The following is a 49,223-nucleotide window of genomic DNA, read 5'->3' on the forward strand; positions in this document are numbered from 1 at the left end:
GACATGAAGCTCAAGGCCAACTCGGCGACCTTCAACGGCATCAACTGGCTGAGCATCAACACCTCGACCGGTTCCTCGGCCACGCCGACGAGCTTCAACCTCGTGTCGTCGTACTCGCGTGTCGGCGGTACGCCCACCATCGGCTCCATCACGGTGACGACCGCCAGCTACGCGCTCTACACCACCGGCGGCGCAACCCAGACCGGCATCCTGGACACGGTGACCGGCAACAGCACGACCGGTTTCGCGTCGGTCGACAACATGAGCATCAGCGCGCTGACCGACTCGGCGGCGAACCAGGCCACGCTCGATGCCTACATTGCGCAGGTCACCACTGCGATCAACACGGTGGCATCGGCCGCCGCCAATCTCGGTGCCGTCAAGAACCGCCTCGCGACCAACACGGAATTCGTCAAGACCCTGATGGACTCCGTCGACCGCGGTGTCGGCCAGCTCGTCGACGCCGATATGAACGCGGAATCGACGCGCCTGCAGGCGCTACAAACCCAGCAGCAGCTCGGTGTTCAGGCGCTCTCGATCGCCAACGCGAACAGCCAGAGCATCCTGTCGCTGTTCCGCTAAGCCGCGGCTTCGAAATCGGCCGTGCTCCCAAGGGAGCACGGTCTCCGCCATGAACGGCGGATATAGCGGCACACGACGTGCCCGTAACCGATCTCCCGACGCCAGATTCCAAGCAACACGCCGCAGCCGATCGCGCCGCGATGCGTCCGGCCGTGCACCTGTTGCCGATCCGTGCGATAGCGTCCCCCGACGTCTTGTAAAATTACAACGCCTCGCCCGCGAACCGACACATTCGTGTTCCTGCGCAACCTTCAGACAAGGTTGGCAGCGGAGTGTCCCATATGTTCGCATTGGTACGAGGTCACATGCTGTTCAGTCGTGCGCAGATACAGCAACTGCTCAACAATCTGCTGGAGCTTGGGCCGCGACGCCTGATGGCTCTGGGATTGATCGGCTTTGCCGTTCTCGTTACCGTCGTCGGCGGCGCTTATTATCTGAGCCGGCCTGAATTCGAAACGCTCTATACCGGCCTCTCCCGCGAAGATGTGACGCGCATGGGCGCCGCCCTGCGCGAGCAGAATATTGCCTTCGACGTCAATACGGCTGGAGACGCCGTCTCGGTGCGTCCGAGCCAGACCATGCAGGCGCGGATGCTGCTCGCCGAGAAGGGGCTGCCGACCAGCGCCAATTCCGGCTACGAGCTGTTCGACAAGATCGGCTCGCTCGGCCTGACCTCGTTCATGCAGGAAGTCACGAAGCTGCGCGCGCTCGAAGGCGAGATCGCGCGCACGGTGCAGCTGATGAAGGGTGTGAAGGCGGCGCGGGTGCATATCGTGATGCCGGTGCGCGGCTCGTTCCGCGCGACGCAACAGCCACCCTCGGCGTCGGTCGTGCTGCGCACCGACGGAGCGATCGAGGCACGCACGGCGCAGTCGATCCGTCATCTCGTCGCGGCCGCCATCCCCGGCATGAGCCGCGACAAGGTGACGGTGCTGGATGCCGACGGCTCGATGCTGTTGGCCGAAGAGGACGAGGCCACCGCTGCCCCGACCAAGATGGCAAGCCTCCAGAAGACGGTCGGGGGGATGGTTCAGGAGAACATCCGCAAGGCGCTGACGCCGTATCTGGGTCTCGACAATTTCGAGGTGAGCGTCGCGCCGCAGCTCTCCACCGACAAGCGGCAGACCAACGAGACCGTCTACGATCCGGAGAGCCGCGCCGAGCGTTCCGTGCGGAACGTGCGCGAAAAGGAGTCGTCGCAGAATGCGGACCGCTCGACGCCAACCACGGTGCAGCAGAACCTTCCCGATCAACAGGTGAATGGCGGCGGCAGCAAGAACTCCAGCGAGGACAAGACCCGCCGCGAGGACGTCACCAATTTCGAGGTGTCGTCCAAGACCACGACGACGGTGAGCGACGGCTATCTGGTCAAGAAGCTCTTCATCGCCGTGCTGGTCAACCGCGCGCGCCTCGTCGCCGATCTCGGCGACAAGAGCAACCAGGCCATCGTCGACAGCAAGCTCGCCGAGATCAGCCAGCTCGCGGCGACCGCCGGCGGACTCGACAAGCAGCGCGGCGACCAGATCCAGGTCACGGCCGTCGACTTCATCGAAGGCTCGCGCGAGCTCGCGCCGGTGCCGCCGATCAGCTTCGTGGAAATGATCAACAAGCAGCTCGGTAGCGTCATCAACGCGGTGACGATCCTGGCCGTGGCGTCGATGCTCGTCTGGTTCGGCCTTCGCCCCGCGGTCAACGGCATTCTGGCCCACCGCGCGGCGCAGGAGCAGACCGAGGCGGCGGAGGCCGCTGAGCTTGAAGCCGCCACAGCCCTTGCATTGGCCGAGAGTCAGGACCCCGAGCTCAACCTCGTCGAGGACCTCGAAGGCAAGATGCAGCGCACGCCGCAGAAGCGGCTGGAGCAGATCGTCCGGCTTGATCAGGCCCAGGCAGCAGCGATCCTTAAAGACTGGATGCGACGCGAGGAGGCGGCATGAACGCGGCAATCGGAAAACTCCTGACGCAGTTCGACGCGAACGGCCGGGTCAAGTCGCCGCCGCCGCCTCCGCCGCCCAAGATCCCGGACGTGCTGACCAGGCCGAAGGAGGTCCGGCGCGAGCCTCAATCTCAACCGCAGCCTCAGACCCAGTCGCAGCCGCAGCATCAGTCGCCGCCTCCGGCGCCCGCGACGGAAGCCCCGCCGGTCAATCTCCTGGACGATGCCTATCGGCGCGGCCACGCCGCCGGCGTTGCGGAAGGCGATGCCAGGGTTGCCGAGGAACGCGTGCGCAGCGCGATCCGGCTCGGCGAGGAGCGGGCCAAATGGTCCGACCAGCAGGCGGTCACGATCGTGAGCGGCTTCGAGGCGGCTTGCCGCGAGATCGAGACCAACATTGCGAGCTCCGTTGCCCGAATATTGCTGCCGTTCCTCGCCGATGCGGTCCGCGACAAGGCGATCGGGTCGCTGGTCGAGCAAATCGCGACGCTGACCGGCAACTCGCCGGTGCCGGTGTTCAAGATCACCGGCCCGAGCGAACTGCTTGACCTGGTGAAGACGCAGCTCGAGACGGCCCGGCGAACGGGCATCGAGTACGAGGCCGCCGAGACTTTCGAGGTCCGCGTCGTCGCCGACCAGACCGTGATCGAGACGAAGATCGCGGCATGGAGCGAGCGCCTGAACGAGGCACGCAGGTAGCCTGCCATGGAGGAGGTCAAGCAAGAGCTCGTGATCGTCCGCCGGCGCAGCGCCTTCGCCGAGGAGGCGCATCACGGTGGCGTATGGAAGATCGCCTATGCGGACTTCATGACCGCGATGATGGCGTTCTTCCTGGTCATGTGGCTGCTCAACGCGCTCAACCAGGACCAGAAGCAGGTGGTTGCGAGCTATTTCAATCCGATCAAGCTCGCGGAGAACGCACCCGCCCCGAAGGGCCTCAAGGATCTCTCCAAGAAGGAGCCGACTTCGTTCGAGGGTCAGGACGGCAAGCGTCAGCCGGCCGGGCCGAACGAAGAGCGTCGCGGAGACTCGCCGACGGCGGAGAAGCCTGCCTCCTTCGAAGAGAAGGTTCTGTTCCGCGATCCCTATGCGACGCTTGCCGAGATCGCCAATAGCGCGAACCAGGCCTCGGGCCAGCGCCGCGCCGGCGCGCTGACCTCCGCGGAAGAGGATGGCCTCAAGGGCGGCGACGCCTATCGCGATCCTTTTGATCCCGGCTATTGGAGACTGGCGCCGCAGGCGTCCAAGGATTCGGATCGCTTCATCGAGAGCGAGCCCAAGCCGAATGCGTCCGCGCGCGACAACGCGACCGGGACGGGCCAGGGCGAGCCGCAGGCACGCCGTGCCAAGGCGGATGATGCCGGCGGAAGCGTGGCGCCGAACGCCGATGCGTCGTCCGCAAGCCTGTCGCCCCTGCTGCCGCCCGGACCCGCGCCGTCGCAGCCTTCGCGTGAAGGCAGCGCGCAGGCGAACGCGCAGCCGGGTGCTCAGGCCAGTGTCGCTGCGCAAGGGCGTCCCGGCGATACGTCGAAGGATTCCGAACCGCGCGACGCCGCGCAAACGCAGCAGCCGACCGTCAAGCAGCTTCAGTCCGCGATCGCGGATGCGCTGTCGGACATCAAGGCGGGCGCGGGACCGGCGGCCGAGGTGCGTCAGGTCGAGGAAGGTCTGCTGGTCAGCCTGACCGACGATGCAAGCTTCGGCATGTTCGCGGTCGGCTCGGCCGAACCGCGGCCCGAGCTCATCCGCGTGATCGACAAGATCGGGCCGCTGTTGATGAAACGCCAGGGCATGATCATCGTCCGCGGCCACACTGACAATCGGCCGTACAAGTCGGAAACCTACGACAATTGGCGGCTGTCGACCGCGCGTGCGCAGATGGCCTATTACATGCTGGTTCGCTCCGGCGTCGATGCGCAGCGGATCGAGCATGTCGAAGGCTACGCCGACCGGCGGCCGAAACTTCCGAACGACCCGGCGGCCGCGCAAAATCGCCGGATCGAGATCCTGATCCGGGAGAAGCGCCCTTGATCAGGCCGCTCCTCCGTGCCGCCCTGCTGGTGCTGCTGCCGTTCGCGGCGGCACGCGCGCTGGCCGATCCGGCGCCGGCTCCGGCGTCGACATCGGGTGAACCCTATGAGCTCGTGCGCGCATTGCAGGCCGTGCAGGACGGCATCGCCAACGGCGACACCGCCGCGCATGGCGGCCACATCGCGCTGATCCGGCAGATCGGCGAGAAATTTCTCGCCGCCGATGCGAGCGTGTGGAGCAATGCGCAGAACGGCCAGGCCGTCGTCATCTACCTGCTCAGCGGCGGCGCGCCGCAACTGGTCCGCAAGCTGCCGCGCGACAAGATGAACGTCGACGGACGGCTGTTCGACGGCGCGCTCGCCTATGTCGAGGGCCGGCAGGACGAAGCGCGCGAGCTGCTCAGGGACGTCAAGCCCAGGACGATTCCGTCGGGTCTGGGCGGACAGGTCGCGCTGGTCCAGGGCGCGCTGTTTGCACGCACCGAGGCCTCGCTCGCGATCGAGCGCCTGGACGACGCGCGCCTGCTCCTGCCCGGCACGCTGGTGGAGGAGGCGGCGCTGCGGCGCGAGATCCTGCTGGTCGGGCAGGCCGAGGATTTCGACAAGTTCGAGTTCCTGACGCTGGCCTATATCCGCCATTACCGCAACTCGGTCTATGCCGGCGATTTCTGGCAGCGCTTCTCCACGGGCCTGACGCAATCGAGCCTCGCTCTCGACGAGCGCCGCTTTGCGCGGATCGTCACCATGCTGGAGCAGATCGATCGCAGTAGCCGCCTCAAGCTTTACCTCGTGATCGCGCGCAGTGCGATGGTGCGTGGACGGATGGCCGTGACCCGGCTTGCCGGCGAGCGGGCGCTGACGCTCAGCGCCGACGCCTCGGCGGAGCGCGAGCGTGCGCATTTCTTCCGTGGCGCCTCGCGGGTGCTCACCGACGAATATGACGGCGGTCTCGCCGAGCTGAAGGCGCTCGACCGGTCGAAGCTGCCCGAGCGCGACGTTCCCTTGCTCAATGCAACGGTCCAGCTCGCGCTCGATGTTCGCAAACCGTTCGCGGGCGGATCTGCCGCCACCGCCGACAAGCCTCCGGTCACGCCGGCGCGTCTCGATCTCGCCTCATCGACCGCGGCTCTCGCGCGTGCGCGGAAGGAGCTCGGCGAACTCGAACTTCTCACCAGGGATCGCCGCCCATGACCAAGCTCAGCGGAACCGCCGGACATTTTTCGGGGCTCGCCGAGAGCCTCAATATGCGCGGGACGTCGCGCTCGGCGAAGAGCGCCGGCGCGAAATCGCAGGCGGATTCTTCGTTCAACGATCTGCTCCACACCGTCTCGAACCTGGCCAAGCGGGCGCTCAAAGACGAGGGCGGCGATACGACCGTGAAGGCCGGAACGCTGCGCACGCACCTTGCGCATCCGGCCGGGAAGGACGAGGCGGTAAACGAACGCACCGAGGCAGCCGACGACGCCAAGTCCAGTCACAAGTCGTCCGACCAGGAGACCGACCAGTCGTCGGAGACGCAAGGTCCGGTCGACCAGGCCGCGAAGGCCGACGTTTCGAGCCTGCCGAGCATTCCCGCGATCGTCGGACAGGAGCTCGCCGCCGTGCCGGCCGTGAAGCTGCAGGTGCAGTCACCGGCTGGGGACAGGAAGGACGCGCCCGCGCGCGACGGGCGCTCCTCCACGACGAAGGGCGAGGTTCAGGCGACGGGCATGGCGACGGTCGCTATCGCCGATTCCGCGCCGCCCTCTGCCGGTCCGACAGGCACGCGCTCACAGGCCGCGGCTTCGCAGGTGGCGGCCGCCGCGCCGCAGGGCAACGAGAGTTCGTCAAAGGCAATGCCCGCGACGCCGGGCTTCGAGGCCGTCACGGCCAATGTCGAACGTGCCGTCAAGGCTTCGGCCCGGGACGCATTGCCCGAGGCGACCAAGGTCACCGTGGTCCAGCAGGAGACCCATCTGCCCCCGGCGCAGTTCAACGCGCCGCAACAGGTCGCCAACGCGGTGGTTACCGAGCTGAAGGAATCCTCGGCGCCGGCGGCGTCCGCAGCACCCGATCTCGCGACGTCCCAGACCAATGCGCCGGACCAGCCGCTCAAGATCCTGACCGTCAGCCTCGAGCCGCCGTCGCTCGGCAATGTCACCGTGCGCCTCCGCCTCGTCGGCTCGGAGGTCTCCATCCATCTCGCGGCCGAACGCAAGGACACGAGCCAGATGCTGGACCAGCAGCGCGACTCGATCCGCGAGCTGATGCAGTCGGCCGGCTACGTCGCCGACGTCGCCCCCGTCCAGCACGGCTCGCTGGACGGATTCCAGAGCGGCTCCGGCCAGTCGCAGCCGCAGTTCTCGGGCCAGCAACAGCCCTCGTCACAGTCGCAAGGCACGTTCGACGGCGCCGGCACGTCGTCGGGACAATCGGACGGCGATGCGAGACAGGCCCGGCAGGAGCGCCAGTCCAACCAGGAGACGCGTCATGACCAGGACGTGGCGCCGCAGATTCGTCGCGGCCCTGTTTATCTGTAACGCCGGCGCCGCCGAGGCGGCTGCCGACAGCGCGCGCCCCTGCGAGCGCGAGATGGCGCGCGCGTCCCAGCAGCACGGGATTCCGCTCGGCATTCTCTATGCGGTCGGCCTCACCGAGACCGGACGGCGCGGCGCGCTCCATCCTTACGCGCTCGGCGCCGACGGCCAGACCGTGTTCGCCAGGGACATGAACGATGCGATCGCGAATTTCGAGGCGATGCGAGCTAAGGGCATCAAGCTGATCGACCTCGGCTGCATGCAGATCAACCATTATTATCACGGCGACAAGTTCGCTTCGGTGCGCGCGATGTTCGATCCCGCGAAGAACGTCGAATACGCCGCACGCTTCCTGAAAGAGCTGAAGCAGCGCGAGGGCAGCTGGACCATGGCGGTCGCCCGCTACAACGCAGGCCCGAACAACCAGCCGGCGCAGAAGCGCTATGTCTGTCACATCGTGGCTCACCTCGTCTCGAGCGGCTTCGGCGCGTGGACCGACAACGCGCGCTCCTTCTGTCAGCCGAAGACAACCTGACAACAGGAAGTTGTGCATGGTTCCCGATCATCAGCCCCGCGCAAGCAAGAACCCTCATTGTAGCTGCAACCTACCAAAGGAGCCCAATTCATGAGCCTGTATGGTGTTATGCGCACCGGCGTTTCCGGCATGTCTGCGCAGTCCAACAAGCTGTCGACGGTCTCGGACAACATCGCGAACGTCAACACGACCGGTTACAAGCGGGCTTCCACCGAATTCTCCTCGCTGATCCTGAAGAGCGGTTCGGGTAATTACGATTCCGGCGCCGTCGAGACGACCGTTCGCTACGCCATCAGCGACCAGGGACATACGCAGTTCACCACGTCGACCACGGATCTCGCCGTCCAGGGCAACGGCTTCTTCGTGGTGTCGAACGCCAACAATACGCAGCAGTTCTTGACGCGAGCCGGCTCGTTCGTGCCGGACGCCCAGGGCAATCTGGTCAACGCGGCCGGCTTCTACCTTCTGGGACAGCCCGGCCTCGTGACCAATTTCTCGCAGAACAGCCTCTCGGGAATGCAGATCGTGAACGTCGCGCAGGTCTCGCAGGTGCCGGTGCCGTCGACGGCGGGGACACTTACGACCGGCAATCTGGATCCGACGGCGGCTGTCATTGCCGGCCCGCCCGGTCCGGCGTCATATTCATCGAAGAGCTCGATCGTGGCCTACAACAATATCGGCCAGGCCGTTACGCTTGACGTCTATATGTCCCACACCGCGACGGCGGCCGGCTCGGACACCTGGCAGGTGCAGCTCTATAACTCCGCGACCGGTGCCTCACTCGCTGCCGCAACCACCTTCACCTTCGATACCACGGCGGCCGGAAAAGGCACGCTGGCCGCCGCGAGCCCGACGGGTCTCACCGTAACCGTCCCCGGCGGCGCGGCGCTCACCATGAACCTGTCGAACATGACGCAGGTCGGCACCGACTTCAGCTTCAAGGCCACCGTCAATGGCAGCGTTCCCTCGGCCATCGACAAGGTCAATGTCGACACCGCGGGTCACGTGACAGCCACCCTCAAGAACGGGCAGCAGCTGACGCTCTACACGATCATGCTAGCCGACGTCGCGAGCCCGGACAATCTGACGCCGGAGCCGGGCAACGTCTATTCGACCAACATGAATTCAGGCAATGCGCAGGCCGCGAATGCCGGCACCGGCGGGCTCGGTACGGTTCAGTCCAGCGCCCTGGAAGATTCCAACGTCGATCTCGCGGACGAGCTCACCGGGATGATCGAGGCGCAGCGCGGCTTCACTGCGAACTCGAAAACGTTCCAGACCGGCTCCGACCTTCTGGACGTCGTCGTCAACCTGAAGCGCTGAATCCTCAAGCGCTCATCCCGGGCCAGAGCAAATCATGTCCCTTACCGCCGCTCTCGACTCCGCCCGCGCTTCGCTCATGGCGTCGGGTATCCAGTCCTCGACCATCTCGCGCAACATTGCCGGTGCCAGCGCAGCCGGCTATTCGCGCAAGATCGCCGTGCTGGACAACCTCCCCGGGGCCGGCGTCTATGTGGCGGCGATCCAGCGCGCCGCCAGCTCGGGTCTCTACAACAACGTCTTGGTCGCGACCTCGTCGTCGGCCAAGCAGAACGCGATCTATGACGGGCTCCAGAAGATCGCATCCGCCACGGTGGACGATACGGAGCTCGACCAGTCGCCGACGGCGCAGCTCAATGCGCTGAAGAAGGCGCTGCAGCAATATGCCAACGCCCCGGACAACACCACGCTGGCGCAGGCGGCGGTCACGTCCGCCAAGGACATGGCGACCGCGCTCAATCAGGCGACCCAGACCGTGCAGTCGGTTCGTGAGGGCGCGGATGCCGACATGAAAACGTCGGTTCAAAACATCAATCAGCTGCTCTCCCAGTTCCAGACCGTGAACACCGAGATCGTGAAGGGCACGATCTCCGGCGACGACATCACCGACTATCTCGATCAGCGCGACAACATTGTCTCGCAGCTGTCGCAGGAGCTCGGCGTCACCATGTCGCTCCGACCTAACGGCGACGCGGCGCTCTACACCGATAGCGGCGTCGTGCTGTTCGACAAGACGGCGCGAACGGTGAGCTTCGCCGCGACCAACATCTATACGCCCGGCACCACGGGCAATGCGGTCTATATCGACGGCGTGCCGGTGACCGGCGCCAATTCCGTGATGCCGCTGAAGTCGGGCAAGCTCGCGGGCCTCGCCCAGTTGCGCGACAATGATACGGTCACATACCAGAGCCAGCTCGACGAAATCGCGCGCGGTTTGATCAATGCGTTCAAGGAAAGCGACCAGTCACCCGTCCCGACCCTGGCCGACGTTCCCGGTCTCTTCACCTATCCCGGCGCGCCGGCGATACCGGCGAGCGCCACCGTCTCGGTCGGCCTCGCCGGCACGATTACGGTCGCTGCCTCCGTCGATCCGGCCTTGGGCGGAAACCCGAACCTGCTGCGCGACGGCGCGATCAGCGGCAACCCGGCTTACCGATACAACACCGCCGGCAACGCCGGCTACTCGATCCGGCTACAGCAGCTCATCGGCAACATGGATGCGTCGCAGCCGTTCGATGCAACCACGCAAGGCAAGCCGAGTGGCAGCTTGATCGACTTCGCGTCGTCGTCGACGAGCTGGATCGAAAACCAGCGCAAGACCGCGGATTCCAACGTCACCTACCAGAAAACGCTGCTCGACCGCAGCACCGCGGCGCTGTCCAACGTCAGCGGCGTCAACATGGACGACGAGATGTCCTTGATGCTTCAGGTCGAGCGCACCTATTCGGCCTCGTCGAAGATCATCTCGACCGTCGACGAAATGTTGCAGAGCCTGCTGGCCGCCGTGGGGAATTAAGCCATGATGAGCGCGAACTACATCTCGACCTTGATGCTGTCGTCGTCGTTGAGGTCCTCGATCACGAACAACCAGGCTGCGCTGAGCAAGGCGTCGAAGGAGGCGACCACCAGCCGTTTCGCCGATGTCGGCCTCGAGCTTGGTGCCACGACGGGAGGCGACCTCACCCTGCGGGCGGACTGGGGCTTCGCCGATCAGCTCGTCGATACCAACGAGCTCGTCTCGGGACGCCTCAACACGACGCAAGACCGGATCACCCAGCTCGGCAAGACCGCAACGGACTTCCTCAAGGACCTGATCGCGGCCCGCAGTACCGACGGCGGCGGGCGGATCATCCTGCCGCCTGCGTCTTCCAACCTTCAGGATCTGATCGGCGCGCTGAACGTCTCCTACAACGGCTCGTCTCTTTTCTCGGGCATCAACACGCAGAACACGCCGATCACAGCCTACACCGCGGGCTCGGCCAGCAAGAACCAGGTCGACGCCGATTTCCTTGCGACCTTCGGCTTCTCGCAATCTTCAGCGAGCGTGAGCAGCATTACCGCGGCCCAGATGCAGACCTTTCTCAACACCACCTTCGATGCCGAGTTCGCGAGCCCGGCCTGGAACACCAACTGGTCATCGGCCACCGACCAGGTCATGCAGAGCCGTATTTCCACGACCGAGATCGCCGATACCTCCGTTAGCGCCAACCAGACCGGCTTCCGCAGGCTCGCCGAGGCCTACACCATGATGGCGGATCTCGGGAACGCGAAGCTGAGCCAGGATACGTTCCAGGTCGTCGTTGACAAGGCCATCGGCCTCGTTGGTAACGCCATCACGGATCTTGCTACGCTCGGCGGCAGCGTCGGCACGGTCCAGCAGCGGCTCACCTCCGCAACCGACAAGCTGAAGGCGCAGCAGGACATTCTCAACAATCAGATCATCGGTATGGAGAAGGTCGATCCGGCGGAAGCCGCGGTCCGGGTCAACACCCTGCAGACCCAGATCCAGACGGCGCTGGCGCTGACTTCGCAGCTCCAGAAGATCAGCCTCATCAACTACCTCTGAGCCAAGCTCATTTGCAAGGTTCGCACCCTTTGTCTTGCTATCCAGTTTTCTGCGCAGAGTGGTCCTGATGACGTTTGAAGCCTATGAAGCTGTCGTTGAAGAGAGCGGCTATCAGGAGAGAGGCCGCGAGCGGCAGGCGCTCAGCCTCGGCATCGACCGGCTCGAGCGGATCCAGAAGGGGCGCTTCAGTTTCGAGGATCTGGTCGAGAGCCTGCTCTATGTGCGCCGGCTGTGGACGATCTTCATCGAGGATCTCGCGCACCCGGAAAACGGCCTCCCGGACAAGCTGCGCGCGGACATCATCTCGATCGGCTTGTGGGTCATCAAGGAGGCGGATCGCCTTCGCGAAGAGAAGTCGGGCGACGTGATGCAGCTCATCGAAATCAACCGCCTGATCCGAGACGCACTCTAATGAAGATCTCCTTGCGGGCGGGCGAACGGATCTACATCAACGGGGCGGTGCTGCGCGTGGACCGCAAGGTCTCCGTCGAGCTCGTCAACGACGTGATGTTTCTGCTCGAGGGGCAGATCATGCAGGCCTCCGACGCCACCACGGCGATGCGGCAGCTCTATTTCATCGTCCAGCTCATGCTGATGAACCCGACCGATGTCCGCGATGCCTCGGCGCTCTACGGCCAGCACCACGCGGCCCTGGTCGCGGTGTGCGAAAGCCGCGAGATGCTGGACGGGCTTGTCGCGATCGACGAGCTGGTCGGTGCAACCCGCTACTTCGAGGCGCTGAAGCGGATCCGGGCGCTGTTCCCGGTGGAGCAGGCCATCCTGGCCGGCGTCGCCACCAACATCCCATTCGAGGCTGCCTGACAGCGGAGAGGCTAGATGAACGTTACCAGCGCGACCGACAGCACCAGCAAGTCGTCCAGTTCGACCAGCTCCACGACGTCCACGTCGAGCAACAGCGTCGACTACAATACCTTTCTTCAGCTTCTCGTCGCCGAGATGAAGAACCAGGATCCGACCAATCCGATGGATACCTCGCAATATATGAGCCAGTTCGCCCAGCTCTCGACGGTCGAGCAGGCCATGCAGACCAACACCAAGCTGGATGCGCTGCTGTCTTCGCAATCGCTGTCGCAGGCCGACGGGCTGATCGGAAAAACCGTCAGCTTCACCGACTCGACCGGTGCGACCTTCTCGGGCAAGGTCAAGTCGGTCTCCATCAACAGCGACGGCTCTGTCGCGACCCTCGAGAACGGCACGAAAGTCGCGATCGGGCCCGGGCTCACGATCAGCCAGTCATGAACGAGCGGGACGCCCTCGACATCGTCCAGGCGGCGATCTGGACCATCATCGTCGCCTCCGGGCCTGCCGTCGGGGCGGCGATGCTGGTCGGCACCATCATTGCACTGATCCAGGCCTTGACCCAGATCCAGGAGGTGACGCTGACCTTCGTTCCGAAGATCATCGTCATTCTGGTGGTCGTCGCCATCTCCGGCTCCTTCATCGGCGCGCATCTCTCCACCTTCACCGAGATGGTCTATTCGCATATCGAGCGCGGCTTCTGAGCCGCGGGGCCTCGGCCACCACCCTCGCGTAAGCTTTGCACGGCAGATTACGGGGCGGACCCTCTGCCGGTGACCCATGGCCGATACGTTAGCTGCTAGCCTGCCAACCCCGCGACGACTCGGGGCGGATGCCTTTTTTGCAGGCGGCATCGTGGCCATGCTCACGATCCTATTCCTGCCGATACCGCCGATCCTGATCGATCTCGGCCTGGCGTTCTCGATTGCGCTGTCGGCGCTGATCCTGATGGTCGCGCTGTGGATCCAGCGGCCGCTCGACTTCTCCGCCTTCCCGACCGTGCTGCTGATCGCAACGATCCTGCGGCTGGCGCTCAACGTCGCGACCACCCGCCTGATCCTGTCGCGCGGCGGCGAGGGCGAGCAGGCCGCGGGCCATGTCGTCGCCGGCTTCTCGAAATTCGTCATGGGCGGCGACTTCGTCATCGGCCTGATCATCTTCGCGATCCTGGTCACGGTGAATTTCGTCGTTATCACCAAGGGCGCGACCCGTATCGCGGAAGTCGGCGCCCGCTTCACCCTGGACGCCATTCCCGGCAAGCAGATGGCGATCGACGCGGACCTGTCCGCGGGCCTGATCGACGACAAGGAAGCCCAGCGCCGGCGCCGCGAGCTCGAAGAGGAGAGCGCATTCTTCGGCGCCATGGACGGTGCGTCGAAATTCGTCCGCGGCGATGCCATCGCCGGCCTGATCATCACCGCGATCAACATCTTCGGCGGCATCATCATCGGCGTCACCCATCACGGCCTGACGCTGTCGCGCGCCGCCGACGTCTACACCAAGCTCTCCGTCGGCGACGGTCTGGTGTCGCAGATGCCGGCGCTGATCGTGTCGCTGTCGGCGGGCCTGCTGGTCTCCAAGGGCGGCACCAGGGGCTCGGCGGAGCAGGCCGTGCTGCGGCAGCTCAGCGGCTATCCGCGCGCCGTGTCGGCCGCCGCATTGATGATGTTCGTGCTCGCCTTCATGCCGGGGCTGCCGATGGCGCCGTTCGTGCTGCTCGGCGGCGTCATGGCCTTCGTCGGTTACACGCTGCCCAGGCGGCAGGCGGCGCGGGAGCGGAAAGAGGACGCGCGCAAGGCCGACGAACGCACCCAGGCCGAGGCCAAGGAATCCGTCAAGGAATCGCTCAAGACCGCGGAGATCGAACTGGCGCTCGGCGGCCACCTTTCGGTCCATCTGTTGGGTTCGCGCACCGAGCTTGCCCATCGCGTGGCCAAGATCCGCAAGAAGTTCGCCAAGCAGTACGGCTTCGTCGTTCCTGAGATCAAGCTCACCGACAATCTGTCGATCGATCCCAAGGGATACCAGATCCGGATCCACGACACCCGCGTCGCGCATGGCGAGCTCAGGCTCGGAGAGGTGCTGGTGCTGGTCGACAAGGACGGCAAGCCCGACGTGCCCGGCGAGGAGGTGATCGAACCCGCCTTCGGCATGAAGGCGTTGTGGGTGACGGAAGCCTTCACCGACGAAGTCAGGCGGCAGGGCTGCAAGCCGGTCGACAATCTGTCGGTGCTGCTCACTCATCTGAGCGAAGTGATCAGGGCGAACCTCGCCCAGCTCCTGTCCTACAAGGACATGCGCGCGCTGCTCGACCGGCTCGATCCCGAATACAAGCGCCTGATCGAGGATCTCTGCCCGTCACAGATCTCCTATTCGGGCCTGCTGTCGATCCTGAAGATTCTGCTGGCCGAGCGCGTGTCGATCCGTAATCTCCATCTGATCCTGGAGGCGATCGCCGAGATCGCGCCCCATGTGCGGCGCTCCGAACAGGTCGCAGAACATGTCCGCACGCGCCTTGCCCAGCAGATCTGCGGCGACCTCTCCGACAACGGCGTGCTCAACGTGGTCCGCCTCGGCAATCGCTGGGATCTCGCCTTCCACCAGAGCCTGAAGCGCGACCCCAAGGGGGACGTCGTCGAATTCGACGCCGATCCGCGCCTGATCGAGCAGTTCGCGACGGAAGCCAGCGCCGCGATCCGCAAGTTCACCGAAAACGGCACCAGCGTGGTGCTGGCGGTGACCCCGGAAGCCCGTCCCTATGTCCGGATGATCCTGGAACGGGTATTCCCGACGCTGCCGGTCCTGTCGCATGTGGAGGTCGCGCGTAGCGCCGAGATCAGGGCGCTCGGAGCCATATCGTGATCAGCAGCCTCGCCGACAGCGTGCTGGTGACGTTCATCGTGTTCTGCCGAATCGGCGCCTGCCTGATGTTCGTGCCCGGCTATTCCAGCGTCAACGTTCCGGCCCAGGTCCGCCTGTTCATCGCGCTCGTCACGACGTTTGCATTGACGCCGATCCTGATCGCGGTCCTGAAGCCTCTGACGGACAACGCGGCGCCGCTGACGCTGGCACTCCTGATCGGCTCCGAGATCCTGGTCGGCAGCGTCATCGGCCTCGGCGGGCGCGTGTTCTTCCTCGCGCTTCAGACCATGGCGACCGTGATGGCCAGTGCGATCGGGCTGAGCAACATCCCGGGCACGCCGGTCGCCGACACCGATCCGGCGCCGGCCCTGGTGCCGCTGATCATGGCGTCCGTCACCACGCTGTTCTTCATGACCGACCAGCACTGGCAGGTGCTGCGCGGGCTGATGAACTCCTACGACGTCTGGCATCCCGGCGGCAGGCTCGGCGGCAGCATGGCGCTCGACCAGCTCGTCGGCCGCCTGTCGGAGGCGTTCGTGCTGACACTGCGGATCACCAGCCCGTTCATCGTCTATTCGGTCATCGTCAACCTGGCGGTCGGCCTGATCAACAAGCTGACGCCGGCGATTCCCGTCTACTTCATCTCCGTGCCTTTCGTGCTGTTCGGCGGCTTCCTGCTGCTCTATCTCACCAGCGACGAGCTCTTGACGCAATTCATGCTCGGCGTCTCGTCCTGGCTGGCGGAATGACCGTCATGAAGTCGCGCGCAGACAAGCTCGGTCGGATGGTCTCGCTCGTGAAGCTCCAGCTCCGGCTGTCCGAATGGCAGCTCGTACACTTGCGGCAGCAGGAGCGCAGCTTGCAGGACGAGCAGGAATGGCTGGTCGGGGCGCTGAACGAGGGGAAACCGCCGGTGGGATCGTCGAGCGATTCGATCGCGCGGCGCCTCAACAGGACGAGCGTCGGTGCGCGCGCCGTGAAGGAGCAGGCTTCGCGGCAGCTCGACCAGGTTCGCTCGGAGAGCCGGCGTGTGAAACAGCTCGAGGAAGTCGCCAAGGCGGCGCTCGCGGACAAGCTTCGCGAGGCGGAAAAGCGCTCGCTCGAGGAGATGACGGGAACAAGCCTCACCGTGCGCGAGTGGATGCCGCGGCCAGCCAACCGGAACAAGACATGATCGTGACAGCGACACCCGACCTCGTCCTCGACGTTCTCGAGGCCGCCGACCCCGTGACGCAACGCGCGGCGACCGCGAAGCTCGATGCGCTGAAATCGTCGAACGCCGATTTCGCCGCCACGATGGACGCGGAGGCCGGCAAGGCCGAGGCGGCAACGGCCGATCAGTCCGCGGCGAAGCTTGCCGAGACCCAGTCGACAGCGATCAACGGAGCGCCGGTCAAGGTGATCAAGGCGCCGGCCTCCGGCGAGGTCTACCGCAAGTTCGAAGCTTTCATTCTGCAGACCTTCGTCGAAACGATGCTGCCGAAGGAATCCGAGCAGATCTTTGGCAAGGGCACGGCCGGCGGCGTCTGGAAGTCGATGCTGGCGGAGCAACTCGGCGCGCAGCTGGCCAAGGGCAAGGGTATCGGCATTGCCAAGCAGCTTGAGGCCGCGAATGCGGCGAAGGCGGAAGCCGCCGCAAACGCGGATGCTGTGGCGAAGGCCGGATGATGATCCGGGAATGGGTGACAGAAGTTGAGGGGTGAATTTCCAATGCAGGCACAAGAAGGCGCGGCAGCCCTGGTGATGGAGCAGCCGGTCGTGGACACCGGGGCAATGACGGTTGAAGCAGCATCGGACGATGCGCTGTTGCCCGTGCTGCTGTCGAATGTCGGTGGCGAGGCGGTGGTCGACGGCACCGAGGCGGCGAGAGCGGACGAGGTGCGCGGCCTTCTGGCGGCGATCCGCCGGCTCGAGGCTATCGTCGAGGAGGAGACGGTTGCGCTTGCTACGGGCAAGAAGATCGATTTCGACGACTTCAGCGCCCGCAAGAGCCGGAGCATGCTCGAGTTCGTCCGCCTGATGCGGGCGCGGATGCATCTCGGCAGCGAGGTTGAGATCACCGAGGAGATCCAGCGGTTGCGCGAGAAGCTCGAGCGGAATCGTTCCATCCTCGAAATGCACTACGACGCGGTGCGCGAGGTCGCGACCATCATCGTCAAGGCGATCAGGGATGCCGATTCGGACGGCACCTACACCGGTCGCGAAGCGCAGGACGGAAAATGATCAGACTCGTGCTTGCCGGGCTCTGGGTCTGCATCCTCACGGCAGGCACGAGCTACGCCGTGGCCTATTGGAAGGAAAACGGCAGCCTGCTGCCGGCAAAGGACGCATATCTCGACGGGCTCCAATACCAGAAGACGCGGGCGCTGAGCGTGCCCATGGTCGAGAACGGCAATGTGCAGGGCTACATCGTCGCGCGCTTCGTCTACACCGTGGAGGCGCGGACCATGCACCAGCTCAGCGTTCCGCCGGAGCCGTTCGTCGTCGACGAGGCCTTCCGCAGGATCTATGCCGACGACCGCCTCGATTTCAGGAAGCTCGCCCGTTACGACCTCTCCATCCTCACGACGGGCATCAAGCAGCGCGTCAACGAGCGGATGCAGGCCGACGTCGTCCAAGACGTCCTGGTCGAGGACTTCAACTACGTCTCGAAGGAAGAATTCCAGCAAAAGCCCTAGAGCGTGGTCCGGACAAGCGCGAAGCGGCTTTCCGGGAGGACCATGCTCGACCAGGAATCCTAAGCGTGCGCCTGATTTCGTCGCGCTTTGGTATGGCGGCGCCTCGTGCCGCGGCCTGCGTTCTGCAGTCTCCGCCGCTGAAAGTGCAACGGCCTCTGCGAAGGTGCTCCGCAGAGGCCGTTGTCGTTTTCCGCGGCAGCGCTCTGCCGCGTCAGTTTCCGGCTGGATAGGCCGCCGGGACGGCATGCGCCCTGTTGAGGAGGATGCCGACCTCGTCGAGATCCTGCATCGGCACGTCGACGGTCTCGCCGGCGGGGATGTTGAGGCGGTATCCGACGTAGCGCCGGGCCACGATCGCGTCGAAGCCGAGGCGGTCGCGGAGCTTCTTGCGCAGTTTGCTGACGTGGCTCTCGATCACGCTCTCGTCGAAGGTCGACTCGAAGATGCCGTAGACCGCGTTGAAGATCTGCGTCTTGGTGATCCACTTGCCGTGATTGCTGACCATATATTCGAGAATGCGCAATTCGCGGCGGGGCAGGGTGAGGGCGTGGCCCGCGATCTCGGGGTCGCGTCCGTTGAAGAAGACCTGGATCCTGGTCTCGCAGGGTCTCGGTAGCTCGCCCACCCGGCGGCGCGCGATCGCGGCCGTTCGGGCGAGTATCTCGCGCAGGTGAATCGGCACGTACACGACGTCGTCAACGCCAGATTCGAACAGTTCCAGCGTGCTCTTCAGCATCTTCTGGCCGCTCATGGCGATGATGGGAGCCGAGGAGCGCTTGCGCATCGCCCGCGGCAGGCTTCCGCGGGCGTCGCAGTCCCCGAGGAGGAAGGCGTCGACCGCTGCCAAGTCGGATTCACTCGCAGATTGCAGCCAGTCCCAGAATTCTCCGGAGGAGAAGCCGATCGACGATACGCCTTCGCGAACGAGCCCTCCAACATAGCTGTTCGCGACGCTCTCGCGATCATCAACGATAATATACATTAGTCTTTCGCCCCTGTTTCGCACTTGTCGCGGCCGGTGGGTTGTTGTGATGCCCGGCTCGGCGACCATGCTGTTTGACGATATTTCCATCCCGCGAACCGTTGTTATGGTTTCGATATTCGCGGGCAGCCCTACGCACTCAGTGCCTGCGTTTTCCGCGGGCCTGTTACTTCGACTCGATACTGAACGCTTACTGCGTGAGGCCCGGCGGGTGTCTTGCGGATCACCTCGCGGAGCGGATTGAGACAGCGACCTAGAACAGTTGCGTCAAGTTGCTTATCACGTCCGAACGCTACCGAACTTTGCTGATCTCCTCGCCAACTGGCGAGAATCACTTGAGTAGGACCGTAACAATTGCCGATTTCCGATCAAGCGCGCGCAACAAAGCGATTGCTATGTGTGTTTGATGCTGTTGGTTTGTTTCGAGTTGTTTCTTGATATATTCAATCGCATCAGTTGATTTGGATTCCGAACTAGTTTTGCGCCGTGACGGCTCTATAGTTCCGCATCCCCGTATAATCACAGCTGTTTTGGGTGGTGATGCGGGGTAGGCGCATGGAGGGGTTTTCAACCCCGGATTGACTCTCTCCACCGCTTTTCCACATGCGACAATTCGACTCATGTACGGCGAGGCGACTCCAGCTTGGCGAAATCTTGGCGAGGGTGTGTCTTTCGAGTCGCACTCTCGCCACGTGCGTGACGCTTTCGACTCATGCGACGTCGCGTCGGGCGCGATGAAAAGATTTCGATGCGCACGTTTCGGGCAAGCTTCGACAAATAAATTCGTCGTTCGATAGATCGAACCGAACGGAGCATTCTTGCATGTTGTCCGATGGAAAAGCTCGTCCCAACGAGACTGCTGACGTTTCCGCGGCGGCGAAGCCGGCTCCGGCGCCAGGCAATACAAAGGACAACGCGACGCAAACGGCCAAGCCTGCAGCGAGCGCGAAGCGTGCGTCGGCTGCGGCGAGCGACGAAGCGTTGGCGAAAGAGGCGCTTGAGGGGCTGAAGCGCATTCGCGCCAAGGCGCGCCTCGACAAGATGGCGATACCCAAGCCTACGCCGGTCGTGATGAAGCCGGCCGTGATCGTGGCCAAGCCGCCGCCGCCCCGTCCGACCTGGGTCGCGCCGCTCGCGACATTGGCGGTCGCCGCCGTGCTGGTGGTCTGCGCCTGCACCGGCGTAATCGCCTATCTCACCACGCAGCCCGCCCAGAACAATGTCGCGGCCAATACGGAGATCAGGAATCTGCGCGAGACGGTCGCCCAGTTGCGCAAGCAGGTGTCGGGCGTGTCTGAAAATCTCGACGGCCTGCGCACCGCGGTCGATCAATCGAGCAAGGCGACCAATGATCGCTTCGGCAGGTTTGCCGAGAATCTGGACCGTATCGAGCGGGTGAGCTCGTCCTCGACGGTGAAGCTCGACAAGCTCGCCCAGGCGCAAGCCCAGGCTCCGGCGCCGACTTTGGCGCAATCGCAACCGTCGTCGCAGGCCGCGCCGATGATGGCTTCGCTCGCAGCGCCCGAGGTCACGGGCTCGGTGCCTCCCTCCGAGCGCGCATCGGTGCCGCGGAAGGTGGTCAAGGGCTGGTCGGTGCGCCAGGCCTATGAGGGGATTGCGATCCTGCAAAGCCCGAACGGCGTCATCGAGGCCGTGCTGGGGCAGCAGGTGCCCGGCCTTGGCCGCATTGAAGATATCCGGAACGAGAACGGGCGCCTGGTGGTCGAATCCAGCGGGGGCGTGATCTATTCGTCGCGCAAGGCAACGCCCTGATCGACGGCGCCTTCTATTGGCGGTGATGCTCGAAGCTGGTGCATAGCAGATCGACCTCCGGCTCCGCGATCGGCGCGCGAAACAGGCGGCAGCTGAACTCGACCGTCGTCTTGCCGTCCGCCGTGGTGCGATCTTCCCGGAGGAAGATGCAGCGCTTGCAGACGTCGGTATGGTGCCGCTGCTCGGCCGCGTCCGACTGGTCCAGCACGTGGCGGAGCGCGTCGCGGAAGCGGATCTTGGCCTCGTCGTCGAGGACGGCAATCGCCTCGACGAGAACGCTGACGGGGTCGCGCGCCAGGAACTTCTTGCCCTGCTGCGTGACGCTCAGCATCACCGACCGCTTGTCCTTGGCCGAGCGCTTTCGCTCGAGATAGCCGAGCCGCTCGAGCTCACCGATGATGAACGAGGCGGTGCCGCGCGTGGTGCCGACGTAGCTCGCGAGCGCCGAGGGCGTGCGGGAGAACCGGTTGGCGCGGGAGAGGAAGCGCAGCGCCATCCACTCGCGGTCGCGCAAGCCGTGCTTGGTGCCTTCGAACCACAGGATTCGTGCGACCTGCTCCAACAGTTCAATCGATTCGCGAGCCAAATTCATTTCACTTCCAGGTCGGATAAAGCTTTATTCAATTGAGCCTTCGGGTAGCGCAATCTGGGTGGACGAGAATGAAACTCTCGGGCGATCCTTGGCCCGGACGGCGGGGCGCACTTGGAAGACGCCTCTCCGTTTCCGGAGATGGAACTTCCGGCCGTGGAACTAGAGCGTCACAAAGAAAGTTCGAGTAAACCGCGTGGCTCAACTCTTCTGAAAATTTCAGTCAAATGACGGCGGCTCGCGTGCGGGATTCCGATAGCGCGCAACATCCGGGCAACATGATGTGTCGTCGCGGCCACCATGGAGCCCATTTGTTGCGGCGAAGCGTTTCGAATTGCGCGAAGGGGCGGAGCGTCTGCAGCCTCTGACCGCGTGAGGTGCGGCGGAAGAACCCCCGTTTTCGGTTAACGGATGTTGCGCCGCAGCGCGGCCACGCGGTTAAATCGGGCACACGATCAAATCCGCAACGCTTGCGCGTGGCCTTGCGCGCAGACGGTCGCCGGCCCGCGGCATCATCTCGATCCAGCTCAGGCAGTACATGGGGGGCAGCGTCGGGGACAAGCCTGAAGACTACATGCTCGCAGGCTGGTGATTTGCGTTTCCCCGGCGACTATTGGCGAATGCGTCGCCCCCGGGGGTACCATTGCAGGCAGCAGGAAGGATAGACTGATGAGTTTCGAAACGACCATGACATCCGACGTCGTCGGGCTGACGAAAGTTGCTCCGGTCTCGCGCCGCGGATTCATGAGCGCCACCGCGGCCGTCGCCGCCGGCTACACGCTCGCGGCAGGTCCAGTCCGTGCGGACATCATCGCGACGGACACCAGCGGCCTCCAGGCCGGCGACGCCAGGATCAAGGTCGGCTCCGAGGAGATGCCCGCCTATTTCGCCCGCCCCGCCGGCAACACCAAGGCGCCGGTGATCATCGTGGCGATGGAGATCTTCGGCCTGCACGAATACATCAAGGACGTGACGCGGCGCCTCGCCAAGCTCGGCGCATTCGCAATCGCGCCCGACTATTACTTCCGCAAGGGCGTCGACCTGACCAAGGTCACCGACATCAAGGACCTGCTGGCGGTCGTGAATGTCAAGCCGGACGCCGAGCTGCTGTCCGATCTCGATGCGACGGTGGCGTGGGCGGGATCGCAGGGCGGCGATACCGCCAAGCTCGGCATCATCGGCTTCTGCCGCGGCGGGCGCACCGTCTGGGAATATGCCGCTCACGGCGGTACTCTCAAGGCGGGTGTCGCCTTCTATGGGACGGTGGTCGACCCCGCCAACCCGCTGTGGCCGAAGAGCCCGCTCCAGCTCGCACCCGAGATGAGGGCACCCGTGCTCGGCCTCTATGGCGGCGCCGATACCGGCATTCCCGTCGCCCAGGTCGAGCAGCTCAAGGCGGCGCTCGAGCAGAACAAGAAGACGGCTGAATTCAAGATCTACCCCGAAGCGCCGCACGGCTTCCATGCCGACTACCGCGGCAGCTACCGCAAGGACGCCGCGGAAGATGCCTGGAAGCAGGCCGAGGCCTGGTTCAAGAAATATGGCGTGTTGAGCTGACGCCGGACTTTACGAGGGCGGCCCGAGTGGCCGCCCTTTCCTTATCGAGACGGGGTCACTTCACCATCGCGCCATAGACGATGTCCTGGACCTGCTCGCGATAGTATTTCCGGAGCTCACCGGGCGCCGCCGTTCCCACCACCACGACAAGACGCTCCTTGGGATCGCAGAAGAACTGCGTCCCGAACGCGCCGTTCCAGGTGAACTCGCCGGGATTGCCGGGGACCGACGACAGCCCCTCGCTGGTGCGGACCGCAACCGCGAGGCCAAAGCCGAAACCGGCGCGATGCGGCTCGACGTTCGCCACGTTGTTCCTGATCTCGGGGCCGAGATGGTTGGTCGTCATGTGATGCACGGTCTTCGGGCCGAGGATGCGCTGGCCGTCGAGCTCGCCACCGTTGAGCAGCATCTGCCCGAAGCGGATGTAGTCGCCGACCGTCGCAAACGAACAGGCGCCGCCGCAGTCGAACCTGGTCGGCGTGTCCAGCAGCCTGATGGCTTGCGGCTTCCCCGTCAGCGGATCGTTGGCGAACGGGCGGGCGAGGCGAGGGCGTTGCGCGTCGGTCGGGTGGAAGGTCGCGTCCTTCATGCCGAGCGGCTGCCACACATTGGCGGCGAGATAGTCGCCGAGCCGCTGCTCGCTCACCTTCTCGACGACGGCGCCGAGCACGTCGATCGAAAACCCGTATTCGAACTCGGTCGAGGGCTGATGCGCCAGCGGCAGCTTCGTGATGCGCTCGATGAAGGCGTGGGTTTCGCCTTCGATCGCCGGCGCGACGCCGTCAGGGTATTGCCGCGCCACCGGGCTCGATGAGTCCGGGCGGCCGCCATACATCAATCCGGACGTATGCCGGTAGAGATCGTGGATGAATATCGGCGAGGCCTGTGGCTCGAGCTTGAGCGAGCCGTCGGACTGGGGCACGCCGACCTTCATGTCGGCAAAGCCCGGATAGTAATCGGACAGCCTGGCCTGGAGCGGCAGCCGGCCCTGCTCCATCAGCGTCAAGCCGGCGACCGCTGCCATCGGCTTGGTCATCGAAGCCAGCGCGAAGATCGCGTCAACCGGCATCGGCGTGCCCTTGTCCGGATCGAGCATGCCGTAGGCCTTGTAGTGCACGAGCTTGCCGTCCCGCGCCACCGCGACGACTGCACCCGGCACACGCTTGGCTGCAATCTCGTGCGCGAAGAAACTGTCGAGCCGCGCAAGACCCTGCTTCGCGAAGCCGGCGTCATCAGGGTTGGCTTCGGGCAGCGGTGCGGCGCGCGCCGCACCGAACGGCAGCCGCCGCCGCGATCATGGCGATCGTCTTCTTCATTGTATCCTCCCAAGGGGCGAGCTCGTTATGCAGTGGCTCGCTGAATGCGTAGATCACGATCGCACCGGAGCGAAGTCAAGCGCGGGCAGAGCATGTCTGGGACGCGCCGGAGATGGCCGGACCTACCGTCCTTCGCCGGCGCGCCACAGCGCATCCAGGCCGTGCCGGTAGGTCGGATGGGCGAGCGCGACGCCGAGCTCGCGCTTCAATTTCGCGTTGGAGACACGGGCGCTGCTGGCATAGAAGCTGCGCGCCATCGCGGACATCTCGGCAGTCTCGAACGCTTCTTCGGGCGGCGGCGCAACGCCCATGAGCTCCGCGGCATAGGCGATCACGTCCTGCGGCGGTGCGGGCTCGTCGTCGCAGACGTTCCAGGTGCCGCTGCCCTGGTGATGAACCGCGGCCATGATCGCGCTTGCGATGTCGTCGGTGTGGATGCGGTTGAAGACCTGTCCGGGCTTGACGATGCGCCGAGCCGTTCCGGTGCGCAGCGTCACCAGCGCGTTGCGGCCGGGACCGTAGATGCCTGCAAGCCGCAGGATCGCGACATCGCCGCGCCCCACATCCGTCCAGGCCTGCTCCGCTGCGAGCCGCATGCGTGTGCGGTCGAGGGCGGCCTGCGGCGGCGTGCTCTCGTCCACCCAGCTGCCTGCGTGATCGCCATATACGCCGATCGTGGACAGGTAGATGATCTTGCGCTGACGGCCCGCGGCCAGCACGTCCGCGAAGGCCGCGATTGCGGGATCGCCGCCGCTGCCGGGCGGGACCGATACCAGAAGGACATCGGCGTCGCAGATGCGTTCAACCGTCTCGCGGGCCGGACGGCTCCCGGAAAACGGATGCACCTCGATGCCTGCAAGGTCGTCCCGCTTCGCGGGATCGCGCACCGTGCCGGCGATGTGCGAGAAGGCGCCGCCGAATCTGCGGACGAAATGCCTGGCGCTGTAGCCGAAGCCTAGGATGAAGAGCCGCATGCCGCTCCCGTGCAGGTCGGAGTTCCCGTTCGCGCCCCGGCGCGCCTCCGCTCATAAGGGATTTTTGGGTCCGGCAAAAGATATTGCAATTTTACCCGCCTGCCAGTGCAGGCGATGATCACTCGTCACGGAGACGTCATGCGGGAAGTGTCGATCATGCAGGCCGAAGCGGCCACCATTGAGCCAACCGATGCCAGCGATCTGATCCGGCGCGCGGCCGCGCTGATCTTCGATGTCGATGGCACCCTTGCCGAGACGGAGGAACTGCATCGGCAGGCCTTCAACCACGCCTTTGTTCGCCACGGTCTCGACTGGCATTGGGACCGCGCCGTCTACAAGGACCTGCTGCGGGTGACAGGCGGCAAGGAGCGCATTCGCGCTTACCATGGGAGGCAAGAGATCGCGTCGCCATTATCGGATGCCGACATCGCCGAACTCCACCGCGTCAAGACCGCGCACTACGCCGAACTGATCGAGACGGGCTGTTGCCCGCTGCGGCCGGGCGTAACGGACCTTCTCGCTTCGGCGAAGGCGCGCGGCCAGCGCCTTGCGATCGCGACCACCACCTCACACGGCAACATCGATGCACTGCTGTCGCGGGCGCTGGGAAAGCGCTGGGCCGCGGATTTCGATGCGATCGTTGCCGGTGACGACGTCCGCGACAAGAAGCCTGCGCCGGATGTCTATCTCGAAGTCCTGGCGCGGCTGAAGCTGGAGGCTTCCGCCTGCGTCGCGATCGAGGATTCCGCCAACGGGCTGATCGCGGCGTCGCGGGCGAACATCCCGGTTCTGATCACGCGCAGCATGTTCTTCCGGGACGATGATTTCAGGGCGGCGCGGGCCGTGCTGGACGATCTGTCGGGGCTGGGATGAGGTCGCCGACTAAAAAACTGAAAAACAACCCCATGCACAGTAGAACGGGCGTGCGTCCCTGCCGCCTTCAGTGGACGCGGTGACTCGTTCTATCGTCTTCAGCCTGCTCGACAATCTGCGCAATCGGGCTCGACTGATGGTGAACCAGGCGCCAGTCGTCGCCGACGCGGCGAAAATGGTTGGCCGCGGCCAAGGCGGTGCCGTCGACGATCTCGATGCAGAGCACGCGCGCGCTGTCGCCGTCGACGATGGCCTGCGGTTCGGCGCAGACGATCTGCGGCCGCTCGGGATTTTGCAGGATGTCGCGCCAGCTCCCGATCACGGTGGCCCGCCCGATGATCGCCGGCCAGCCGGGATGGATGCAGGAAATGGCGTCGTCATCCGCCCACATCCGCTCCATGCCGGCGAAGTCGCCCGTTGAAAAGGCGGCGTAGAAGGCCGCGTTCGCGGCGATGACCTTGCTGTCCTTTGCCATGGCTCTCGGGTGGGCCAAGGACAGGCAAAAATCAAGCGAGACTTCCGTCGATTTTGACCGCAGTGCAGCATCGACGTTCGAGATTGCCGTCACGCGGAAACGTGCGTCTCCACTGCCCGCCGCGCGCCATCCTTATAGAGGCGGCCGAGCGCCGCGGTCACGGCCTCGCGCAGGCGCGGCTCGGCACCCAGCGGCCCGAACACCTTCTCGACCCCGAGCAGTGCGGGGGCGAGCCGTTCGGCGACGGGGCCCGCCTCGCGCGCCAGCGCGGCGAACTCGGCGGCCAGCGGATCGCGCACGTCGATGGCGCGGCCCTGCTCGTCGCGGGCGGTGACGTAGCGCATCCAGCCGGCGACCGCGAGCGCATGGGTCGCGATCGGCAGGTCGTTGAGCAGGCGATCCCGCATCGCGCCGAGCAGGCGCTGCGGCAGCTTTTGCGAGCCGTCCATCGCGATCTGCCAGGTGCGGTGATGCAGCGCCGGATTGGCGAAGCGCTTGAGCAGCGAGGCGCGATAGGCGGCGAGATCAGTGCCAGCCGGCATCGTCAGCGTCACCGCGGCCTCTTCCATCACCTGCGCGGCGAGACGCGCGAAATGCGGATCCTGCATGGTATCTGCGATGGTCTCGTAGCCGGCGAGATAGCCGAGATAGGCCAGCGCGGAATGGCTGGCGTTGAGCAGCCGCAGCTTCATCAGCTCGAACGGCTTGACGTCGGTGACGAGCTCGACACCCCCGGCGGCAAGATCGGGCCGGCCCGCTGTGAAGCGGTCCTCGACCACCCATTGCGTGAAGGGCTCGGTCATCACGGGCCAGGCGTCGCGGAAGCCCAGCGCCGATGACACCGCATCGCGGTCGGCATCCGTCGTCTCCGGCACGATGCGGTCGACCATGGTCGAGGGAAACGCCGCGGTATCCGCGATCCACTTGCCGAGATCCTTCGAGCGTAGCGCCGCGAACTGCATCACGATCCGCTGCACGGTGTGGCCGTTGGCGGCGAGGTTGTCGCAGCACAGGACGGTGAAGGGCGCAAGCCCCTGCGCCCTGCGGCGCGCAAGTGCAGCCACGATGAAGCCGGGCGCCGAGCGCGGCGCATCAAAATTGTTCAGATCGTGCACGACGTCCGGGTGCCGCTCGTCGAGATCGCCGGTCTGCGGCGTGTGGCAATAGCCTTTCTCGGTGACGGTGAGCGAGACGATGCGAATGGCGGGATCGGCCATCCGCTCGATCAGCCGCGCCGGGTTCTCGCGTGCGACGACGCTGTCGAGCAGCGCGCCGATGACGCGGTGCTCGGTGCCTTCGGCGGCACGCACGGCAATTGTGTAGAGATGATCCTGCGGGGCGAGGGCGTCGCGCGTATCGGGACTGCGCAGGCTCGCGCCGACGATGCCCCAGGATGCGGTCCCGCTGGCAAGGCAATCGTCGATGACGACGGCCTGATGCGCGCGATGAAAGGCCCCGAGGCCGAGATGCACGATGCCGGGCGTCACGCGCGAACGATCATAGGCCGGGCAGCGGATGCCAGCTGGCAGCCGCTCGAGATTGGCGCGGCCAAGGCGCGTCGAATTAAGGCGCATGGACGTCTCCCCTTTGCTTTGCCGCTGCTTGACATGGCGCCCGTCCTCGGTCAATGCTCCGGTCAATTGGTAAGACCAATTTTCCAAAAATTGGCGGGCCGCCGGGGGCGATGCTTCCCTGCGAGACCCTTTCGGGGAGGCCAGCGTGCCGCTGGAAGCTGTGGAGGCGAGACGGCTCTATCGCCAGGTCGCCGATCAATTGCGAAGCCTGATCGACAGCGGCGAGTACGCGGTCGGCAGCCGCATGCCGACCGAGCGCGAGCTCGCCGAGCAGCTCAAGGTGTCGCGGCCGACGGTGCGCGAAGCCCTGATCGCGCTCGAGGTCGAAGGCCGCCTCCGTATCCGCGTCGGATCCGGCATCTATGTGATCGAGCCGGCGGCCGTTGCGGCGCCCGCAACCGCTTCCGTCATCGAGGGCCCGTTCGAGCTGTTGCGCGCCCGCGAATTCCTGGAAAGCGCGATCGCCGAGCAGGCCGCGCGCGTCGCCACCAAGGACGATCTCGCCCGCATCGACGCGTCCCTTCTCGCGATGGAGAATGTCGAGCATCCCGGCGAAGCCTCGATGGTCCACGACCGCGCGTTCCATGTCGCGATCGCCGGAAGTCTCGGCAATGCCGTTCTGGTGCGCGTGGTCGGCGAGCTGTTCGACCAGCGCCTCAATCCCTATTTCGCGCAGCTTGCGCATTATTTCGAGAACCCGGGCACGTGGCGCACCGCGCTCGACGAGCATCGCGCCGTGCGCGACGCGATCGCCGCGCACGATCCGGACGCCGCGCGCGAGGCGATGCGCAATCACCTGGCACGCTCGCAGGCGCGCTTTGCGCAGAATTTCGGCGCCGTGGCCGCGTCAGGATCGCCCTCGGCACGACCTCCGGCAGCGCCGGCAAAACCAGAACGGGCGCCGAAGAAGCAGGCCGAAAGACAGGCCAAGAAGCAAGCCAAGAAACAAGCCAAGAAACAAGCCACGAGCGGCAACGCGCGGCGGCGATGAGATTGGGCGGCCCGCATTCCATGGAGGCGGGCGAACAAGAAGCAGACTTGAACGATGGAGGAAAAGTCAGTGTTGAAGAAGATGACGATGATGCTCGCGGTGTCGGCCGCGGCAATGTTTGCGACAACCCATGCCGGCATGGCCCAGACCAAGCTCAAATGGGCCCATGTCTACGAGACCTCTGAGCCGTTCCACACCGCTTCGGTCTGGGCCGCGCAGGAGATCGGCAAGCGCACCAACGGGCGTTATACGGTCGATGTCTATCCGGCGTCCCAGCTCGGCAAGGAAGCCGACATCAACCAGGGCCTCTCGCTCGGCTCGGTCGACATCATCATCTCCGGCTCCAGCTTCGCGGCCAAGAGCTTCCCGCCGATCGGCGTGACCTACTATCCCTACACCTTCCGCGATGCCGATCATCTCCTGGCCTACACCAAGAGCGATATCTTCAAGGAACTCGCCAAGGGCTATGAGGACAAGAGCGGCCACCACATCGTCGCCGTGACCTATTACGGCGTGCGCCAGACCTCGTCGAACAAGCCGATCAAGAGCTGCGCCGACCTCAAGGGCCTGAAGATGCGCGTGCCCGACGTTCCGGCCTATCTCGCGATGCCGCGCGCCTGCGGCGCCAACACCGCGCCGATCGCGTTCGCCGAAGTCTATCTCGCGCTGCAGAACGGCACCGTCGAGGCACAGGAGAATCCGCTGACCACGATCGAGGCCAAGAAGTTCTACGAGGTGCAGAAGCACATCGTGCTGACCGGCCACATCGTCGACCACCTCAATACGGTGGTGGCGGGAGCGCTCTGGAAGAAGCTGAGCGACGAAGACAAGAAGATCTTCACCGACGTGGCGCAGGAGGCCGCCGCCAAGGCGACCGCGGAGATCAAGCAGAACGAGGCCAAGCTGGTCGCCTTCTTCAAGGAGAAGGGCCTGACCGTGACCGAGGTCGACAAGAGCGAGTTCCGCGACACCGTGCTGAAGAACGTCGCGTTCGAGACGTTCGGCTATCGCAAGGCGGATTGGGAACGGATTCAGGCGGTCAAGTAATTCACGCCGTCATTCCGGGGCTCGCGAAGCGAGAACCCGGAATCTCGAGGTTCCGGGTTCGACGCTGACGCGTCGCCCCGGAACGACGTTCAGGTCCCTAGGAGTAACCCCATGTCGACCGCCGAAATACACCGGCAGATCACCGCGGACGAGATCGCCCACACCTTCGAGGAGGAGGCGACGCCGAAGGTCGATCTCGGCATCTACGCTTTCGAGGACTGGGTGGCGCTGGCGATCTTCTGGGTGATGGCGCTCGCCGTCTTCCTCCAGTTCTTCACCCGCTACGTCCTCAACGACAGCTATGCCTGGACCGAGGAGATCGCCACCTACTGCCTGATCGGCGTGGTCTTCATCGGCGCCTCGATGTGCGTGCGGCTGTCGCGGCACATCCAGGTCGATCTCATCTACCGCTATCTGCCGCACCTCGTGGCGCGCGGGCTGTCGACGGTCATCGACCTGATCCGGATCGCCTTCTTCGGCTACGCCATCAAGCTGGTCTGGGTCTACATCCAGATCATCGGCGACGAGTCTATGACCACGATCAATCTTCCCAAGGACTACGTCTATTACGCCGTGCTGGCCGGCTTCGTGCTGATGTTCGTGCGCTCGGTGCAGGTGGCGCTGCAACATTTGCGACAGGGATATTCGATCCTCGAACGTCCCGGCGCCTACGACGGCTTTGAAGGGTAAGGTCATGTTGCTGTTGCTTGGTGGTTTTCTCCTCCTGATGCTGCTCGGTGTGCCCGTGGCGATCGCCATGGCCGCGTCGTCGCTGCTCTACATCCTGGTCAGCGGCGTGACGCCCGACGTCACGCTGGCGCAGCGCATGATCGCCGGCGTCGAGAGCTTTCCGCTGCTCGCCGTGCCGTTCTTCATCCTGGCCGGCAACCTCATGAACATCGCCGGCGTGACCGGCCGCATCTACAAGTTCGCGGTCGCGCTGGTCGGCTGGATGCGCGGCGGCCTCGGCCACGTCAACATCATCGGCTCGGTGATCTTCTCCGGCATGTCCGGCACCGCGATCGCGGATGCCGCCGGTCTCGGCACCATCGAGATCAAGGCGATGAAGGACCACGGCTACTCCACCGAGTTCTCGGTCGGCGTCACCGCGGCGTCCGCGACGCTCGGCCCGATCATCCCGCCGTCGCTGCCCTTCGTGATCTACGGCATGATGGCGAACGTCTCGATCGGCGCGCTGTTCCTCGGGGGCGTCATTCCCGGCATCGTCATGACGCTGCTGATGATGGCCACCGTCACCTACTTCGCGCACAAGAACAAATGGGGCAGCGATACGCCGTTCTCCTGGCCGCAGCTCGGTTCGGCCGGGCTCGAGATCGCCATCGTGCTCGCTTTCCCGCTCGCGATCTGGCTGATGGTCGTTGCCGGCATGTCGACCAACATGGCGGTGGTCATCGGGCTCGGCGCGCTGCTCGCGATTGACTGGTACTTCGACTTCTCCGCGGTGATGGCGCTGATGGCGCCAGTGATCCTGATCGGCGGCATGACGCTCGGCTGGTTCACGCCGACCGAAGCCGCGGTCGCCGCCGTGATCTGGTCGCTGTTCCTCGGGCTCGTGCGCTACCGCACCATGACGCTGAAGACGGTGGCGAAGGCGACTTTCGACACCATCGAGACCACGGCCTCGGTGCTGTTCATCGTGACAGCCGCGTCGATCTTCGCCTGGCTGCTGACGGTGTCGCAGGCAGCCCAGATGCTCTCGGACTGGATGCTCAGCATCACCCACAACAAATGGGTGTTCCTGGCGCTTGCCAACGTCCTGATCCTGTTCGTAGGCTGCTTCATCGACACCACGGCGGCGATCACCATCCTGGTGCCGATCCTGTTGCCGATCGTGCTCAAGCTCGGCATCGATCCGATCCATTTCGGCTTGATCATGACGCTGAACCTGATGATCGGCCTGCTGCATCCGCCGCTCGGCATGGTGCTGTTCGTGCTCGCCCGCGTGGCCAAGCTCTCGGTCGAGCGTACGACGGTTGCGATCCTGCCCTGGCTGGTGCCGCTGATGCTCGCGCTGATCGCGATCACCTACATCCCCGAACTGACCCTCTGGCTGCCTAAATACATGGGACTCTCCAAATGACCTCCACTGCTCTCGCCGCAACCCTGTTCGGCCCCGAAGATCTGCGCATGATCGAGCATCCGCTCGATAAGCTCGCATCAGGCATGGTGCGCATCCGCTTCGGCGCCGGCGGCATCTGCGGCTCGGACATGCATTACTTCCGCCACGCGCGAACCGGCGATTTCGTTGTGAAGTCGCCGCTGGTTCTTGGCCACGAGATCTCGGGCGAAGTCGTGGAGATCTCCGGTTCCGCCGCGAACCTCAAGGTCGGTGACCGCGTCGCCGTCAATCCGTCGCGCTGGTGCGGCCATTGCGTCGCCTGCCGCGAGGGCCGGCCGAACCTCTGCGAGAACATCTATTTCATGGGCTCGGCCTCGAAGACGCCGCACATGCAGGGCGGTTTCGCAAACTATTTCGACGCGATCCCCGCGCAGTGCGTGAAGATTCCCGACCACGTGTCCTATCAGGCGGCAGCGCTGGCCGAGCCGCTCGCGGTCTGCCTGCACGCGGTCGCGCGTGCCGGTAATATCGAGGGCAAGCGCGGCATCATCTTCGGCGCCGGCCCGATCGGGCTTCTGACCATGCTCGCCGCGTACCGTGCCGGCATGACCGACGTCACTGTGGCCGACATCGCGCCGGCCCCGCTCGCCTTCGCGACCCGGCTCGGGGCGTCCCACGTCGAGAACGTCTCGGGCGGCGACGAGGGCCTGAAGGCCCAGGCTGCTGCGCGTCCCTACGATGTCGCCTTCGAGGTCTCGGGCACGGCCGCCGGCCTTGCCAGCGCGATCGGCATCATCAGGCGCGGCGGTGTTGTGGTGCAGATCGGCAATCTGCCGGGCGGCCAGATTCCGACGCCGTCGAACGCGGTGATGGCCAAGGAGATCGACCTGCGCGGCTCGTTCCGCTTCGGCTTCGAGTTCATGACCGCGGTGGAACTGATCGGCGCCGGCAGCGTCGACGTGCTGTCGCTCGTCACCGCCGAGCGGCCGCTCTCGACCGCACCCGATGCGCTGCGGCTGGCGCTCGACCGCTCGCAGAGCGTCAAGGTCGTGCTGACCGCGAACTGATCGGAGAGACCCATGATGCTAGAGGGATGGCGCTGGTACGGGCCGGATGATCCGGTCTCGCTCGACGATGTCAGGCAGGCCGGGGCGAGTGATATCGTCTCGGCGCTGCATCAGGTGCCGATCGGGGAGGCCTGGACACGCAAGGCGGTCGAGGAGCGCAAGAACTTCATCGAGAACGGTCAGCCGGGTCGCTCGCCGCTGACCTGGTCGGTGGTGGAATCGATTCCGATCCCCGACGATGTCAAGCGGCTCGGGGGCAAGGCGACGAAGTCGATCGAATCGTGGATCGCGAGCCTGGAGGCGGTGGCCGCCTCCGGCATCAAGATCATCTGCTACAATTTCATGCCGGTCGTCGACTGGTGCCGCACCGATCTGGAATGGGAGCTGCCGAACGGCGCCCGCGCCATGCGCTTCGACCAGGACCGCTTTGCTGCGTTCGAGCTGCACATCCTCAAGCGTCCTGCCGCTGCGCAGGAATATTCGCCGGAGCAGCAGGCGCGCGCCAAAAAGCTGTTCGACCAGATGAGCCAGGCCGACATCGACTACCTCGTCATGGTCATCGCCAGCGCGTTGCCCGGCTCGACCACCGAGCCGATGACCATCCCGCAATTCCGCGACCGGCTGGAAACCTACCGCGATATCACGCCAAAGATCCTGCGGCAGCATCTCGCCGAATTCCTTGCGCGCGTGACGCCGGTGGCCGAGCAGCTCGGGGTGTCGCTGACGCTGCATCCGGACGATCCGCCGCGTCCGTTGTTCGGCCTGCCGCGCATTGCCTCGACCGCCGACGACTATCAGGCGCTGTTCGACGCGGTGCCGTCGAAGGCCAACGGCATCTGCCTGTGCACGGGCTCGCTCGGCGTGCGGGCCGAGAACAACCTGCCTGACATGGCCGAGCGCTTCGGCCCGCGCATTGCATTTGCGCATCTGCGCGCGACCAAGCGCGAGGCCGACGGCCTGTCGTTCTACGAATCCGACCATCTCGATGGCGATGTCGACATGGTCGCGGTGCTGAAGGCGCTGCTGAAGGAGAACGCGCGGCGCGCACCCGACAAGAGAATCGTCTTCCGCCCCGATCACGGCCACCGCATGCTCGACGATCTCGCCGCCACCAAGCGCACCAATCCCGGCTATACTGCGATCGGCCGCCTGCGCGGCCTCGCCGAGCTCCGCGGCGCGATCAGGGCAATCGAGCATCATTGAAAGCGTGATGCGTGTGACTCTTCGCCTCTCCCCGCTTGCGGGGAGAGGCCGGATTGCATCGAAGATGCAATCCGGGTGAGGGGGACTCTCCGCGAGTCCAACTCTCACCGTCCTTGCGGAGACTCCCCCTCACCCCGACCCTCTCCCCGCAAGCGGGGAGAGGGGGCAACTAATAGCACGCGGCCATCGCGCCGAGTTTGGGATAGAGCTTGTCGATCGCGGCGATCTCGCTTTTCATCTGCGCGATGATCCAGTCGCGGATCTCAGTGGCGATGGGGCGCATCGGCCGGTTGCGCGGCGGCAGGAATTCGCAGATACGGCGCGTGGTGGTGAGTGTGTCGGAGGCCGGCACCAGCGCGCCGGTCAAGAGCCAGTGCGAGGCGACCGTCAGCCAGCCCAGCGCGATGCCCTGGCCGAGCAGCGCAGCCTGCATCACGACGGCATAGTCGGTGAAACTCAGCGCCTTGGCCGCGCCGCGGCGCCCGGTGAGAAGCGATGCGTAATCCGCGGCCCAGTCGCCGGGCGTCTCGGCGAGGCGGATGATGGTGTTGCCCTCGGCCGGATCGGTCGCGCCGAGATAGCCGGGGCTGCACATCGGCAGCATCACTTCCTTCATCACCAGCGTGCCGCCGGATGACGGCTCGTCGCGGTCGCGGAAGCGCATGCCGAGATCGACATTCTCCACCGGCCCGCGCAGCGCGCCGGAGATCAGCTGGAAGCGCAGGTCGACCTCAGGAAACTGCCGCTGCAGCTTGTCGATGCGCGGCATCAGCCAATGCGTGGTGAAGGCGGAGGAGACCGACAGCGTCACCGTCTCGGTGCCCTTGCGGCGCCGCTCGATCTCGACGAGGCCGCTCTCGATGCTGCGAAAGCCTTCGAGCACGCGGCGATACAAGAGCTCGCCTTCCTCGGTGAGCACCGCGCGGCCAGCCTTGCGGTCGAACAGGCGGACGCCGAGATGCTCCTCGAACTGTCCGAGCATCCGGCTCACCGCCGGTTGCGTGACGTTCAGTTCGGCGGCTGCCGCGGTGAAACTGCCATTGCGCGCCGCTGCGTCGAAGACGAACAGGGCGTTACTGGAGGGCAGCATCCGGCGCAGCTCGGGCATAACGCCATGTTATGGGCGCGGTGAGAATTTGGCAATTGCCGAGTTTTGCCAAGTCTGGTGTCATTGGCATGACAGCCTAAAGACAGGGGCTTCGAGCGAAGGATTGGTTGCAGTGCACGCTGCAACCAGGAGTGCTCCAACTCCCTGTCTATAAAGCAGGCTTATGGCGCGCAGTGAGGCACGCCGGCTGAGGACATGGCGAGGTCGATCGTTGGACAAACGAGCGGAAAGCGTCGAGATCAGGTCCGCGAGCAAGGCTTACGGCGCGGTTCGCGCCCTCGACGACGTGTCCCTCAATGTCGGCGCCGGTGAGTTCGTCTCGCTGCTCGGCCCCTCCGGTTCCGGCAAGACCACGCTGCTCGGCATTTTGGGCGGCTTCATCCTGCCGACCTCGGGAACCATTCTCTTCGGTGGCCGCGACGTCACTTACATGCCGCCGCACAAGCGCGACATCGGCGTCGTGTTCCAGAACTACGCGCTGTTCCCGCACATGAGCGTCGGCGAGAACGTCGCCTTCCCCTTGCGCGCGCGCCACCTGCCGAAGGCGAGTTGGCCGGACAAGGTGCGCGCCGCGCTGGCGATGGTCGGCCTTGCCGGCTACGAGGAACGCGGCATCGCGCAGCTCTCCGGCGGCCAGCGCCAGCGCGTGGCGCTCGCACGCGCCATGATCTTCGAGCCGCAGCTGATCCTGATGGACGAGCCGCTCTCCGCGCTCGACAAGCAGCTGCGCGAATCCATGCAGATCGAGCTGCGCGCGCTGCACCGGCGCATCGGCGCCACCATCATCTACGTCACCCACGACCAGCGCGAGGCGCTGACCATGAGCGACCGCGTCGCCGTGATGAAGGACGGCCGGCTGATCCAGATCGACGAGCCGGCGCGCCTGCACGACCATCCCGCCGATTCCTTCGTCGCAAGCTTCATCGGCGAGGCGACGATGCTGCCGGTCCGCCGCGTCGATGCCTCCAGCGTCGCGCTCGGCAACGCCCTGTTGCGCAGTGCCCGCGCCATTCCCGACGGCGATGCCTTGATGCTGGCCGTGCACAGCGAGAAGCTGCTGATCGACGACGGCGCGCAGGATGCCGCCTGCAACCGGCTCAGCGGCACCGTCACCGAGATCGTCTACCAGGGCGAAAGCCTGCGCATTTTCCTCGCGCTCGAAGGCGGCATCGCGCTCAGCCTGCGCCAGCCGAGCTACCACCAGGCCTACAGCCGCATCCCGCCGCTCGGCGGCAACCTCACCGTCACCCTCCACCCCGAGGACACCATCGTCGTCCCCAGGGTGGGAGACTGAATCCAGCCTAGTCCAACCCGAGAGAAGAAACGCAAATGTCGTCCCCAGCCTCGTTCAGCAATTTCAAGGTTCTCACCTTCGACGTCGTCGGCACCTTGATCGATTTCGAGACCGGCGTGCTTTCCGCGGTGCGCAGGATTTCGGGCAAGACGCCGGCCGAGCTCAGCGACGACAAGATCTTCGAATCCTACAAGCGCGGCCGCGACAAGCATTATGAGCGCTCCAGCGAGGTGATGTTCCACGTCTACCGCCATCTCGCCAAGGAGCTCGGGCTGCCGGCGGACGATGCGTCCTGCGACGTGTTCCAGCTCGCCGTGCTGCGCTGGGGGCCGTTCCCGGACTCGGTCGAGGCCTTGAAGCGTCTGCGCACGAAATTCCGTCTGGTTGCGATGACCAATGCGGACCGCGTCGCGCTCTCGTGTTACGCGCACGCGCTCGGCAATCCCTTCGACGACACCGTCTGCGCCGATGACACCGGCGTTGCCAAGCCGAACCCGGAATTCTTCGCCTACAACAAGGGCCGCCAGTCCGCCTTCGGCTACAAGCAGTCCGACATCCTCCACGTCGCGCAGAGCCAGTACCACGACATCGGGATCGCGCGGAAGCTCGGCTACAAGGTGTGCTGGATCGAGCGCCGCCAGGGCATCGCCGGTTTCGGTGGCACGCCGGCGGTGGAGACGCTGACCAAGCCGGACTTCCATTATCCGACGCTGAAGGCGCTCGCCGACGCTGCGATCGGGCCGGCGGCGTAACTCATGAGCGCGGGCATGACACGAGACTGGAGCGCGCTGCCATCGGCCAATTCGCTGTGGGAAGCCACGGCGGAAGCGGCGCGCGCGTTTCCGGTCCTGTCGGGCGAGCTGCAGGCGGACGTGGTGATCATCGGTGCGGGCTATACCGGCCTGTCCGCAGCGCACCACATCGCCAAAAGCGGGCTCGCCCCTGTCGTGCTCGAGGCCAACCGCCCCGGCTGGGGCGCGAGCGGGCGCAACGGCGGGGTGATCACCGCGAAATTCCGCCTGTCGTTTCGCGAGATCGACGCCGTGCACGGCCGCGCCATGGCGCGGCGCATGTACGAGATCGCGCATGAATCGACTGACATCGTCGAGGAGCTGGTGTCCGAGTTCGGCATCACCAGCGCCGCGTTGACGCGCGCAGGCCAGGTCAAGGCCGCGCACAACGAGACGACCTTGAGGGCCGCGATCGACGAAGCCAATTGGATGACGCGCGAGATGGGCGATGTGGAGGTCCGCATCCTCGACAAGCGCGGGGTGCGCGAGGAGACCGGCTCGGACATCTTCGTCGGTGGCGTGCTCAATCCCGGCTCGGGCGGTATTCATCCGCTGAACTATCTGCGCGGCCTCGCCGACGGCGTGGCGCGCCGCGGTGTCTCCATTTTCCAGGAATCGCCGGTGCTCAAGCTGAGGCGAGAGCAGGGCGGCATCGTCGCGGAGACGCCGCAGGGCGCGGTGCGGGCGAAGCAGGCGATCATCGCCACCAACAGCTACTCGGACCTCACCGGCGCCACCGCGCAGATGCAGCGCACGCTGATCCCGTTCCGCAGCGCCATGGTCGCAACGGAAAAACTGCCGCGCAATCTCGCCGGAAAGCTGATGCCGACCGGGCGCACCTATACCGAGACCAAGCGCATGATGCGCTGGTTCCGCATGGTCGACAACCGCGTCATCTTTGGCGGCCGCGGCGCGTTCGGCAAAGAGGACTCCGAAGCCGCGTTCGACGCCTTGCGCAAGGCGATGGTCGGCATCTTCCCTGATCTCACCGAGGTGCCGCTCGCCTACAAATGGTCGGGCCTCGTCGCCATGACGCTGGACTCGGTGCCGCATATCGGCCGGCTCGACGACCGCACGCTGTTCTCGATGGGCTACAACGGCGCCGGCGTTGCGATGTCGAGCCTGATGGGGCGCTATCTCGCCGCCTTCGTGCGCGGCGAGGCGCCCGACGTCGGCCTGCTCGACGCGCGGCGGATGAAGGCGATTCCGTTCTATCCGCTGCGCGAGCCCGCCGTGCGCATGGTCGCCGGCTGGTACCAGTTTCTCGATGCGATCGGTCAGTGAGATCTCTTTGGCGATGGAGGAGGCGAGGATGACGACGAAACAGAATTCTGCATTGGGCTACGCCCTGTTGGGCGCGATCGCGTTTGGCGGCACGGCGGCCAGCGCGGCCGAGCAGATCACCTTCGTTTCGCAAGGCGGCGCCTATCAGCAGGCGCAGACGGTGGCGATTCTCGATCCTTCCGCCAAGAAGCTCGGCATCACCATCAACCAGGACTCCATTCCCGATGCCTGGCCCGCGATCAAGACCCAGGTCGGCAGCGGCAAGCCGATCTGGGATGTCGTCGACACCCCGACGGGCTATTGCCTGCGCGGCGGCGAGCAGGGGCTGATCGAGAAGCTCGACTTCTCGAAAATCCCGAACGCCGCGGCGATGCCGGAGGCCTATCGCAGCCCCTATTCGGTATCCTACGAGTTCTATTCCAGCGTGCTGGCCTTTAGCCAAAAGACCTTCCCGAAGGACGCGCCGAACAGCTGGATCGATTTCTGGGACGTCAAGAAATTCCCCGGCCGCCGCGCGCTACGCAATCACCCGATCGCCACGCTGGAAGCCGCGCTGATGGCCGACGGCGTCGCGCCCGACAAGCTTTATCCGCTCGACGTCGACCGTGCCTTCAAGAAACTGGAAGAGATCAAGCCGCACATTACGGTGTGGTGGACGTCGGGCGCGCAGTCGGCGCAGCTTCTCAATGACGGCGAAGTCGACATGGAGATGGCCTGGAACGGCCGCGTCAGCGCGGTGGCCAAGGAAGGCGCAAAGGTGTCCTTCACCTACAACCAGGGCATCCTTCAGAGCACCTCGCTCTGCATCCTCAAGGGGGCGCCGAATCTCGAGACGGCGGTGAAATTCCTCAACGAGGCCGTCGATCCCGTGCACCAGGCCAATCTGCCGCTGCATATCGACTACGGCCCGGGCAATCCCAAGGCGTTCGAGACCAACGTGATCAAGGCCGAGCGCGCGGCGCAACTGCCGAGCGAGCCGGCCAACGCGGCCAAGCAGGCGCTGATGTCCTACGCCTGGTGGTCGTCGCCGGCCGGCGAGGCCGCTGAAAAGCGCTGGGCGTCGTTCATGCAGAAGTAGACGTAGAGCTAAGCGAAGCGAGGCAGCGTTGACGATGTCAGTGCCAGATCCCTCCCAAAAGCATCAGCGCCGCGAGCACGGCCTGATGCTGGCATTGGTGTCGCCGGCGCTGCTGGTGATCCTGGCTCTGATCGTGCTGCCGGTCGGCTGGCTGGCCTGGCAGTCGATCTACCATGACGGCTTCACGCTGGAGAACTATCGCCGCGTCTTCACCGAAGACATCTACTGGCGCAGCTTTGCGCTGACCTTCGAGATCAGCCTCGCGGTCACATTGATCGCGCTGCTCCTCGGCTATCCCGTGGCGTATCTCGCCAATGCCGTGCCGAAAGGCTGGAGCATCCTCATCCTGTCGCTGGTCGTGCTGCCGTTCTGGACCAGTGTGCTGGTCCGTGCCTATGCGTGGCTGGCGCTGCTCCAGCGCACCGGCGTGATCAACCAGCTTTTGCGTTATCTCGATGTGATCTCCGAGCCGCTCGCGCTGGTCCACAACACCTTCGGCACGGTGGTGGCGACCGTGCACATCCTGCTGCCGTTCATGGTGTTGCCGCTCTACGCCACCATGCAGAAGATCCCCGGCGACCTCATGCAGGCCGGCGCCAGCCTGGGGGCCAGCCCGTCGCTCACCTTCGTCCGCGTCTTCCTGCCGCTGTCGCTGCCGGGCGTGCTCGCGGGCTGCACCATGGTGTTCGTGCTCTGCCTCGGCTTCTACATCACGCCGGAATTGCTCGGCGGCGGCCGCACGGTGATGGTGTCGATGCTGGTGAGCCGCAATGTCGAACTCTACAACCAGTTCGGCGCGGCCAGTGCGGTCGCGGTGGTGCTGCTCGTCAGCGTGCTCCTGATCTTCCTCGTCGTCAGCCGCTTCATTTCGCTCGATCGCATATTGGGGCAGAAATGACGCGCTTGTCCCCCGCCCGGATCGTCCTCTACGTGATCAGCGCGCTGGTGCTGGTCTATCTGATCCTGCCGGTGCTGATCATCGCGCCGATCTCCTTCTCCAGCGCGCGCTTTTTGACCTTCCCGCCGCCGTCCTTCTCGCTGCGCTGGTACCAGCAATATTTCGCCAACCCGGCCTGGATGCAGGCGACGCGGGTGACGCTGACGGTCGCGTTTTTCACCGTGGTCATCGCAACGCCGCTCGGGGTTGCCGCCGCCTATGCCATCAGCCAGTCGAAGCTGCGCATCATGCGGATCATCCACATGGCGCTGCTGCTGCCGCTGGTGGTGCCGATCATCATCACCGCCGTCGGCATCTTCTTCGTCTATGCCAAGGTCGGCCTGGTCGCGACCCTGCCGGGCCTCGTGCTGGCGAACGTGATGCTGGGCCTGCCATATGTCGTCATTTCCGTGCTCGCGGGGCTCCAGAGCTTCGATCCGGCGCAGGAGATGGTGGCGCGCAGCCTCGGCATGAACCGCCTGCGCAGCTTCTTCGCGGTGACGCTGCCGCAGATCATGTCCAGCGTGGTCGCCGGCGGCATCTTCGCCTTCATCTCGGCGATGGACGAGACCATCGTCGCGCTGTTCATCTCCGGCGGCCAATACCAGCCGCTGACCAAGCGCATGTTCACCGCGCTCCGCGACGAGATCGACCCGACGATTGCCGCGATCTCGACGCTGATGACGGCGGCCTCCTTCATGCTGGTGCTGCTGGCGAGCACGCGGCAGAAGCGGAGTGGGTGAGGGGGCTGCTGCTCCGCTCTCGGTGTCATCACCCGCGAAGGCGGGTGATCCAGTATTCCAGAGACGTAGTGATTCCTCGATAGGCTGCAGCGTACTGGATGCCCCGGTCAAGCCGGGGCATGACAGCGCGTGTGTGGAGGTCGCTAGGCCTTCGCCGCCAGCCACGCCAAAATCATCTCCACGATCTGCGTCCGGCTCTTCGCCAGCACCCTGGGCTCGCTGAGGTCGCGGTCGAACAGGGCGCCGAAGGTGTGGCGGTTGGCGACGCGGAAGAAGCAGTAGGAGCTGATGGCCAGGTGCAGGTCGATGGCGTCGACGTCGTCGCGGAAGACGCCCTCGGTGCGGCCGCGCCTGAGGATGCCGTCGAGCGTCGCGATCACGCTGGCGTTGAGCTGGCGCAGTTGCAGGTTCTGCTTCAGGTGCTTGCCGTGGTGGATGTTCTCGATCGAGACGAGGCGGATGAAGTTCGGATTGCGCTCGTCATGGTCGAAGGTCGCCTCGATCAGCCGGCGCAATCCCTCGCGCGCGTCGCAGCTTTCGATGTCGAGCTGATCCTCGAGCGCGCGGATGCTGCGATAGGCCTCCTCCAGCACCGCGAGGTAGAGCTGCTCCTTGCCGCCGAAGTAGTAATAGATCATCCGCTTCGACGTGCGCGTTCGCGCGGCGATCGCATCGACGCGGGCGCCGGAATAGCCCTCCGAGGCGAATTCGGCCATCGCCACTTCGAGGATGTCGCGCTTGGTGCGCTCGGGGTCGTTGGTGCGCTTCGATGGGGGCGGCATGCGCTCGAGCATCACTGTTTCTCCCGCCAGTTTCCATGGAAACCGGGGGCGCGGCAACCCGAACGACGAATGTGTCAGAACTGCACTTCGCCGGGAATGTCGTCCGCGCCGAGACCGACGGCTTCAAAACCCTTCAACATCCATTCGCGGGTCTGGCCCAGCGAGCGGTTGTAGTCGGCCCAGGCGCTGAGAAAGTCCTTGTAGCGCCGGTCGCTTTCGGCGCGGATGCCCATGTTGGTCGGTAGTGTGAGCAGCGGACGTGGCACCGCGAGCTCACCGAGCGTCGGGTTCTTCTTCAAGGTCGCGACCGAAAGCACCGCCAGCGAAATGTTGCAGTCCGCGCGTCCGGTGGCGACGGCGAGGATCGCCTCGTTGCGCTCCTTGAAGCCGAGGATCGTCGCCTTCGGGCAATAGCGGCGCGCGATCGTCTCGTGGGTCGAGCCGATGTCGACGGCGATCTTGACCTCGGGCTTGTTCAGCTCCGCCCAGGTTTGCGGCTTGGCAAAACCCTTCTTGGTGATGACGGTGAAGGAGTGCACCAGGATGGGGGTGGAAAAGTCGATGACCAGTGAGCGCTCCGGTGTCGGGTTCACGGCGAAGGCAAGGTCGATCTTCTCGGCCTGGAGATCCAGGATCTGGTTGCCCCAGGTCGATTCCAGCGTCTCGACCTTGGCACCGAGCTTGCCGGCGATGTCGTTCGCCATGTCGATGCAGGCGCCCGACCATTGATTGGTGGCGAGGTCCTTGTGGAAGTAGGGATCCTGGCCGGCGATGACGGCGATCCGCAGCACACCGCTCTTCTTGATCCGTTCGAGCGTCGAGCCCGGCGCGGTGTCGGCCTTGGCCGAACCGGTTGCGGCGATCGCAGCTCCAGCGAGGGCGACAGTGGTGAGTGCATCCCTGCGATTCATGGCAGTTCTCCTGGGCAGTCGCTTCTGGACATTCGAACCCGGCGTCTGGACTATTTCTGTATTCAGACTAAAATGCAATACGGTATTTCAAACTGGACAGGAAAGACAGGCCCGTGCGCGCGCTCTTCGTCGATGCCAATGACACCCTTGCCGCGGTCACCGAGAAACTGCTGCGCGCGGACGGCCTTCCGGTCGGCATCAATCGCAACCCCGCGATCACTCCCGACGACCTGCCAGGCCTTCTTGACGGCGTCGAGATCATGATCGTCGACCATACCGCGGTGCCGACGGCGATTGCCGCGAAATGTCCTGCCTTGAAGCACGTCGTCTTCCTCGGCACCGGCGCGCGCAGCTACGTGAATCCGGAAGAGCTCGGCCAGCGCGGCATCTCCGTTCACACCATCAAGGGCTATGGCGACACGGCCGTCGCCGAATGCGCGATCGCCCTGATGTGGGCCTCGGCAAAGAGCTTCGGAGAGATGGATCGCGGCATGCGTGAGGGCAATTGGCTGCGCCGCGACGCGCTGCAGCTCACCGGCAAGACGCTCGGCCTGATCGGCTTCGGCGGCATCGCGGCGGAAGCCGCGCGCATGGCGCTTGGCTGCGGCATGAAGGTGATCGCCTGGAACAGATCGCCGAAGACGCATGCCGGCGTCGAATTCGTCTCCCTGGAGAAGCTTCTCGCGGACAGCCACGTCGTCTCGCTGCATCTGCTTCTCAACGACGAGACCAAGGGGTTTCTGTCGCGCGAGCGCATCGCGCAGATGCGTCCCGGCGCCATCCTGATCAACACGGCGCGCGGCGCCGTGGTCGACGAGGACGCGATGTGTGATGCGCTACGCTCCGGCCACATCGCCCATGCCGGCCTCGACGTCTTCACCGTCGAGCCGCTGCCCCCGGGCCATCCGCTGACGAAGCTGCCGAACGTGACGCTATCGGCGCATTCGGCGTTCCGCACGCCGGAGGCGAGTGACAACCTGATCGGCGCGGCGCTCGATCACTGCCGCCGCATCATGGCGAATGGGCGGTAGTGCAAACAGCAGGGGCGGGCATGACGCCTGCGCAGGGAGCGGGAAGCCTTTCGATCTTGCACCTCCTGTTGGCCTGTCCTACGCCACCTCCGAACGAAATTTTCGCGAGGCGCTCGAGCGCATCGCCAAAGCCTGCAGGGAGCCGTCATGACCATTCGTAACACCCGCACCGGGGGCCAGATCCTGATCGATCAGCTCGTCGCCCAGGGCGTCGAGCGCGTCACCTGTGTGCCGGGCGAGAGCTATCTGGCGGCGCTCGACGCGCTGCATGACAGCCCGATCGACGTCATGATCTGCCGCGCCGAAGGTGGCGCCGCGATGATGGCAGAGGCCTATGGCAAGCTCACGGGCCGCCCGGGCGTCTGCTTCGTCACCCGCGGCCCCGGCGCGACCAATGCCAGCCATGGCGTCCACATCGCGATGCAGGATTCGACGCCGATGATCCTGTTCGTCGGCCAGGTCGACACCGGCATGCGCGAGCGCGAGGCGTTCCAGGAGCTCGACTACAAGGCGGTGTTCGGCACCATGGCGAAATGGGCGGTCGAGATCGATCGCCCCGACCGCATTCCGGAGCTGGTCGCGCGCGCCTTCCGTGTCGCCATGCAGGGCCGTCCGGGTCCCGTGGTGATCTCGCTGCCGGAGAACATGCTGACCGAGACCGCCGCCGTCGCCGATGCCATGCGCATCGAGCCGGCGGTGAGCTGGCCCGCGCCCGCGGACATCGAACGCGCCGGTGCGATGCTTGCGAGCGCCAAGGCGCCGCTGGTCATTCTCGGTGGCTCGCGCTGGACCGATGAGGCGACCAGGAGCATCGCGCGCTTTGCCGAGCGGTTCGACCTGCCGGTGGCGACCTCGTTCCGCCGGGCCTCGCTGATCGACGCCGACCATTCGCATTACGCCGGCGATCTCGGCATCGGGCCGAGCCCGGGCCTGAAGGCGCGCATCGATGGCGCCGATGTCGTTCTGCTGATCGGCGGCCGCATGTCGGAGATGCCGTCCTCGTCCTACACGCTGCTCGACATTCCCACCCCGCAGCAGAAGCTGATCCATGTGCATCCGGGCTCCGAGGAGCTCGGCCGCGTCTACCAGCCGGCGCTCGCGATCCAGGCGACGCCCGCCGCGTTCGCCGCCGCGGTCGAGACGCTGAAGCCCTCCGGCGCGGTGGCCTGGAAGGGCGAGGCCGCCAAGGCGCATGCCGATTACCTCGCCTGGACCGAGAAGGCGCGCGAGCTGCCGGGCGCGTTCCAGTACGGCCAGGTCATGACCTGGCTGCGCGACCGGCTGCCAAAGGACGCGATCGTCTGCAACGGTGCCGGCAACTATGCCGGCTGGATCCATCGCCACCATCGCTTTCACAGCTTTGCGTCCCAGCTCGCCCCGACCTCGGGCTCGATGGGGTATGGCGTGCCGGCGGCTGTGCTCGCGAAGCGCCAATATCCGGATCGCACCGTCATTGCCTTTGCCGGCGACGGCTGCTTCCTGATGAACGGCCAGGAATTCGCGACCGCCGTGCAGTACGACGCGCCGCTCGTCGTCATCGTCGTCGACAATTCGCAATACGGCACCATCCGCATGCACCAGGAGCGCGACTATCCCGGCCGCGTCGTCGGCACCCAACTCAAGAACCCGGACTTTGCGATGTACGCCAAGGCGTTCGGCGGCCATGGCGAACGTGTCGAGCGCACCGAGGAGTTTGCGCCGGCATTCGAACGCGCACTGGCGTCGGGCAAGCCGTCGATCCTCCATTGCATCATCGATCCGCGCGCGATCTCGGTCGGCAAGGATTTTGTGCCGTCGGTGAAGGCGTAAGCGATGCCCGAAGGCCGCCACGTCGCCATCATCGGAGCCGGCGCGGTCGGCGTGATCAGCGCCATCGAGGCGCTGCGCGAGGGCCACCGCGTCACGCTGATTGATCCGGGCGAGCCCGGTGGCGAACAGGCGGCGAGCTACGGCAATGCCGGCTGGCTCTCCTCGCATTCGGTGATCCCGCCGGCCGAGCCTGGCATCTGGAAGAAGGTGCCGTTCTATCTGATGGATCCGCTCGGCCCGCTCGCGATCCGCTGGTCGTATCTGCCGACGGCCCTGCCCTGGCTGATCAAGTACCTGCTCTCGGGCTGGACCGAGGCGCGCGTCGAGAAGACCGCCTTCGCGCTACGCGATCTCCTGAAGGATGCACCGCTGCTGCACAGGAAGCTCGCGGAGGAGGCCGGCGTTCCAGAGCTGATCGAGCGCAACGGCGTGATGCATGCCTTTCCGTCGCGCGGCAATTTCGACAACGATCTCGGCTGGCGCCTGCGCAAGCGAGTTGGCGTCGAGTGGCTGGAGCTCAACGCCGACGAGATGCGGCAACGTGAGCCGGACCTGCATCCGCGCTACACCTTCGGCGTGGTGGTGGAAGAGGCCGGGCGCTGCCGCGATCCCGGCGCTTACGTTGCGGCACTGGCCAATCACGCGCTGGCAAGCGGTGCCAAGCTCGTGCGTGCCAAGGCGACGGGGCTGAAGCTTTCCGGCGACAAGCTCGTGGCTGTTCTCACCGAGACTGGTGAGATTGCTTGCGATGCAGCGGTGGTCGCCGCCGGCGCCCGATCGAAGCAGCTCACCGCGTCCGTCGGCGATCCGCTGCCGTTGGAAACCGAGCGCGGCTATCACGTCATGATCGAGAATCCGGAATCGGGTCCGCGCAGCTCGATCATGGCATCGGATGCCAAGATGGTGGTGAACTGGACCGACAAGGGCCTGCGCGCCGCCGGCACCGTCGAGATCGCCGGCCTCGAGGCCGCGCCGAACTGGAAGCGCGCCGAGATCCTGCGCGACCATCTCTTCAGCATGTTCCCGAAACTTCCGAGGGACATTCCGGCCTCGCGCATCAAGACCTGGTTCGGTCATCGGCCCAGCATGCCGGACGGACGTCCCTGCATCGGTTACGCGCGCGTCTCGCGCGACATCGTCTATGCCTTCGGCCACGGCCATGTCGGCCTGGTCGGCTCGGCCCGCACCGGCCGTCTCGTCGCCCAGCTTCTGAGCGGCAAGCAGCCCGAGATTCCGCTTGCGCCGTTCTCGCCCACCCGCTTCCTCTGAGGTCGCACCATGACCAGTTCTGCCAGCTCGTCCTCCCGCATCGCCCGTGGCGGCAAGGCCATCTATGGCGCGCCGCTCGGCATCCTGATGCTGGAGGCGCGCTTTCCCCGCATTCCCGGTGACATGGGCAACGGCTCGACCTGGCCATTCCCGGTGCTCTATCGCGTGGTGAGCGGCGCCTCGCCGGAGAAGGTGGTGCTGAAGGGCGCGGCCGGCCTGCTGCCTGACTTCATCGATGCGGCGAAGGATCTGGTGCGGCTTGGCGCGGAAGCCATCACCACCAATTGCGGTTTCCTCTCGTTGTTTCAGAGGGAGATCGCGGCGGCCGTCGGCGTGCCGGTTGCGACCTCATCGCTGATGCAGGTGCCGTGGGTGCAGGCGACCTTGCCGCCCGGCAAGCGCGTCGGCCTCGTCACGGTGTCGGGCTCGACCCTGACGCCGGCCCATCTCGAAGGCGCCGGCGTGCCGCTCGACACGCCGCTGGTCGGCACCGAGAACGGCAAGGAATTCTTCCGCGTCCTGATCAAGGCCGAGAAGGACGACATGGACGTCGGCTTGGCCGAGCGCGACGTGGTCGAGGCGGGCAAGCAGCTCGTCGCAAAGAACCCCGACGTCGGCGCCATCGTGCTCGAATGCACCAACATGCCGCCTTACGCGGCGGCGCTGCAGGCCGAGGTCGGGCTGCCGGTCTACGATATCTATTCCATGATCACCTGGTTTCATGCTGGACTGCGCCCGCGCGTCTTTGCCTGATTCCAGGTGTCGCAAAGCTCTGAACAAGCTCTGCCAAGCTGTCCTTTGCATTGCAATCATCTTCACGGCCCCGGTATATTGGGCTGTGTTCGGGCATGAATGCAGCTTATGAAGAGCAACGTGGAACTGGCTTCCGATAGCATCGTCGATCGCGTCTATGAACAGCTCAAGGCGATGGCCGTGAGCTACGAGTTCAAGCCGGGCGAACGACTCAACGAAGGCGAGCTGGCAAAACGTCTCGGCGTCAGCCGCACGCCGCTGCGCGAGGCGCTCAACCGTCTCAACACCGAAGGCTTCCTGCGCTTCACGCCGGGCAAGGGCTTCTTCTGCCGCGAGCTCGACGCGCACGAGATCTTCGATCTCTACGAGCTGCGCAAGTCGATCGAGGTCGCCTCGGTCCGTCTCGCTGTCAAGCGTGCCAAAGATGAAGACATCGACGCGCTCTTGAAATTCCTCGAAGCGACCGGTCCCGATCCCGGCGAGCGCTCCTCGGTCGAGCTCGTCGAGCTGGACGAGACCTTTCACGAGCGGCTGATGGCGATGTCGAACAACGCCGAGATGCTGCGCGTGCTGCGCAACGTCAACGCCCGCATCCGCTTCGTGCGCTGGATCGACATGGACCGCGTCAACCGCTCCAACACGCAGGCCGAGCACCGCGCCGTCGTCGAAGGGTTGAAGGCGCGCAATGAGGAGGCTTGCGTCTCCGTGCTGGAAAAGCACATCGACCGCCGCCTCGACCGCATCACGTCCGCGATCAAGGAAGGCTACGCGCAGATCTACATGCCGGCCGCGAGGTCGGCGGCGAACTAGATTATCAGCCTGAGCGACGGTGCTTCTTCCCTTCTCCCTTTGTGGGCCTGTTGCGTAATTCGTCAATTGTGATTCCCTAGGGCAAAGCCTTGGAGGGTAGCGATGGCGGTTAAGCAGACGGGACAGCCGAGCTTTGTGGAAGCGCTGATGCCGAAGGGGGCCGGCGCCAATGCGGCGCTGGATCGGCTGGCTGGCCTGGTCAAGTGGTACCGGTTCGAGAAGCTGATCGGCCATTTGCGGGATGAGGAGAGTCCCGGTCGGCCAGGCTATCCGGTGCTGGT

General features: G+C 65.1%; 49 protein-coding genes (1 of these 49 running past the window's edge). 40 read left to right on the forward strand and 9 right to left on the reverse strand.

The genetic code is table 11. The features are described 5' to 3' along the window. From A3M7_RS0123640 to A3M7_RS0123735, 20 genes are all read left to right on the forward strand, one after another. A protein-coding gene (locus A3M7_RS0123640) for a flagellin (RefSeq protein WP_027546117.1) crosses the window boundary here: on the forward strand, nucleotides 1–582 show its 3' portion. Its footprint begins 366 nt before the window's first position; the window shows 582 of its 948 coding nt (coding positions 367–948); the start codon falls outside the window, past its left edge; the stop codon is at nucleotides 580–582. Nucleotides 583–887: 305 nt separating this feature from the next. Beyond that, entirely contained in the window at nucleotides 888–2,516 is a 1,629-nt protein-coding gene (fliF, locus tag A3M7_RS0123645) for a flagellar basal-body MS-ring/collar protein FliF (RefSeq protein WP_027546118.1), read from the forward strand. Further along, the gene (locus A3M7_RS0123650) at nucleotides 2,513–3,214 is read left to right on the forward strand and encodes a hypothetical protein (protein WP_027546119.1); all 702 of its coding nucleotides are present in this window, start codon (nucleotides 2,513–2,515) and stop codon (nucleotides 3,212–3,214) included. The genes fliF and A3M7_RS0123650 overlap by 4 nt, the downstream gene beginning before the upstream one ends. Nucleotides 3,215–3,220: 6 nt before the next feature. Beyond that, on the forward strand, nucleotides 3,221–4,546 hold the full coding sequence (locus A3M7_RS0123655) for a MotB family protein (RefSeq protein ID WP_027546120.1): 1,326 nt from the start codon (nucleotides 3,221–3,223) through the stop codon (nucleotides 4,544–4,546). Continuing rightward, nucleotides 4,543–5,736: a chemotaxis protein gene (locus A3M7_RS0123660; RefSeq protein WP_027546121.1), complete on the forward strand. Its 1,194-nt coding sequence runs from the start codon at nucleotides 4,543–4,545 to the stop codon at nucleotides 5,734–5,736. Before A3M7_RS0123655 ends, A3M7_RS0123660 begins: the two co-directional genes overlap by 4 nt. After that, entirely contained in the window at nucleotides 5,733–7,064 is a 1,332-nt protein-coding gene (locus A3M7_RS0123665) for a flagellar hook-length control protein FliK (RefSeq protein ID WP_027546122.1), read from the forward strand. Before A3M7_RS0123660 ends, A3M7_RS0123665 begins: the two co-directional genes overlap by 4 nt. Beyond that, nucleotides 7,015–7,596, forward strand: a complete 582-nt coding sequence (locus A3M7_RS0123670; RefSeq protein ID WP_027546123.1) for a transglycosylase SLT domain-containing protein — start codon at nucleotides 7,015–7,017, stop codon at nucleotides 7,594–7,596. The genes A3M7_RS0123665 and A3M7_RS0123670 overlap by 50 nt, the downstream gene beginning before the upstream one ends. A gap of 90 nt (nucleotides 7,597–7,686) precedes the next feature. Next, nucleotides 7,687–8,919 (forward strand): flagellar hook protein FlgE, encoded by a 1,233-nt coding sequence (locus A3M7_RS0123675; RefSeq protein ID WP_027546124.1) that lies wholly within the window; start codon nucleotides 7,687–7,689, stop codon nucleotides 8,917–8,919. Nucleotides 8,920–8,953: 34 nt separating this feature from the next. Beyond that, nucleotides 8,954–10,432 (forward strand): flagellar hook-associated protein FlgK, encoded by a 1,479-nt coding sequence (gene flgK / locus A3M7_RS0123680; RefSeq protein WP_027546125.1) that lies wholly within the window; start codon nucleotides 8,954–8,956, stop codon nucleotides 10,430–10,432. Nucleotides 10,433–10,435: 3 nt separating this feature from the next. After that, on the forward strand, nucleotides 10,436–11,482 hold the full coding sequence (locus A3M7_RS0123685) for a flagellar hook-associated family protein (protein ID WP_027546126.1): 1,047 nt from the start codon (nucleotides 10,436–10,438) through the stop codon (nucleotides 11,480–11,482). A gap of 67 nt (nucleotides 11,483–11,549) precedes the next feature. Next, on the forward strand, nucleotides 11,550–11,894 hold the full coding sequence (gene flaF, locus A3M7_RS0123690; protein ID WP_027546127.1) for a flagellar biosynthesis regulator FlaF: 345 nt from the start codon (nucleotides 11,550–11,552) through the stop codon (nucleotides 11,892–11,894). Further along, nucleotides 11,894–12,304, forward strand: coding sequence for a flagellar biosynthesis repressor FlbT (gene flbT / locus A3M7_RS0123695; RefSeq protein ID WP_027546128.1), 411 nt, complete (start codon nucleotides 11,894–11,896; stop codon nucleotides 12,302–12,304). The genes flaF and flbT overlap by 1 nt, the downstream gene beginning before the upstream one ends. A 15-nt stretch (nucleotides 12,305–12,319) precedes the next feature. Beyond that, nucleotides 12,320–12,742, forward strand: coding sequence for a flagellar hook assembly protein FlgD (gene flgD / locus A3M7_RS0123700; protein WP_027546129.1), 423 nt, complete (start codon nucleotides 12,320–12,322; stop codon nucleotides 12,740–12,742). Then, nucleotides 12,739–13,005, forward strand: coding sequence for a flagellar biosynthesis protein FliQ (gene fliQ / locus A3M7_RS0123705; protein ID WP_008130649.1), 267 nt, complete (start codon nucleotides 12,739–12,741; stop codon nucleotides 13,003–13,005). Before flgD ends, fliQ begins: the two co-directional genes overlap by 4 nt. Nucleotides 13,006–13,081: 76 nt before the next feature. After that, entirely contained in the window at nucleotides 13,082–15,163 is a 2,082-nt protein-coding gene (gene flhA / locus A3M7_RS0123710) for a flagellar biosynthesis protein FlhA (protein ID WP_027546130.1), read from the forward strand. Beyond that, complete coding sequence (fliR, locus tag A3M7_RS0123715) at nucleotides 15,160–15,912, forward strand: flagellar biosynthesis protein FliR (protein WP_027546131.1); 753 nt, start codon at nucleotides 15,160–15,162, stop codon at nucleotides 15,910–15,912. The genes flhA and fliR overlap by 4 nt, the downstream gene beginning before the upstream one ends. Before the next feature lie 5 nt (nucleotides 15,913–15,917). Continuing rightward, a complete protein-coding gene (locus tag A3M7_RS0123720; RefSeq protein WP_027546132.1) occupies nucleotides 15,918–16,337 on the forward strand; it encodes a hypothetical protein in 420 nt (139 codons plus the stop codon). Continuing rightward, nucleotides 16,334–16,831: a rod-binding protein gene (locus A3M7_RS0123725; protein ID WP_027546133.1), complete on the forward strand. Its 498-nt coding sequence runs from the start codon at nucleotides 16,334–16,336 to the stop codon at nucleotides 16,829–16,831. Before A3M7_RS0123720 ends, A3M7_RS0123725 begins: the two co-directional genes overlap by 4 nt. A 42-nt stretch (nucleotides 16,832–16,873) precedes the next feature. Continuing rightward, complete coding sequence (locus tag A3M7_RS0123730; RefSeq protein WP_027546134.1) at nucleotides 16,874–17,386, forward strand: flagellar biosynthesis protein FlgN; 513 nt, start codon at nucleotides 16,874–16,876, stop codon at nucleotides 17,384–17,386. Next, the gene (locus A3M7_RS0123735) at nucleotides 17,383–17,841 is read left to right on the forward strand and encodes a hypothetical protein (protein ID WP_027546135.1); all 459 of its coding nucleotides are present in this window, start codon (nucleotides 17,383–17,385) and stop codon (nucleotides 17,839–17,841) included. The genes A3M7_RS0123730 and A3M7_RS0123735 overlap by 4 nt, the downstream gene beginning before the upstream one ends. 211 nt (nucleotides 17,842–18,052) lie before the next feature. Here the strand turns inward: A3M7_RS0123735 and A3M7_RS0123740 are convergent, their stop codons facing one another. Beyond that, entirely contained in the window at nucleotides 18,053–18,823 is a 771-nt protein-coding gene (locus A3M7_RS0123740) for a response regulator transcription factor (protein ID WP_027546136.1), read from the reverse strand. Between the two features lie 822 nt (nucleotides 18,824–19,645). Here A3M7_RS0123740 and A3M7_RS0123745 point away from each other — a divergent pair. Continuing rightward, entirely contained in the window at nucleotides 19,646–20,596 is a 951-nt protein-coding gene (locus A3M7_RS0123745; protein WP_027546137.1) for a hypothetical protein, read from the forward strand. Between the two features lie 13 nt (nucleotides 20,597–20,609). On the opposite strand, the gene A3M7_RS0123750 is transcribed toward A3M7_RS0123745, so the two are convergent. Continuing rightward, nucleotides 20,610–21,188: a MarR family winged helix-turn-helix transcriptional regulator gene (locus tag A3M7_RS0123750; RefSeq protein WP_027546138.1), complete on the reverse strand. Its 579-nt coding sequence runs from the start codon at nucleotides 21,186–21,188 to the stop codon at nucleotides 20,610–20,612. 666 nt (nucleotides 21,189–21,854) lie between these two features. Between A3M7_RS0123750 and A3M7_RS0123760 the strand changes: the two genes are divergently transcribed. Next, nucleotides 21,855–22,742, forward strand: coding sequence for a dienelactone hydrolase family protein (locus tag A3M7_RS0123760; RefSeq protein ID WP_027546139.1), 888 nt, complete (start codon nucleotides 21,855–21,857; stop codon nucleotides 22,740–22,742). Between the two features lie 55 nt (nucleotides 22,743–22,797). Here the strand turns inward: A3M7_RS0123760 and A3M7_RS44855 are convergent, their stop codons facing one another. Further along, entirely contained in the window at nucleotides 22,798–24,024 is a 1,227-nt protein-coding gene (locus A3M7_RS44855) for a serine hydrolase domain-containing protein (protein WP_049823647.1), read from the reverse strand. A gap of 156 nt (nucleotides 24,025–24,180) precedes the next feature. Then, nucleotides 24,181–25,032 (reverse strand): SDR family oxidoreductase, encoded by an 852-nt coding sequence (locus A3M7_RS0123770; RefSeq protein ID WP_027546140.1) that lies wholly within the window; start codon nucleotides 25,030–25,032, stop codon nucleotides 24,181–24,183. Between the two features lie 156 nt (nucleotides 25,033–25,188). Between A3M7_RS0123770 and A3M7_RS0123775 the strand changes: the two genes are divergently transcribed. Next, on the forward strand, nucleotides 25,189–25,905 hold the full coding sequence (locus A3M7_RS0123775; protein WP_027546141.1) for an HAD family hydrolase: 717 nt from the start codon (nucleotides 25,189–25,191) through the stop codon (nucleotides 25,903–25,905). Between the two features lie 67 nt (nucleotides 25,906–25,972). Here the strand turns inward: A3M7_RS0123775 and A3M7_RS0123780 are convergent, their stop codons facing one another. After that, nucleotides 25,973–26,380 carry a nuclear transport factor 2 family protein gene (locus A3M7_RS0123780; protein WP_027546142.1) on the reverse strand — a complete coding sequence of 136 codons (408 nt, stop codon included), beginning with the start codon at nucleotides 26,378–26,380 and terminating at the stop codon, nucleotides 25,973–25,975. Between the two features lie 89 nt (nucleotides 26,381–26,469). Then, the gene (locus tag A3M7_RS0123785) at nucleotides 26,470–27,954 is read right to left on the reverse strand and encodes a mannitol dehydrogenase family protein (RefSeq protein WP_027546143.1); all 1,485 of its coding nucleotides are present in this window, start codon (nucleotides 27,952–27,954) and stop codon (nucleotides 26,470–26,472) included. Between the two features lie 145 nt (nucleotides 27,955–28,099). Here A3M7_RS0123785 and A3M7_RS44860 point away from each other — a divergent pair, with 145 nt between their 5' ends. The 6 genes from A3M7_RS44860 (at nucleotide 28,100) to uxuA (ending at nucleotide 34,342) form a co-directional block, all read left to right on the forward strand. Beyond that, nucleotides 28,100–28,945 (forward strand): FadR/GntR family transcriptional regulator, encoded by an 846-nt coding sequence (locus A3M7_RS44860; protein WP_084302445.1) that lies wholly within the window; start codon nucleotides 28,100–28,102, stop codon nucleotides 28,943–28,945. An 87-nt stretch (nucleotides 28,946–29,032) separates the two neighbouring features. Next, nucleotides 29,033–29,992 (forward strand): sialic acid TRAP transporter substrate-binding protein SiaP, encoded by a 960-nt coding sequence (locus A3M7_RS0123795; RefSeq protein WP_049823651.1) that lies wholly within the window; start codon nucleotides 29,033–29,035, stop codon nucleotides 29,990–29,992. A gap of 111 nt (nucleotides 29,993–30,103) precedes the next feature. Next, entirely contained in the window at nucleotides 30,104–30,682 is a 579-nt protein-coding gene (locus A3M7_RS0123800) for a TRAP transporter small permease (protein WP_027546145.1), read from the forward strand. A gap of 4 nt (nucleotides 30,683–30,686) precedes the next feature. Next, nucleotides 30,687–32,093 (forward strand): TRAP transporter large permease, encoded by a 1,407-nt coding sequence (locus A3M7_RS0123805; RefSeq protein ID WP_027546146.1) that lies wholly within the window; start codon nucleotides 30,687–30,689, stop codon nucleotides 32,091–32,093. After that, complete coding sequence (locus A3M7_RS0123810; protein WP_027546147.1) at nucleotides 32,090–33,139, forward strand: L-idonate 5-dehydrogenase; 1,050 nt, start codon at nucleotides 32,090–32,092, stop codon at nucleotides 33,137–33,139. The genes A3M7_RS0123805 and A3M7_RS0123810 overlap by 4 nt, the downstream gene beginning before the upstream one ends. A gap of 12 nt (nucleotides 33,140–33,151) precedes the next feature. Then, nucleotides 33,152–34,342: a mannonate dehydratase gene (gene uxuA / locus A3M7_RS0123815; RefSeq protein WP_084302447.1), complete on the forward strand. Its 1,191-nt coding sequence runs from the start codon at nucleotides 33,152–33,154 to the stop codon at nucleotides 34,340–34,342. Nucleotides 34,343–34,511: 169 nt separating this feature from the next. On the opposite strand, the gene A3M7_RS0123820 is transcribed toward uxuA, so the two are convergent. Further along, nucleotides 34,512–35,450, reverse strand: coding sequence for a LysR family transcriptional regulator (locus tag A3M7_RS0123820; RefSeq protein WP_027546149.1), 939 nt, complete (start codon nucleotides 35,448–35,450; stop codon nucleotides 34,512–34,514). Nucleotides 35,451–35,661: 211 nt separating this feature from the next. Here A3M7_RS0123820 and A3M7_RS0123825 point away from each other — a divergent pair, with 211 nt between their 5' ends. From A3M7_RS0123825 to A3M7_RS0123850, 6 genes are all read left to right on the forward strand, one after another. Next, on the forward strand, nucleotides 35,662–36,744 hold the full coding sequence (locus A3M7_RS0123825) for an ABC transporter ATP-binding protein (RefSeq protein ID WP_027546150.1): 1,083 nt from the start codon (nucleotides 35,662–35,664) through the stop codon (nucleotides 36,742–36,744). A 35-nt stretch (nucleotides 36,745–36,779) separates the two neighbouring features. Then, a complete protein-coding gene (locus A3M7_RS0123830) occupies nucleotides 36,780–37,496 on the forward strand; it encodes an HAD family hydrolase (protein WP_027546151.1) in 717 nt (238 codons plus the stop codon). A gap of 15 nt (nucleotides 37,497–37,511) precedes the next feature. Continuing rightward, nucleotides 37,512–38,819: an FAD-binding oxidoreductase gene (locus tag A3M7_RS0123835; RefSeq protein WP_027546152.1), complete on the forward strand. Its 1,308-nt coding sequence runs from the start codon at nucleotides 37,512–37,514 to the stop codon at nucleotides 38,817–38,819. Nucleotides 38,820–38,847: 28 nt separating this feature from the next. Continuing rightward, nucleotides 38,848–39,897 (forward strand): ABC transporter substrate-binding protein, encoded by a 1,050-nt coding sequence (locus tag A3M7_RS0123840; protein ID WP_027546153.1) that lies wholly within the window; start codon nucleotides 38,848–38,850, stop codon nucleotides 39,895–39,897. 85 nt (nucleotides 39,898–39,982) lie between these two features. After that, nucleotides 39,983–40,795 carry an ABC transporter permease gene (locus tag A3M7_RS0123845; RefSeq protein WP_049823648.1) on the forward strand — a complete coding sequence of 271 codons (813 nt, stop codon included), beginning with the start codon at nucleotides 39,983–39,985 and terminating at the stop codon, nucleotides 40,793–40,795. Continuing rightward, nucleotides 40,792–41,577, forward strand: coding sequence for an ABC transporter permease (locus tag A3M7_RS0123850; protein WP_027546155.1), 786 nt, complete (start codon nucleotides 40,792–40,794; stop codon nucleotides 41,575–41,577). The genes A3M7_RS0123845 and A3M7_RS0123850 overlap by 4 nt, the downstream gene beginning before the upstream one ends. 143 nt (nucleotides 41,578–41,720) lie before the next feature. On the opposite strand, the gene A3M7_RS0123855 is transcribed toward A3M7_RS0123850, so the two are convergent. Both A3M7_RS0123855 and A3M7_RS0123860 read right to left on the reverse strand, forming a co-directional pair. Further along, complete coding sequence (locus A3M7_RS0123855; protein ID WP_027546156.1) at nucleotides 41,721–42,371, reverse strand: TetR/AcrR family transcriptional regulator; 651 nt, start codon at nucleotides 42,369–42,371, stop codon at nucleotides 41,721–41,723. 62 nt (nucleotides 42,372–42,433) lie between these two features. Further along, the gene (locus A3M7_RS0123860; RefSeq protein ID WP_027546157.1) at nucleotides 42,434–43,270 is read right to left on the reverse strand and encodes a transporter substrate-binding domain-containing protein; all 837 of its coding nucleotides are present in this window, start codon (nucleotides 43,268–43,270) and stop codon (nucleotides 42,434–42,436) included. A gap of 113 nt (nucleotides 43,271–43,383) precedes the next feature. Between A3M7_RS0123860 and A3M7_RS0123865 the strand changes: the two genes are divergently transcribed. The 5 genes from A3M7_RS0123865 (at nucleotide 43,384) to A3M7_RS0123885 (ending at nucleotide 48,942) form a co-directional block, all read left to right on the forward strand. Then, complete coding sequence (locus A3M7_RS0123865) at nucleotides 43,384–44,301, forward strand: NAD(P)-dependent oxidoreductase (RefSeq protein WP_027546158.1); 918 nt, start codon at nucleotides 43,384–43,386, stop codon at nucleotides 44,299–44,301. Nucleotides 44,302–44,448: 147 nt separating this feature from the next. Next, nucleotides 44,449–46,110, forward strand: a complete 1,662-nt coding sequence (locus A3M7_RS0123870; RefSeq protein WP_027546159.1) for a thiamine pyrophosphate-binding protein — start codon at nucleotides 44,449–44,451, stop codon at nucleotides 46,108–46,110. 3 nt (nucleotides 46,111–46,113) lie between these two features. Then, nucleotides 46,114–47,379: an FAD-binding oxidoreductase gene (locus A3M7_RS0123875; RefSeq protein ID WP_027546160.1), complete on the forward strand. Its 1,266-nt coding sequence runs from the start codon at nucleotides 46,114–46,116 to the stop codon at nucleotides 47,377–47,379. 9 nt (nucleotides 47,380–47,388) lie between these two features. After that, nucleotides 47,389–48,132 carry an aspartate/glutamate racemase family protein gene (locus A3M7_RS0123880; RefSeq protein ID WP_027546161.1) on the forward strand — a complete coding sequence of 248 codons (744 nt, stop codon included), beginning with the start codon at nucleotides 47,389–47,391 and terminating at the stop codon, nucleotides 48,130–48,132. 108 nt (nucleotides 48,133–48,240) lie between these two features. Next, nucleotides 48,241–48,942 (forward strand): GntR family transcriptional regulator, encoded by a 702-nt coding sequence (locus A3M7_RS0123885; RefSeq protein ID WP_245284308.1) that lies wholly within the window; start codon nucleotides 48,241–48,243, stop codon nucleotides 48,940–48,942. Nucleotides 48,943–49,223: the final 281 nt, after the last annotated feature.

It is taken from the genome of Bradyrhizobium sp. WSM2254, from assembly GCF_000472645.1.
Classification (GTDB): domain Bacteria; phylum Pseudomonadota; class Alphaproteobacteria; order Rhizobiales; family Xanthobacteraceae; genus Bradyrhizobium; species Bradyrhizobium niftali.

Excerpts from the sequence above, each read along its gene's own strand:
- flgD (WP_027546129.1), top strand. The coding sequence starts at position 12,320 with ATGAACGTTACCAGCGCGACCGACAGCACCAGCAAGTCGTCCAGTTCG.
- A3M7_RS0123650 (WP_027546119.1), top strand. The coding sequence starts at position 2,513 with ATGAACGCGGCAATCGGAAAACTCCTGACGCAGTTCGACGCGAACGGC.
- flaF (WP_027546127.1), top strand. The coding sequence starts at position 11,550 with ATGACGTTTGAAGCCTATGAAGCTGTCGTTGAAGAGAGCGGCTATCAG.
- A3M7_RS0123820 (WP_027546149.1), bottom strand. The coding sequence starts at position 35,450 with ATGCCCGAGCTGCGCCGGATGCTGCCCTCCAGTAACGCCCTGTTCGTC.
- fliF (WP_027546118.1), top strand. The coding sequence starts at position 888 with ATGCTGTTCAGTCGTGCGCAGATACAGCAACTGCTCAACAATCTGCTG.
- A3M7_RS0123855 (WP_027546156.1), bottom strand. The coding sequence starts at position 42,371 with ATGCTCGAGCGCATGCCGCCCCCATCGAAGCGCACCAACGACCCCGAG.
- A3M7_RS0123795 (WP_049823651.1), top strand. The coding sequence starts at position 29,033 with ATGATGCTCGCGGTGTCGGCCGCGGCAATGTTTGCGACAACCCATGCC.
- A3M7_RS0123670 (WP_027546123.1), top strand. The coding sequence starts at position 7,015 with ATGACCAGGACGTGGCGCCGCAGATTCGTCGCGGCCCTGTTTATCTGT.
- A3M7_RS0123850 (WP_027546155.1), top strand. The coding sequence starts at position 40,792 with ATGACGCGCTTGTCCCCCGCCCGGATCGTCCTCTACGTGATCAGCGCG.
- A3M7_RS0123835 (WP_027546152.1), top strand. The coding sequence starts at position 37,512 with ATGACACGAGACTGGAGCGCGCTGCCATCGGCCAATTCGCTGTGGGAA.
- A3M7_RS0123805 (WP_027546146.1), top strand. The coding sequence starts at position 30,687 with ATGTTGCTGTTGCTTGGTGGTTTTCTCCTCCTGATGCTGCTCGGTGTG.
- A3M7_RS0123810 (WP_027546147.1), top strand. The coding sequence starts at position 32,090 with ATGACCTCCACTGCTCTCGCCGCAACCCTGTTCGGCCCCGAAGATCTG.
- A3M7_RS0123750 (WP_027546138.1), bottom strand. The coding sequence starts at position 21,188 with ATGAATTTGGCTCGCGAATCGATTGAACTGTTGGAGCAGGTCGCACGA.
- A3M7_RS0123840 (WP_027546153.1), top strand. The coding sequence starts at position 38,848 with ATGACGACGAAACAGAATTCTGCATTGGGCTACGCCCTGTTGGGCGCG.
- flgK (WP_027546125.1), top strand. The coding sequence starts at position 8,954 with ATGTCCCTTACCGCCGCTCTCGACTCCGCCCGCGCTTCGCTCATGGCG.
- flbT (WP_027546128.1), top strand. The coding sequence starts at position 11,894 with ATGAAGATCTCCTTGCGGGCGGGCGAACGGATCTACATCAACGGGGCG.
- A3M7_RS0123735 (WP_027546135.1), top strand. The coding sequence starts at position 17,383 with ATGATCAGACTCGTGCTTGCCGGGCTCTGGGTCTGCATCCTCACGGCA.
- A3M7_RS0123860 (WP_027546157.1), bottom strand. The coding sequence starts at position 43,270 with ATGAATCGCAGGGATGCACTCACCACTGTCGCCCTCGCTGGAGCTGCG.
- A3M7_RS0123830 (WP_027546151.1), top strand. The coding sequence starts at position 36,780 with ATGTCGTCCCCAGCCTCGTTCAGCAATTTCAAGGTTCTCACCTTCGAC.
- A3M7_RS0123780 (WP_027546142.1), bottom strand. The coding sequence starts at position 26,380 with ATGGCAAAGGACAGCAAGGTCATCGCCGCGAACGCGGCCTTCTACGCC.
- fliQ (WP_008130649.1), top strand. The coding sequence starts at position 12,739 with ATGAACGAGCGGGACGCCCTCGACATCGTCCAGGCGGCGATCTGGACC.
- A3M7_RS0123800 (WP_027546145.1), top strand. The coding sequence starts at position 30,104 with ATGTCGACCGCCGAAATACACCGGCAGATCACCGCGGACGAGATCGCC.
- A3M7_RS0123880 (WP_027546161.1), top strand. The coding sequence starts at position 47,389 with ATGACCAGTTCTGCCAGCTCGTCCTCCCGCATCGCCCGTGGCGGCAAG.
- A3M7_RS0123655 (WP_027546120.1), top strand. The coding sequence starts at position 3,221 with ATGGAGGAGGTCAAGCAAGAGCTCGTGATCGTCCGCCGGCGCAGCGCC.
- A3M7_RS0123740 (WP_027546136.1), bottom strand. The coding sequence starts at position 18,823 with ATGTATATTATCGTTGATGATCGCGAGAGCGTCGCGAACAGCTATGTT.
- A3M7_RS0123775 (WP_027546141.1), top strand. The coding sequence starts at position 25,189 with ATGCAGGCCGAAGCGGCCACCATTGAGCCAACCGATGCCAGCGATCTG.
- A3M7_RS0123725 (WP_027546133.1), top strand. The coding sequence starts at position 16,334 with ATGATCGTGACAGCGACACCCGACCTCGTCCTCGACGTTCTCGAGGCC.
- A3M7_RS0123870 (WP_027546159.1), top strand. The coding sequence starts at position 44,449 with ATGACCATTCGTAACACCCGCACCGGGGGCCAGATCCTGATCGATCAG.
- A3M7_RS0123885 (WP_245284308.1), top strand. The coding sequence starts at position 48,241 with ATGAAGAGCAACGTGGAACTGGCTTCCGATAGCATCGTCGATCGCGTC.
- A3M7_RS0123665 (WP_027546122.1), top strand. The coding sequence starts at position 5,733 with ATGACCAAGCTCAGCGGAACCGCCGGACATTTTTCGGGGCTCGCCGAG.
- A3M7_RS0123685 (WP_027546126.1), top strand. The coding sequence starts at position 10,436 with ATGATGAGCGCGAACTACATCTCGACCTTGATGCTGTCGTCGTCGTTG.
- A3M7_RS0123875 (WP_027546160.1), top strand. The coding sequence starts at position 46,114 with ATGCCCGAAGGCCGCCACGTCGCCATCATCGGAGCCGGCGCGGTCGGC.
- A3M7_RS0123730 (WP_027546134.1), top strand. The coding sequence starts at position 16,874 with ATGCAGGCACAAGAAGGCGCGGCAGCCCTGGTGATGGAGCAGCCGGTC.
- A3M7_RS0123760 (WP_027546139.1), top strand. The coding sequence starts at position 21,855 with ATGAGTTTCGAAACGACCATGACATCCGACGTCGTCGGGCTGACGAAA.
- A3M7_RS0123785 (WP_027546143.1), bottom strand. The coding sequence starts at position 27,954 with ATGCGCCTTAATTCGACGCGCCTTGGCCGCGCCAATCTCGAGCGGCTG.
- flhA (WP_027546130.1), top strand. The coding sequence starts at position 13,082 with ATGGCCGATACGTTAGCTGCTAGCCTGCCAACCCCGCGACGACTCGGG.
- A3M7_RS0123675 (WP_027546124.1), top strand. The coding sequence starts at position 7,687 with ATGAGCCTGTATGGTGTTATGCGCACCGGCGTTTCCGGCATGTCTGCG.
- A3M7_RS0123745 (WP_027546137.1), top strand. The coding sequence starts at position 19,646 with ATGTTGTCCGATGGAAAAGCTCGTCCCAACGAGACTGCTGACGTTTCC.
- A3M7_RS0123720 (WP_027546132.1), top strand. The coding sequence starts at position 15,918 with ATGAAGTCGCGCGCAGACAAGCTCGGTCGGATGGTCTCGCTCGTGAAG.
- A3M7_RS0123845 (WP_049823648.1), top strand. The coding sequence starts at position 39,983 with ATGCTGGCATTGGTGTCGCCGGCGCTGCTGGTGATCCTGGCTCTGATC.
- uxuA (WP_084302447.1), top strand. The coding sequence starts at position 33,152 with ATGATGCTAGAGGGATGGCGCTGGTACGGGCCGGATGATCCGGTCTCG.
- A3M7_RS0123770 (WP_027546140.1), bottom strand. The coding sequence starts at position 25,032 with ATGCGGCTCTTCATCCTAGGCTTCGGCTACAGCGCCAGGCATTTCGTC.